Raw genomic sequence first — 57,671 nt, forward strand, 5'->3', positions numbered from 1 at the left:
CTTATGCTGGCCAGACCAGCAGCACCGGACAGGGCGCGTGGTCGACGACGAACCGGGTCGCCGGGCCGAGGCTGCGCGGACCGGCATGGCTGACGTCGCCGTCGCGGCACACCACGAGCAACGAAGCATCTCCAGCGGCCGCAACGACTTCGTGCTCGACCCGCCCCACTCGCGCAGACGTCTCGCACGGCAGCCCGAGGCGTGCCGCGGCCGCCTCCAGCAGCCTCGAAGCGTGATCAGCGGCGAGGTCGTCCAGCCTGCTGCCCGGATCCCGCGAGGGGTGACTTCTCCCGAACAGCCCGGCGAACGCGCCATGAGCCGCGCCGGGCACGTCGTGGTCACTCACGTGCAGCAGCAGGAAGTCGGACCCGTGTGCGCGGGCCGCGTCCACACTGGACTGCCAGGTGTCGTCGGCGATCCACACGACGACTGTCATGGTCATCCTCCGATCACGTGCAGGGACGCCCACAGTGCCACGACCGCGCCCACCAAGGTGGCAGGCACGGCGAGCAGGCCCAGCTTGGTGAACTCGGGCAGGTTCACCTCGGTGTCGTGGTCGTGCACGATCCGCCGCCACAGCAACGTCGCCAGCGACCCGGCGTAGGTGAGGTTCGGCCCGAGGTTCACGCCGAGCAGCACCGCCAGCACCGCCCCGGACCCGAGCGGCACGACCAACGGCAGCAGCACGAGCACCGCGGGCAGGTTGTTGATGACGTTCGCGAGCACCGCCGCGACCGCCGCGACGCCGAGCAACGCCAGCAGCCCGTTGCCGCTCGGCACCACATGCCTGAGCGCCTCGTCCAGGCCGTTGTCCACCACCGCCCGCACCACGAGACCGAGGCCGAGCACGAACGCGAGGAACGGCAACGAAGCCGACTGCACGATCTTCAGCACGGACGTACGACGTTTCATCAGCGCACGGACGGCCATCGCGCACGCACCCGCACACGCAGCCCACGCCGGGTCGATCCCGGTAGCCGACGCCACCACGAACCCGACCAGCGTCAGCCCGACCGTGGCCAGCGCGAACACCGGCAGCTCACGCGGCGGCCGCACCGACGGGGCGTGCGCCGGCGCGTCGAGATCGGTCCGGAAGAACCGGCGGAACACCACGTACTCAAGGCAGATCGCCACCACCCACGGCAACGCCATCAACGCCGCGAACCGCGTGAAACTCAGCCCGCTCGACGCGAACGCCAGCAGGTTCGTCAGGTTCGACACCGGCAGCAGCAAGGACGCGGAGTTCGACAGGTGCGTGCACGCGTAGACGTGCGGCTTCGGCCGCACCCCGAGCTGCGCGGCCGTCGCGAACACCACCGGCGTCAGCAACACCACGGTCGCGTCGAGGCTCAACACCGCCGTGATCACCGACGCCGTGACGAACACCCCGCCCAGCAACTGGCGCGGCCGCCCACCCGACGCCCGAGCCATCCACGTCCCACAAGCGTGGAAGAGGCCGTCGTCGTCGCACAGCTGCGCCAGCACGAGGATCGCGGCCAGGAACCCGATCACCGGCCCCAGCCGCACCGCCTCGTCCACGGCGTGCCCGACCGGCAACGCGCCGACCAGCACGACGAGCACCCCGGCCGGCACCGCAACCGCCGCCTCGGGCCATCCCCAGGGCCGGACGACCGCGCAGACCAGCACGGCCACCAGCAACAACACCGACAGCGCCAGCACGCACCGAACGTTAGGTCATCTTGGCCGCCGCCGACTTGACGGCCCGCCTGATCCGGAAGCACGTCTGCTCCAGCCACGCCTGCTGAACGGGGTGCAGGTCGTCACCGGAAGCCAGCCCCTCGATCATGGTCACGGTCTGCCCGGCGCGCTCGGACACCGGCGTCACGCACGGCTGGATCTCCGCACCGTTCAGGTGGGACGTGCGGGCGCGGCACACCGGAAGATCATCGCAACTGCGGCACGAACCCAAACGATTCGCCGTGCCTGAGACCGGCTCACCCGACCGGCGGCACCTGGCGCCTCAGCACGCGTTCGGTGCCGCCGGTCGCGTCCAGCAACCGGATCAACGCCCGCTTCACCGCGTCGTCGCCGTGCACGTCCAGCTCCCGGCGGATCCTCCTGCTGTCCTCCACGAGCTTCCGGCCGCGTTTCGTGAGGCTCGCGCGCCGAATCCGGCTGTCCACGCGATCAGGCTCGCGCACGACGTACCCGAGCCGTTCCAGCTCGGCCAGCTGTTTCGAGGCGGCCTGCTGTGTCACGCCGAGCAGCTCCCCCAGCTCGGACACCGTCGGCGCGTTCTCGATCAGGTGCTGGATCACGTACCCGTGCGAGACGCGCACACCGTCGTGCCCGATCTCGTGCAGCCGCCGCAGAATCGCGTCGTTCGCGGAGCTGCCCGCCAGGAACGCGAGCGTGGCGAGGTCGATGTCCATCAGGTCCACGCCCGCATCCTCACATTGACAACCACGGTTGTACAACTATGGTTGTGCATATGGAGACCATTCACTCACTGCACCGGGCGCTCGAAGCCGGGGAGTCCGGTGACGCACTGCGCCGGTTCTTCACCACCGACGCGGTGACCGTCGAGCACCCGAACCTGATCAAGCCGACCGGTGCGCGAATGCCCCTGGACAAGATGATCGAGGGTTCCGCTGCCGGCGTGAAGTTGTTGTCGAGCCAGAAGTACGACGTGCACTCGACCTCGCGCTCGGGCGACACCGTGATCGTCCGGCTGACCTGGACCGGAGTGCTGCGCAGCGGTGACCAGCTCGTCGCGCACATCGCGCAGTTCGCCGAGATGCGCGACGGGCTGATCAGCTCGATCGAGACCTTCGACTGCTACGAACCGTTCCGCAACGCGTCGAGCATCGCGGTGTGAGCCTTCTTCGGTGTGATCGACGACGTCCACGGCAGCGCGTTGCCCGGTAGCGCCGGGTACCGGTTCGTCGTGGCGGTCGAGCCGTACCGGTCGGTGAAGCCCCACGAGGTGAAGCCGGTGCAGTTCGACTCCTGCCGGCACACCGCGAGCCGCTCGCCGAACTGCTTGGCCTGCAACGCCTGGTCCGACGTGACAACATCCATTTCGGACACCCGGACCTTCAGCCCGAGGTCGGCCAGCGCGCGGACGTGCTTGCGGAACGTCTCGGCCGGCACCCGGTCGCCCGCCTCGTACTCGTGGCTCTGCAGGCCGACGCCGTCGATCGGCACGCCGTCCTGCTTGAGCTTCTTCACCAGGGCGTACAAAGCCTTCCAGCGCGGTCCCTCTTGTTCCGCCCCGTACTCATTGAGATACAGCACGGCGGCAGGATCTGCTGTGCGGGCGACGCGGAAGGCCTGGGCGATGTAGTCGGCTCCCATGGCCTGATACCAAAGATTGTGTTCCAGTCCATCGGAGTTGTCCTCGTTCATCGGTTCGTTGACGACGTCCCACTCCGCGACCCGGCCCTTGAAGTGCCCGGCGACGGTCTTGATGTGGTCTGTCATCACGGTTTTCTTGTCCGAGGCCGACCTCATCCACGTCGGTAGCGCCTCGAACCACACCAGCGTGTGCGCGTGCACCGCGATGTTGTTGGCACGCGCGAAGTCCACGATCGCGTCGGCTTCCTCGAACGCGAACACCCCGCGGGTGGGCTGCACGAACTGGGGCTTCATGTCGTTCTCGGGCGTGATCAGGTCGAACTGCTCACCGGCCGTCGCCCGATAAGCGTCGTCAGCCACCAGCGGCGCCACCGCGAGTGCGCTGCCCACACCTATCTTGCGCGGCAACGCTTCCGCACGTGACCGCAACGAACCGGAGACCGTCTTCTGCTTCCAGTCAGGCGCCTTGCGGATCCCGGTGGCCCCGGTGGCGGTCAGCGACTTGAGCCGCCACGACCCGTCCGCACCGAACCACACCTGACCCGACGAGAACACGCCCGGATCAGCCAGGGTGCCGAGCTCCTTGCCACCGGCCGAGAACGTGAACGTGGAGCCCGAACGCTTCACCTGCACCGCGACGTCACCGGACAGTCCCGAGCCGAACTTCTTGGCCTGCACGGGTTTGTCGCTCTTGCCGTTCCACAGGGCGACGTCCAGCTTCCCGTCGACCACCCCGACGCGCACGCTCGGCGGTTCCTGCCGCCACTCGTCGTAGATGATCGGCAATGAACCGTAGAGCTGCAGGTAGCCGGAACCGGACATGGTCGCGTCGACCTGGAACGTGCCGTTGACGGTGAGTCGCGGGCCGAGCAGGTTGACCGGCGGGTTCGGCTGGGACCGTTGACCTTCCGTGGCCACGATCCAGCGATCGAGCGGCCGGATCTGCACGCCGTCCGCGGTCTGCGTGGCGCCCGCGAAGTGCGCCCAGTCCTGGCCCGCGAGCAGGTCGAGCGGGGCGTGCGCGGCCGGCGGTGTCCCGGCCGCGAGTAAGAGAGCAGCGAAAATGCGCAGCATCGAGCCTCTCCTGATGGTGGTGGGCAATCAGCTGGCGGCGGAAACCCTGGTGGTGACGAGATCTGCGAGCACGGAGCTCAGCCCGGTGGCGACGGCACCGGTGAGGATGGCGGCCTCGCCGAGCTGGGATGTCTCGACAGCCGGCGGATAGGCGGACAGGCCGGACAAGGTGGCGCGCACCGGCTCGGCGAGCAGGTCGCCGTTCAACCCGATCCCGCCACCGAGCACGATCAGCGACACGTCGACGACCGACGTGATCCTGGCGGCGTGCTCGGCGATCCGCGCCGCCTCCCACGCGACGAGGTGCAGCGCGCATTCGTCGCGTTGCCGGGCCGCGGCGACGACTTCCTCCGTCGTGACGAAGTCGGAGTGCTGCCAGACGTGCGCGAGGAACGCGTCCGCGGCCGGGCTGTCGGAGCGGAACCGCTGCCCTTCCGGTACGTGGTCGATCTCGCCCGCGGCCCCGTTGACACCCCGGTGCAGCTCGCCGCCGAGCACCAGCCCCGCACCAACGCCGCTGCCGATCGAGAGGAACGCGAAGTTCCGCACGCCGAGGCCGGCCCCGCGCCAGCCCTCCCCGACGGCCGCGAGGTTGATGTCGTTCTCGGCGATGACCGGCAGGTCCAGCACGGCGGAGAGCTCGGCTCGAGCCGCGAAGCCCTCCAGCGCGTCCTGGTTGGCGTCGTGCACGATCCCGGTGCGCGGGTCGATCACCCCGCCGATGCCGATCGTGGCGATCTCGGGCGCGGCCCCGGTCGCGGCGACGAGCTCATCCCTGAGAGCCGTCGCCACGTCCAGGACGTGCTCGGGATCGTTGCTGCTCACGGGCTGGTCGAGCCGTGCGAGCACGGTCCCGTCGAGGTCGGCGACGCACGCGCGGAGGAACCGGCTGCCGAGGTCGAGCGCGAGCACGGTGGCCGCTTGCGCTCGCGGCCCGAAGTAGACGGCGTCGTAGCCCGCCGCGTTCTTCGGCCGTGGCACCTCCTCGACGAGCCCGGCGCCGAGCAGGTCGTCGATCGCCCGGTTCGCGGTCGGCTTGGACATCCCGAGGTACCGCGCGAGCTGCGCACGGGTCACCGGGTGCGACTGCCGGATCGCCCGGTAGACGACCTGCACGTTGGTCTCCCGCACATGTGCGCCCGTCACGGCTCCTGTCATGCGGCCAAACTAGTAACGAGACGTTACCGGTGTCTAGGGTCACTTGTTCACATACCGCTCGCATACCGGGTCTCATACCCCGGCGCTGTTGCCTGTCGGCGTTCCTCGACGAAGGGAGACCGCCGATGTCCGGCGAGAAGCAGTACAGCCGCCGAGCGGTGGGCAAGCTGGCGGCGGGTGCCATCGCGGCGGCGGGCATGGCGTCGCTGCCGGGCCAGGCGCTGGCGGTGCCGCACTACCGGGCGCACGGCCCGTTGCTGACCGACGGCTACCAGACGTGGATCGACGCGATCAACAACCAGTCGGCCAACCTCGCCAAGGTCGTCACCGGCTGGGGCATGCCCGGTCCGTGGGCGAACTACAAAGACCACGTCTGGACCGCTTGCGGCGCAACGAACTTCCTGATCGTCCGCACCGTCACCGGCGACACCGACAACGTGATCGACCCGAACCGTGCGGTCGCCGAGATCCGCGACTCCCGCTTCTTCGAGTACAAGAGCCTCCGCTCGGGCGCCGACAAGTGCATCATCGAGCTGGGCAACGAGCCGAACATCCGCGTGACCGACCCGTGGGTCTACGGCTACAACCTCAGTGTCACGATCGACCGCATCCGGGAGACCTTCCCCGGAGCCAAGATCTGCGGCACGGCGTTGTCGCCGAACAAGACCACGAACCCCGACACGTGGTACGGCAACCCGAACTTCGTCAACGCCATCAAGAAGTGCGACTACGTGGGCGTGCACTTCTACAGCAACCCCAGCGACGGCAGCTTCACCCGCCAGGGCGAGTGGAACGAGCTCACCTACGCGGAAACCCTGTCGCGCTGCGCCTCCAAGTGGCCCGGCAAGCCCGTGATCGCGACCGAGTACTCGATCAGGACGACCGCGCTCACCCCGTACGACAAGGGCTACAAGTACGGGAACTTCATCCACTTCGACGACTCGGTCGCGGGCAGCCTGTGGGGCGCGGTCTACTACCACGTGCAGACCAACCCAGGCGGCGTCGACTTCAACGAGAACGTCGGCTCAGAGGGTGCTCGCGGCTACCGCAAACGCCTCTCCGAAGGTGGCCTCTGAAGGTAGACTGAACCCCTGTCCACCTGGGGGTATGCGGTGATTCGGCATGTCAGGACCGTTGCTGATCTGCTGTCGTTGATGGACGGTCTGCTCGATGCGAAGACCGGCGACTGGTGGGACGGGTTCTACGCGGACCGCGACCGCGAGATCCCGTTCTTCGTCGCGAAGCCGGACGAGAACCTCGTGAGCTACGTCGAGCGCGGCCTGGTCACCCCCGGCCGCGCCCTCGACGTCGGCTGCGGGCCGGGCCGCAACGCGATCTACCTGGCGCGCAACGGTTTCGAGGTCGACGCGGTGGACCTCTCCGCGTCGGCCATCGCGTGGGCGCGCGAACGGGGCGGCGATCTCGTCCGGTTCCGGCACGACGACGCCTTCGCGACCGAGGGCTCGTACGACCTGATCTACGACTCCGGCTGCTTCCACCACCTGCCACCGCACCGCCGGATCAGCTATCTCGCGCTGCTCGATCGTTGTTTGAAGCCCGGTGGGCACTTCGCGTTGACGTGCTTCACCGCCGAGGAGGGCACCGCCGCCCCGGACGCCGAGCTGTACCGGTCCGGGCTGAACGGCGGCGTCGGCTACAACCCCGACGACCTGCGGTGGATCTTCCAGGACCTCGACGAGGTCGAGCTGCGCCGGATGGCCGAGGAACCCCCGGACTCACCGGAGTTCGGGAAGCCGTTCCTGTGGACGGCGTTGTTCCGACGGAACTGACGCGGCGAACGGACGCACGTGTCCGGCAGGCGGATCCACCGGCGCCCGCCACCTGCGAAAGTAGGGTGCATGCCCTGCTCCCGTAGGTGATCGTGGACACCTACCCGGCAGTATCGTCACGCGCGTGAAGCGGGCAGCGGGAGACCTCGCTCCAGCGTTGCCCACGGCAGCGCTGGACATCTCCGATGCGGTAATCGCTTTCCTCCTGATCGCCGGGTTCGCCGTCGCCTACCTGTTCATCCGGCGCAGGCTCGCCCAGCGCATGGAACGGGCCGTGCACGAGCTCCGGACCGAACAGGCCCGCGCCGACGAGCGCACGAGGCTCGCCGCAGAGATGCACGACGTCGTCACCCACCGCCTGAACCTGATGATCCTGCAGGCCGGGGCGTTGAAGGTGTCCGCGCAGGACGACGACGTGCGCAGGTCCGCAGAGGAGCTGCGCAGCGCGGGCCGTCAGGCGCTGGCCGAGCTGCGCGACCTCGTGGGCGTCCTGCGCAACGGCCGCGCCCGCATCCCGGACGTCCTGCCCGACCGCCTGGCCAACCTGGTCGCCGACTCCGCCGCGACCGGCCTCGAAGTGACCCTCACCGAACACGGCGACACCGACATCATCTCCCCAGCCGTGCGCCGCACGATGTACCGCGTGGTCCAGGAGTCCCTGACCAACGTGCACAAGCACGCGCCCGGCGCGCACACCGAGATCACCATCCACTGTGGACCGAGCAGCGTCCGTGCCGTCATCCGCAACACCGCCCCGCCGTCCGCACCGGACACGACCCGCGCCCCTGGCTCCGGTCTGACCGGCTTGCGCGGCCGGGTGGAGATGGTCGGCGGCACCCTCACCGCGGGCCCGACGGACGACGGCGGCTTCGAGGTGGACGCGGTGCTCCCGGCGTTCGTGCCGACCTGACGCGCTCAACGGCCGTGGAACCAGGCGATGCAGGTCCAGAGCTGCCGCCAGATGGCGGTCCGCAGGTCCTGCAACACGGCCGGCAGAACGCCACCGTCGATCTCCTTGAGCATCGACAACAGCTGGAACTGTTCGGCGAGGCACGACTCGTCGCCGCGGTCCCACAGCTCCTTGACCAGACCCACCTGCGCGGACAGGCCGATGAGGTCGGTGCGGCCGCTCAGCTTCCTGCTCAGCCGCACGACGGCCCGGTACTCGTCGACGATGGTCCCCACCTCACCGAACTGCGCACGGACTAGGGCCAGATCGAGCCGGCACGCCAGCGTCAGCTCGTGCTCGCCCAGGTTCTCGCCGCAGTCGTCGGCCAGTGCCGCGTACTCCTCGATCGAGCTCCGCGTCTGGCTCCGCTCCCAGTGCAGCCGCGCCAGCTCGCGACGCACCGTCAGCACCTCGGGATGCCCGAAGCCGAGGTACCGCAGTCTGACCACGAGCGCGTGCCGGAACATGGCCTCACCGAAGGCGTACGACCGCGAGATGCGGGCGAACTGGGCCACCGCGCAGGTGAGCCTGCTGCCCATCAGCTCCCACTGCTCGGCGTTGGCGAACGTGGCACGCGCGTCGTGGATGCGGTCGACGACGTACGCGCACTGCGGGCTCAGCACACCCCACTGCGCGAGGTGATGAGGGTCCGATGTGGACAGATAGCTGGTGCAGCCGTCCAGCGCGGCGACGCAGAGCGCGAGATAGGCCTGGAAGTCCTGCTGGACGTCGGTCTGGTGCCGGTTCGCCTCGCGGATGACGGGGTGCACGCTCAGGAACGTCACGGACACGCCCGACGACCGCGGATCCGTCATCGTGGCCTGCTCGATCAGGCCGAAGTCGCCGAGCAGCACCAGCACCCGCATCAGGTCCATCTCGCTGACCTCTGGGAACAACGAGGACTGCGACAGGACGCGGTGATCGAGCAGCACGCACGGAACCGGTGCCTGCTCGAAGAAGGACAACCAGCGCAGCAACGGGCGCGCCAGCGGCTCGCCGTGCTCGGCCAGCAGGTCGAGCGACAGCTCCCAGGTGCGCAGCAGCAGCTCGCGCTCGCACAGCCCGCTGCCGATCTCGTGCAACCGGTCGAGATCGGCGAACCGCTCCTGGAAAGTGCGGCGGTACTGGTCGAAGTCGCGCGGCAGTGCCACCGCCGCGAGCGGCGGGAAGTTGCAGGCGGCGTGCAGGTAGTGACCCGCCAGCCGCAGCGCGAGCGGAAGGTAACCGAGCGCGCGGGCCAGCTCCGCCGCGTCACCCGTGGCGTTGGGTGCCGCGGACCGCAGCAGTTCGACCGCGCTTTCCTCGTTCAGCGGCCCGATCAGGATCATCTCGGCACCGCCGCGGCGGCTCATGCCGCCGCCGTCCCGCGAGGTGATCAGCGTGGTGCCCCGTCCCTGGGTGAGAGCAGGCCGCCACGCGCCGAGCACCCGGTGGTCGTCGGCGTTGTCGATGATCAGCAACCACGGCCAGCGCGCCGCGCCGAGCACCCGCGCCAGCAGTTCGACCGCGGAGCTTTCCCCCGACCACGCCCGCGCGATGTCGCTCGGGCACGCCCCGGCGTCGAACGCGACCTCCCGCAGTCCCGCCTCCAGGCCGGCCGCACTGCCCGCGTCGACCCACCACGTGCGGACCACCGGTTCCCCGCGGGTCAGCCGTCTGGCCGTCTCCAGCGCGACCGAGGTCTTGCCGCAACCACCCCTGCCGTGCAGCACGACCACGGCGCCGTCGGATCTTCGCGCGGTGCCGAGCAGGTGCTTCACCACGTTCTCGCGGCCGTGCAGCTTGCCGGTGAGCCGGTCGTACGGCGGCGCGATCGACACCAGGCCGGGCTGGGGCTCCACGCCGGGAACGCCGTGGAAGACGAGGTCGCCATCTATCCGCCCGGCCTGGAACACAGTCCGCGCGGTGCCGGCCTCGATCTTGTTGCTCGTCGCTCCTGGCGGCAGGTCGGGGCGCGACGACTCGTCATCACTCACGCGGTGGACTCCGGATGAATTGGCGGAAGGCCAGCACGATAGCGAACCGATGACCAATCTCAAGCCGGTAACGGCATCACTTCGGCGTATGAGTTCGGCTCTGCGCAAGAAGCGTGCCGCCGAACGATCGCGATCAACCGTTCACCGCATCTCCGCCCACTTCAACGGCGGTTTCGCAACTCGATTAATCACGTTGAGCACGTCGCGTGGACACACACGATCGAGCGACAACTGATTAGCACCGAGCAACGACTGCGTACATTACCTGCGGAGGGGGAATCATGACCAGGACAAACGAGTGGAAGCGAGCACACGCCTGCAGTCCAGCGGGCGACAACTGCGTGGAGGTGAATCTCCACCGCCCGGGACTCTCCTCGGTGCGTGATTCAAAGCGTGCTGACGGGGCCGTCCTGACCTTCGAGGCCACGAGCTGGGCCGACTTCACGAGATTCCTGCGGCATCATCCGGATTCATAGCCAAATCAAGGCCATTTCCCCATACCGAGCACCACGACCGGGGTCCGCTTCCCACAATGGCCGCCTGACCGATCACCTCGATCGAGCGGAGAGTCAGTGGGAGGCTCGGAACCCAAGTCGTTGCGGTCGCGACGAGAGAAGCTGGGCGAGTTCGTGCGCACCGCCCGCAAAGACCGCGACATGTCCCAGGCCCGGCTCGGCAGGCTGATCAGGGGCAGCCAGGCGAAGATCAACCGGATCGAGCGCGGCCTGACCGGCACCAAGATCGACGACCTGCGCGCGATCGTCACCGCGCTCGGCATCACCTCGGACACCGCCGCCGAGATGGAGGCCCTTGCGGCCGCCACACCGCGGCAGCGCACCTGGCGCGGTGCTATTCCCCAGCACGTGCGCCGCTACCTCGAAGCCGAACGCGAAGCCGCGCTGATCCGGGGAGTGCACGGTGACCGCATTCCCGGCGTGCTGCAGTCCGAGCAGTACATGTTCCGGCAGGCGGGCATCAGGAGCCCGGCCCAGATCACCGACCGGATCCGGGCCCGGCTCGAGCGCAAGCAGCTGTTCGATCTCGCCGGCGGACCGCGGTTCCAGTACCTGCTGAGCGAGTCTTCGGTGCGGCGGCGGGTGCACGGCAGCGTCGCGGTCGCGCTCGACCAGATCGACGAGCTGTTGCGGATCGACGAGCGCTATCCGGACGTGTCGATCCACGTCCTGCCGTTCGACGCCGACATCGACTTCCTGCCGGGCGACTTCACGTTGCTGGACTTCGCCGACAGCGGGCGGAACTTCGTCTACGTCGAGCTGCTGGGCAGATCCGTCGAGCCGAGCAGCACCGCGGAGTTCACCAGATACCGGCACCAGTGGGACAAACTGTCCCAGGCGGCGCTCGGCCGCGCGGACAGCAGGGTCTTCCTCACGGACCTGTACAAGGAACTGGACAGCGGGTCGTGACGCGTCACGTCTCCTCGGAGGCGCGGACGGCCCGGCACGCCAGGTGCACGGCGAGCCGCTCGTCCGGGTTCAGCAGGCTGACCCCGAGCAGCTGCTCAGCGCGGTTGATCCGCTGCGCCACGGTGTTGCGGTGCACCTTGAGCCGCACCGCCGCCGTGGACGTCACCGACTCCTCGTCCAGGTAGATGGCGAGCGTGCGCAGCAGCTGCCCGTCCTCCACACCCGCCAGCGGTTCCAGCAGCCGCGTCGCCTGTTCCACCAACGCCGGCGTCTCCGCGGCCATCGACAGCAACCGCCGCACGCCCAGCTCGTCGATGTGCACGACCTTGGCGGCTCCGGTCATCGCCGCCGCCTCCCGTGCCTCGGCGAGCGTCCGCCCCACCCCGGCAGCCCCGGGATGTGGCCGCCCGACGCCGGCGACGAGCGTGCAGGGGCCCAGCGCCTGGGTGAGCTTCGCGGTCAGCTCGCGGTGCTGCGACGTCGGCGGCTCGGCGTCGTTGGTGATCCAGAACGACCAGCCCTCCGCGCCCTCGACCAGCTGGCCGTGCAGGCCGCGCCGGGAGAGCTCGACGCGCAGGCGTTCGGTGTGGGCGGCGTCGAGGATGCCCGGTGCCGGCGGGTTCGGCGTGGCGAAGATGCCGGTGTGCCAGCCGTCGAGGCGCCACCCGGCGAGCACGGCCTGCTGCACCAGCTGAGGCGGAACGTCGTCGCCCGCGGCGAGCAGCTCGGACAGCAGCGAGCCTCGGGAACGGGCCCGGCGCTCGGTTTCCAGGCGCTCGGCGGCGACCCAGTTGCCGAGCGCCCACGAGGCGACCTGACTGATCTGCTGAACTGTCTCGGCCCAGCGCTTGTTGCGGCCGCGGGTGTGCGCGACGAGCCACAGGTGCACGTGCCCGGTCCGGTCGGTCTCCACCGGGACGGCCACCGCGACGCCCTCGGGCAGCTCGACGGCGGTGGCGATCGAGCCGACCAGCAGGTCCTCCGGCAGGCCCGGCGGAGCGACGCCCTCGATCGCGGTGCCGTCCGCACTCATCACCGCGCACGTCACGTGCAGCTCGCCGGACAGGATCGTGATGACCGACCGCGGGTCCGGCTTGCTGCGGCCCAGCCGTGCGGTGACGGCGTTGAGCAGCCGGGCGGCGGCGACCTCGGGGCGGCGGACGGCCGTGCGCAACGAGTCGGCGACCAGCAGCGGGTCCTCCGCCTTGGTCTGCAGCAGCGGCACGCCGAGCCGGTTGGCGAAGGAAATCGTTGCGGTGGAAGGAGGTTGGTAGTTGCCGGTCGACGGGCGCACCAGCACGACGGCCCGCACGTCGGCGCTGTAGGCACGGCGCAGCGCCACCTCGACGAGGTACGGCTGGTGCCCCGTGAGGATCACCAGGTCGCCGGCCGAGCACGCCTCGACCGCGGTCATGTCCGCCGCCAGCCGCACGTCCGCGACCTCGGTGTCGATCCCGCGCTCGCCCGCCAGCAGGCACGCGTCGCCGAGCACGCCGATCTCCAGCAGATCGCGCACGGTCAGCGAGTCGGCGTCGTCGATCACGTGACGTCCCGGAACGGCAGGTAGTCGAGGTCGTAGCCGAACGCCCGCGGGTCGACCCGTCCGAGCATCTCCTCCCGAACCCATTGCGGTGGCGATGGGAGCGCGACCACATCCACGACCGCGCCGAACCGGAGCCGCTCGGTCGACACCGGCTTGCCCGACTCCGCGTCCAGGCAGCACAGCAGATCAGGGGTCGTCACGAGCGGTTCGCCGTCCGCCAGTGCGACGAGGTACTCACCCTGCATCTCCAGGCGCACATACGCATCGTCGGCGTCCAGGCGCCGCAGCGCCACCGTTCCGCGAGGAAAGTCCCCGACGGACTCTCGCCACACTTCGACGACTTTTCCCCGCGCGACAAGGAAACCGCCGGACGCCTTCGCGCGTTCGTCCACTGAAAGCGTTTGCTGCGACCAGATCTCGCCGAGCTCCAACGCGCGTTGAAGCGAGCCCGTTATGCCCGCTTTGAGCGCGTCTGCGAGCTTCAACGGCTTGGCGACCATCATCGCCCAGCCGCCGAAGTCGACCATCACCGTGCGCGCGAGCTTCTCGATGCCGGTCGCGTCGAGCACCGCCCGGTTTCCGCTGGGTTCCGTGATGGCCAACGGGGTCGTGGGCAGCCCGGCCGCGTCGTAGGTCGTCTGGTCGATTCGTGGGAACGCTCTCCCCATCCCGTCCACGTCGACGTACGGCAGCCCCAGCCGGGCCGCGAGGATCAGCGGCAACAACCCGTTGCACCCGCCTACCTCCCACCCGATCACCGCCGTCGCGGTCGTGGAATCCTGCGCCTGCAACGCTTTCAGCGCGTCTTCCGCCTCCTGCCCCGACGGCAGCTTCTCGATCAGCACGGTCGGCGCGCCGATCAGCCCGACCCGTGCACCGTGCCCGTCCGGATCAGCCTCCTCAGGCGAAAGGACGGTGACAGGTCCGCTTTGTCGCATTTCCTGCCGGAGCATCGCCGCGAACGCGTGCGTCTCGTGCTCACCACCGCCGCCGCCACTGCCGAGCATGACCACGCCCAGGGCGAGCTGGTCCACCTCGTCGGGCTGGAGCAGGTGCATGCGCGAGACAGTAGCGCCGCCGGTGCTCGCCCGAGAAGCTCTGGCAACCGGCGCGCCTACTGGCCCCCCAGCGGGACGTACTCGTGCGAGTAGCCGAACGCCGACGGCCCGACCAGCGCAAGACCTTCCGGCGTCCGCCAGCGCGGGTGGCAGGGCGCGCCGACGACCGTGACGCGCTGCCCGTACCGCAGCCGCTCGGCCGGCACGGGTTCACCTTCGGCGTCGAGCACGCAGATCAGGTCCGGCACCGAGGCGACGACCTCGCCGTCGCGCGACGCGACGAGGTGCTCGTTCTGGAACGCGAGCCGGCAGCTCGCCCCTTCGTGGGCGGCCGTGCCCTCCAGCCGCGCCTCCCCCTTGGCGAAGCCGGGATCGTTGGCGCGCATGACGTCCACGACCTTGCCGGTGAACAGCACCGCGCCGCCGAGGAACTCCGCGACGGCCAGGCACGGGTCGGCGTGCTGGCGCCGGGTGCGTTCGACGAGCCTGCCGAGGTTCGCCGCCAGCGTGAGGGTGCCGGGAATGGTGATGTCGCGGGCCTGCTTGCCGGACATGGGAAAGCTGCTCATCAACGCGGTGCAGCCCATGCCGATCGTGGCCGAGCGCGCGAGCCGTTCCGCCCAGTGGTTGTCGCGCACGTCGAGGACGATCGAGTTGCCCTTCTCGTCCGCGATCGCGAGCGGCTTGGCCAGCACGCCGTCGAGCGTGCAGACGACCATCTGCACCATCGGGAACGCGCGGCCCATGCAGTCCGCGTCGAGCACCGGCAGGCCGAGCGACGCGGCCACCGGGAACGGCGCGAGCGAGTTCATCCCGCCGACCTCGATCGGCAGCACGTGCGTGATCGGCCGGCCGATTTCCCGTTGCAGTGTCAGAAAAGCAGTGACCGCCTCCTCACCCGCGGGCAGCTTCTCGATCATCACGGTCGGCGCGCCGATCATGCCGATGCCCGCGACGAGCGCGTCGTCCGGCACCTCGTGCAGCTCGGCGACGAGCACCGGTCCGCACTCCAGCACTGCCTGTTCCGCGACGAGCCGGCCGATGTACGGATCGCCACCACCGCCCGTGCCCAGGATCGCGGCGCCACGGGCGATGTGCCTCAGCTCGTCCGCTCCGATCTCACGCACGCGCCCTCCTCGGGGCGTCCTCCAGCACCAGATCGCCCACGGCTCTCGCGCGCACCCTGCTCGCGTTGCCAGGCAGGTACGCCAGCGGGATCTCCTCGACCTCGACGATCCGCACGCTGCCGGCCCTCGCACCCGCCGCGACGGCCTTGTCCACGGCCTCCTGGCGAGCCGAGTCGAGCACCTCGTCCCGCCGGTTCGGGTCGATCGTGAAGACCCGGTCGACCTCGCCGCCGACCTGCGCGATCGCGGCGCCGATGGCGTTGGCGAACGCGTGGTGCCCCGGCCTGATCAGCTCGCCGACGCCCTCGACCTGGTCCGGCACCAGCACGCTGCCGCCGCCGACCAGCACGACGGGCAACGGCGCGGGGCTCGTGCGCATGCGGTCGACCTGCGTGGCGATCTGCTCGCAGATGTGGTCGAGCACCGAGCTGACGAGCGTGCGGTCGAGGTTTTTGACGAGCCCTGGGTCGCCGATCTCGGCGAGGCCCGCGGCGACCGCGATGTCCGTTGTCGTCAGCGTGCCGCCACCGAAGACGAGAGCCTGCTGGGTGAGCCGGTAGCCGACGCTGTCCGGGCCGATCGACAGACCTTCTTCTTGGCGCACCACGCTTCCACCGCCCAGGCCGACGGACAGCACGTCGGGCATCCGGAAGTTGGTGCGCACCCCGCTGATCATCACCTCGGACGACGCCTCGCGCGGGAAACCGTTGTGCAGCATGCCGATGTCGGTCGTGGTGCCGCCGACGTCGATCACCGCGCACTCGTCCAGTCCGGACAGGAAGGCCCCGCCGCGCATGGAGTTCGTGGGGCCGGACGAGAACGTGGCGACCGGGTAGCAGCGCGCGTACTCCAGGTCCATCAGCGTGCCGTCGTTCTGGCTCAGGTACAGCGGGGCGTCGATGCCTTGTGCCGTCAGGGATTCCGTGAGCCCGTCGGCGATCTGCTCGGCGAGCTCCCGCAGCGCCGCGTTGATGATCGTCGCGTTCTCCCGCTCCAGCAGGCCGAGCCGCCCGATCTCGTGCGAGAAGCTGACGAGCAGGTCCGGCACCTCGGCGGTCAGGATCTCCGCCGCCCGGCGCTCGAAGTCGCCGTTGACCAACGAGAACACCGAGGAGATGGCGACCGACCGCACACCTTTCGCCGCGATGTCCGTGGCGACGCCGCGCAGCTCGTCCTCGTCGAGCGGCGAGATGACCCGGCCGTCGTACTCGTGCCCGCCGTGGCAGAGGTAGGAGTGCCCGCCGATGACCTGACGCAGCCGCTGCGGCCAGTCGACGAACGGCGGAAGTGCTTTGGTGGCGGGAAGTCCGAGCCGCACCGCCGCCGTCTGCGCGAGCCCCCTGCCCTCGACGATGGCGTTGACGAAGTGCGTCGTGCCGATCATGACGGCCTTGACCGCCGTCTGGTCGAACCGCTGGGCCGCCTGCAGACCGTTGAGCGCGTTGACGATCCCGGTCGTCACGTCCGCCGTGGTCGTGGTCTTGCACTCGGCGAGGACCCGCCGTCCCTCGACGAGAACGGCATCGGTGTTCGTGCCGCCGACGTCGATACCGATGTGCATTTCGCTTTAACCACCCCTCAGGCGGCCGACGCTTCCCCGACCACCTTACGGTTGGTGGCCCTGCGCGTCCTCATGCGGAGCAGGTCCAATCTGCCAGCTGAGACGTAGAGGGCGAACGCGAGCACGAGGGAGTTCACGCTGGACTGCCCGAACGGCAGCAGCTCACCGAGGATCGCGGCGGCCGGCCAGATGACCACGGTGGCGGGCACCCAGCTCGGCGCTGATCTCGGCACGTGCGGCCGGGTGGAGATGATCTCGTTGCGCCAGCGCCGCACGACGTAGTACTCGGCGATCATGATCCCGGTGACGGGCGGGAACACCACGCCCAGCAGCACCAGGAAGTGGCTGAACTGGTGCACGATCCCGGCGGCCGCGAGAAAACTGCCGGCGCACCCGACCATGACGGTCACCTGCGCCCGGCTGATCCGCACCGCGAACACGGCGTCGAAGAAGTTCACGAGCCCCAGCGACGCCGAGTAGAGGTTCCAGTCGTTGATCTTCAGCACGGCCGTGACGACGATCAGCGCCCCGATCCAGCCGCTGGACGAGCCGATGACGCCCATGATGTCCGTGGTGCCGAGCCCGTGCGCGATGACCACGCCGGCCAGGCTGATCACCCACTCCCCGAGCGTGATGCCGAGGATCGTCTGCTTCACCACGTCCCACTCGTTGCGGTTGAAGCGCGTCATGTCCGGCGCGATCGCGGCCCCGACGATGAAGCTGCCGGTCACCAGCGTCGCCGCGGTCATCATGCCGATGGGTGTGCCGGGAGCTTCGCTGGTGAGCGCTTTCGGCAGGTCGTCGACCTTGGTCAGCACGAGCCACACGAGCAGCAGCAGGAACGCGGGCACCGCCACGTAGGCCGTCCACGCCATCCACCGCACCCCGTAGGCCGCGATGACCGTGACCGCGATGCCGAAGAGCAGGGACCACACCGGCGCGGGCAACACACCGGCGACGTTCGCGAGCGTGGCCCCGGCGAGCCCGGTCTGCACCCCGAACCACCCGGTGCAGCTCAACGCGATGATCAGTCCGAGCATCGCACTCCCGGCGTGCCCGAACCCGGTCCACCGCGTGAGGATCGCCGTCGACAGTCCTTCTCGCTGGCCGATCACGCCGACCGCGACCGCGACCGCGTTGAGCACCAGGGCCCCGATCGTGAGCGCCAGGAACGCGTCCCAGAACGACATGCCGAACCCGAGCGTCGCGCCCAGCAGCAACTGGCTCAGCGCGGTCGTCTGCCCGAAGCGCTGGGTCGCGACTGACAACCACGGATGCCGCGCCTGGTCAGGGACACGGCTGAGGGCCTGGTCGTCATGCCCGAGAAGAGCGGCCACAACTCGTCCCTCCGCCCTGTGATCGACAACTCGGACAGTAATCGCCGTCCCACCATCGAGCTACAGACAATGTGCACTGTCGGACGAATCAACACGTTGCGATTCGCACAGGCACGCCTAATTCATCGCGAGCGCGATTCGCCTGCGCGCCACCAGCCGCGTCTGATGCACATCGACGCTCACCCCGAGCCCGGGCCGCCGCTCGAACCGGTCGTAGCTGCGGCTGAGCAGCCAGTGAGCCGCCTCGGCACTGATCAACTCCAACCGCACCTGCTGCTTGAGCCGATCAAGCGCCTCGCTGACGTGACGAGTGATGAACGCATGCCGCGTGAGGCTGCCGCTGATTTCATCGATCATGAAAACCATGGCGTGCGGCTCATCCCCGTACGCATAACTGCACAGCAGTGCCAGATATCCGGCGTCGATCGACCGGTCCCCGATCCAGCACTCGCCGAACCTGAGCGTCCTGAGGTCCCACGACGGCGCCGGCTGCTCCACGGCCGCCTCCTTGGCCCACTGCCCAGGCCTGCCGGGCAACAGGTGGGCGAGGGCGTTGAGCAGCGCGGCGGACCGCCGGCTCGGCACCTCCTGCAGGTGCCGGACCACGACCTCCCACAGCTCCTCGTTGTCCGCAAAGGGCCCCACGAACGCACTGACCTGCAACTCCACCTCGAGCGGATCGGTCAGCTGCGGCAACGGACGCCCGGCATCCACCACCGCCTGCTGCATGGGGGTCAGCCTCGTCCGCACGCGCGGCAGGTTAGTCCGATCGGCGCAACCCGGCCCGTTCCTTGATCCAAGCCACCACGTGGATCACCCCATCGTGATCGAAGGCCAACGCCGAGCCGTTCGTGCAATACAGACAACCAGCCACTCGTTTGGGTATAACCTGATCGGGTGATGGGGGTCACACTGGGCGAACAACCGGGGGTCAAGTGCCACTCGTGCAAGGCGATGTCGCAAGCCTGCTGGAGGAATCACTCGAGGAGAAGCTGCATCTGCGTCTCGCCGAGGCTTACCGCAGCACCCACTTCCGCAATGCAGGGGACAGCGAGCGCGACTCGTGGGCGCACAGCCTCAAGGCGCTGCTGACCGTCCTGCACGAAGCCGGGCTGGACGACTGTGAGGTGCTGCTCGAACACGCGCTGCCCCGCTCGTCGCTCCGGGTCGACTCCGTCATCTGCGGGCACAATCCCCACTCCGGACGTCCCTCGTTCGTGTTCGTGGAGCTCAAACAGTGGAGCACTGTGCACGCGGTCGAGAATGGGCTGGTCCGACTGAGAGAACACGACCAGCTGCGGCAACACCCGACGGCACAGGTGCGTGGCTACTGCCACTACATGCACCGCGCGGTTCCGGCACTCGCCGAAGAGAAGGAACTGGTCAGCGGTCTGGCCTACCTGCACAACGCCCGTCGCGGGAAAGTCCGGGAACTGCTCGGCCAGGTTCCGGGAGACCACTGGGGCCGGATGTACACGCTGGACGATCGGGACAAGCTCGTCGGACGGCTGAACGAGCTGCTCGACGCCGGCCGGACCCGCGAGGAGAACCTGGCCGCGGCCAAGAGGCTCCTCGGCTACCCGGCGCGGCCATCCTCCCGGCTGCTCGAGATCGCTCGCGACTCCATCTCAAAGCGTGAGCTGCTGCCGTTGGTGGATCAGCAACGATCGGCCTACGAAATGGTCGAGAACGCACTGGTGAAAGCATTCGAAGGCAGCCGGAAAAAGGTGTTCATCGTGGTCGGAGGACCTGGCTCGGGAAAGAGCGCCATCGCGCTGTCCCTGCTCGGCCGTCTCGACGCGCTCGGTATGGACGGCTACCACTCGACCGGTTCCAAGTCGTTCACCAAGACCATGCGGCGGTACGTGGATCCGGGCGACGGTCGCGTCGGGGACATGTTCAAGTACAACAACGACTTCGGATCCGACCGGCTGCACGGACTGGACCTCGTCATCAGCGACGAGGCCCAGCGGCTCAGAGAAGCGAGCACACCGTCCGGCTCGTACCGGCAGGCGCGGCAAGCCGGTGAGTCGCAGATCAAGGAACTGATCTCCGCGGCGCGTGTGCCGGTGTTCCTCCTCGACGAGAACCAGCGAGTCAGGAAGTACGAGGTCGGCTCCGTCGAGGAGATCAGCAGGATCGCCCGTGAGCTCGGCTGCCGGCCAGAAGTGATCCATCTGCGCGGGCAATTCCGCTGCGGTGGTTCCGACGCCTACGACCGATGGGTCGACTGCCTGCTCGGGATCGCGGACGAGCCGCCCGTGAAGTGGTCCAGCCTGGCCTCGGCCGACCAGTTCCAGGTGCACGTGGCCGACGGTCCGGTCGAGATGCAGAACTGGATCAAGGCAAGCAAACGCCCTGATGACACCGGACGGCTGACCGCCGGCTTCTGCTGGCCGTGGCCGAAAGGCCGACGCGGCAGGGATGCGGACATCATCATCGGCAAGTGGGGCAGGTACTGGAACTACCAGGAAGCCAACCAGTACGGCCCGCACCACGACTACTGGGCCACCGATCCCAGGGGCGTCTCCCAGATCGGCTGCATCTACACGGCACAGGGCTTCGAGTACGACTGGGCGGGCGTGATCTTCGGTCCGGACCTGGTGTGGCGCAACGACAGGTGGGTCGCCCAGCCGGAGCACTCCTTCGATCCGGGTGTCAAGGATGCCGGAAGCCTGTTCCACCCGCTCGTGCGCAACGCCTACCGAGTGCTCCTCACCCGAGGCATGCGGGGAGTGACGATGTTCTCGGTGGACGAGAAGACGCAGGAACACCTGCGGGTGATGGTCGGCTGAGCAGCCTGGAGATCAGCTAGCCTCGGAGTTCGCGGCCCGACGGGCACCGAGTGCGCACCGCACCTCGTCGCTGCCCCCACCCGCATGTGGATCAAGCATGCCTAGGTGGGGGAACAATCTGTGGCTCTCGTCCGTCAGAGCGCCGAGTCGTTGCTGGCCGAGGCCTTGGCCGATCGGCTGCACAAAGCCCTTGAGGAAAAGGCCCGGTTCCAGTTCGAGTCGGGGGTGAGCGACGGCGAGGTGCGGTCCTGGCAGAGCAGTCTGCCGGTGTTCCTCGGCGATCTCGTCGACGCCGGTCTCGGCCACGTCGAGGTGCTGCTGGAACACAAGTTGCCGCACAGTCCGAAGCGCCTCGACGTCGTGCTCTGCGGGCGGAACCCCAGGCACGGACGGCCGTCGTACGTGGTCGTCGAGCTGAAGCAGTGGTCGAAGGCCGAGCCGTACGGCGACGACCTGGTCAAGGTCGAGTTCTACCCCCAGCCCGTGCTGCATCCGCTCGAACAGGTCCGGCGGTACTGCGAGTACCTCGTGGACTCGACGCCCGCCCTCGCCGAACAGCCGGACGCCGTGCATGGAGTGGCTTATCTGCACAACGCCAGGAAGGTGGGGCCCTGGAACATCACGCGTTACGGCGTCGACGAGTTCGGTGAGCTCTACACGCTGGACAACAAAGGTGAGCTGATCAACCGTCTGCGCGCATTGCTCGACACCGACGCAGGAACGCGTGACGGTGCCCGCGAGGCCGCCGACGAGTTCCTCGGCATGCGTCACGCGCCGTCCAAGCCGCTGCTCACCGTGGCGGCCAAGGAGATCCAGGAACGCGAACAGTTCGTGCTGCTGGACGAGCAGCAGGTGGCGTACAGCCTGGTTCGCAGAGCGGTCGAGAAGGCGCGCTCGTCACGCAAGCAGACCGTGGTGATCGTGCTGGGCGGCCCTGGCTCCGGCAAGAGCGTGATCGCGTTGAGCCTGCTCGGCGAACTCGCGCGGCAGGGCAGGGAGGTGCTGCACGCGACCGGCTCGTCGTCGTTCACCAGCACCATGCGCAAGCACGCCGGCAGCCGCAACCGGCGGGTGCAGACGATGTTCAAGTACTTCAACAACTTCATCGACGTGGATCCGCTCGACCTCGACGTGCTGATCTGCGACGAGGCCCACCGCATCCGGGAGACCAGCCTCAATCGCTACACGAAGCGGGAAGCCAGGGAGAAGGCGCGCAGGCAGATCGAGGAGCTGATCGACGCGGCCAGGGTGCCGGTGTTCCTGCTGGACGAGAACCAGACGGTGCGCCCCGGCGAGATGGGTTCGCTGCTGGAGATCGAGGCGGCGGCGACGTCAGCGGGCTGCGAGGTCGAGGTGGTGAAGCTCGACGGCCAGTTCCGGTGCGGCGGTTCGGAGCTCTTCGACGCGTGGGTCGCCAGGTTGCTGGGCGTCAAGGGAACACCCACGCGCTGGTCGACGATGGTGGCGGGTACTGACGACGAGTTCGTGGTGCGCTGTGCGGAGTCGCCGCGCGAGATGGAGTCATGGCTGCTCGACCGGCAGGCCAAGGACGGCGGCACGGCGCGCATCGCGGCCGGGTACTGCTGGCGCTGGAGCGATCCGGTCACCGAGGACGGCGTGAAGGTGCTGGTGCCGGACGTGCGGATCGGCGACTGGCACCGGCCGTGGAACGCGAAGCCGGAGCAGCGGGTCCCCGACGTGCCCGCCTCACACTTCTGGGCCAGCGATGAGCGCGGGTTCGGCCAGGTCGGCTGCATCTACACCGCCCAGGGGTTCGAGTACGACTGGGCCGGTGTGATCTTCGGGAACGACTTCGTCTGGCGCGACGACCACTGGGAACCGCAACGGCAGCACTCGCACGACCCCGCGGTGAAGAAGGCCGACGACCTTCACTTCGCCCGGCTGGTCCGCAACACCTACAAGGTGCTGCTGACGCGAGGCATGCGCGGAGTCTGCGTCTACTCCGAGGATCCGGAGACCCAGGAGCACCTGCGCACGATGTCTGGCTGATCCGTACCGGAACTCGTTACGAAGATCGGCCGCTCGCCGTGTCACCCGAAAGAGCTACTCCGACCCTCTAGGGTGGGCCACGTGACGAAGTCTCACAGGGTGCCGGCGGACCTGTTCCGCTTCACCACGGCCGCGGGCGCGGAGCTGCACACTGCGGTTTTGCGTGCTTTCGGCATGGCGAACGAGCGCATGGAGACGTCACTGGCCCTCGACGACGTGCAGCAAAAGCTCCGGGACGTCGGTTGGGCCGAGCAGGTGACGGACGAGCAGCTGACCGACTCACTGAGTGCGCTGAGGCAGTGGGGGCTGATCGAGAGTGGGCAGCACCGGTACGGGCTCACGAAGCACGGCGAGGCGGCGTTCGCGGGCGTTCAGCACGCACTTCACACCCTGACCAGCCGTGGGGCGTTGCAAACCGGGGTGCTCGACGCCATCGCGGACCGCCTCGAAGAGCTCCGGACGCCGACGAAGAGGGCGTTCGCGGCGTTGATGGAGCTCGAAGGGCACGTGGGCACGCTGCAGACGAACACCGCGCGGTTCAACGCGGACCTGCAGCGGCTGCTCAAGGAGGAGCACGACCTCGCCACGTTCCAGGACGTCAAGCGCACGACGATCACGTATCTCAAGGACTTCATCGCGGACCTCGACGCGCGCAAGCACCGGATTCGCGAGGCCACGAGCAAGATCGACGAGCAGGCCGTCCGCGAGCGGGCGAAGGAAGGCGCTGGGCTCTACCAGGACGAGGACTGGTTGCAGCAAAGAAGAGAACACTGGCTGAACCTCAAGGCCTGGTTCCACGACACGCCGTCCAAGGCCGACGAGCTGCAGGACGTGGCGCGCAAGGCGATCGTGCAGCTGCTGCGGGTCCTCGACCGGATCAGTGAACAAAAAAAGCGCCCGACGAACACCGCAGCCGACTTCAAGGCGCTGGCGCACTGGTTCGCCAGGACCACGGAGGACGAGGCGCACGAGCTGTTCAACGCCGCCTTCGGGCTGTGGCCGGCGAGGCACGCGCACCTCGCGCACGCCGACGGGGAGCTGATCCCGAGCGGCGAGCCGTGGCACAACACGCCGCCCGTGAACCTCTCGCCACAACTGCGCACAACGGGCAAGCAGGAGCACATCGGCAGTACCGGCAAGATCCGCGATGTCGAACACATCCGCCGCAACCGCCGTGAGCAGGCCGAGAAGGAACGCGCCGAGCTGGAGCACGCGTGGCGGCAGATCCAGACCGACGGGCCGATCCGGATCTCGACGCTGACCAACCTCGACCACGACACCTTCCACCGGCTCATCGACCTGGTCGGGCGGGCGCTCGGCAGCGATCCGGACAGCACCGGCACGCGCGCGGCCGGGACGAGTGACGGGCGGATGCAGATCAACCTGCGCAACGCCCGCGGCTGGGCCACGATCACCACCCAGAAGGGCACGCTGAGCGGGCCCGACTACGTGATCGACGTGCAGAGCCGATGAGCAGGACGGGGAACCAGCTCGCCCGGCTGGAGAGCGAGGAGGTGGCGCGTGGCGTCCGACTGTTGCTCGCCCGTCCGCTGCTCAGCGCCGCCAACGATCCCGACGGGTTCGACCTCGTCCGGCGCAGGCGCGAACCGATCGTGAAGTGGTTCGACTACTACTGCGGCTGGCGCGTCACCGTCGAACCGCGCGCCGGGTACGCACGCCTGTTCAAGACGACGCGAAACCCCGATCGCACCAGGCCCGCACCGGGCTTCGACCGCCGGCGTTACATCCTGCTGTGCCTCACGTGCGCGGAGCTGCTCACCGCCACAACGACAACCGTGGACGCACTGGCCAAAAGCGTTCAACAAGCGGCGAGCGCAGAGAACCTGCCGCCGTTCGACCCCACCCGCCGCGCCGACCGGTCCGCGTTCGCCGACGTGCTGAACTACCTCCAACAGCAAGGCGCGACCGAGCACAACGAGACCGAGATCCGCAGCGACCCGGTCGTCGTCACCCGCCTGCTCGCCGCGCCGAAGCCACCCTCCACAGTGGACACCATCGAGGATCTCACCAAGGAGACTCGGTACGACCAGGCGCACCGCAGCCTGTGGCAGCGGCACTCCACCATGCGCAGGCTCATCGACGATCCCGTGGTGTACAAGGAAGATCTGACCGAGGGTCAGCGCGCGTTCCTCAGCTCCCCCACCGGCCGCAAGATCGTCCAGACCGGTATCGGACTCGCCGGCTGCACGCTGGAGGAACGCGCCGAGGGCTATCTCGTGGTCGATGCCGACGCGATCGCCACGGACACCAGGTTCCCGGACGACGACAGCCACGCGAAGGTCGCCGCGTTGTTGTTGCTCGACCGGTTGGCACAAGGTCCCGCACGAACAGAGGACCTGGTCGAAGAAGCACGCGAGCTGCTCACCAAGTTCCGCAACTGGGCCAAGGCCTACCAGTCGGACGGCGGTGCGGGCAGGCTCGCGGCGGACGGGCTCGCGCTGCTCGAGGCGTTCGGGCTCGCGCGCAGGGAGAACGGCACCGTTCGCAGGCTGCCCGCCGCGGCCAGGTACGAGGAGCTGCATGACTGACCGGTGGCAACCCAGCCGCGCCGGGATCATCAACGTCTGGCGCTACTACGACGAGATCTTCACCTTCCACCAGGGCAGACTGCTGCTCAGAGGCCCGAACGGCACCGGCAAGTCGAAGGCCCTGGAGCTGCTGCTGCCGTACCTCTTCGACGCGAACCTGCGCCCGCACCGCCTGTCGACGTTCGGCAGCGCGGATCGCACCATGCACTGGAACCTCATGGGCGAGGGCAACCAGGGCAGCACCCGCGTCGGGTACGTGTGGCTGGAGTTCGAGCACGACGACGAGTGGTTCACCTGTGGCGCAAGGCTTCAGGCCACGACGAACACGTCCAACGTCAGCGCCGCGTACTTCACCACCAGCCAGCGAATCGGGGATCTGCAGCTCGTCAACGAGGCCGGCCGCCCGTTGACCAAGACCGACCTCGTCGCGGCGATCGGTGAGCACGGTGTCGTGCACGCCTCACCGGCCGACTACCGCCACACGGTGCGGACGACGTTGTTCCCCGGCGTGAGCGAGCAACGGTATGACTCGCTGATCACCGCGCTGTTGCAGCTGCGCACGCCGAAGCTGTCCGAGCGGCTCGACCCGAGCGTGCTGTCGTCGTTGCTGTCCAAGGCACTTCCGCCGCTGGACCAGTCGGACCTCACCGAGATCGCCGAGGGTTTCGAACGGCTCGACCGGCAACGCGAGGAGCTGCGCCGGCTCGATGAGGAGATCGCCACCGCCGAACGGCTCGCGGACGTCCAACGCACCTATGCGCAACGTGTGCTCGGTGCATCGGCATGGGCGTTGTCGTCGTCGTCCGAACAGCTGGAAGAGCTCACGCGCGCAGCCCGCATGAGCGAACGTCGGTACCAACGCCAGATCACGCTGACCGACGAGGCTTTCGAGCAGCTCGCGGCGCTGGGACGGGAGGCGAGCGCGGTCGACGCCGAGATCTCCGGGATCTCCGACCTGCCCGCCTACCAGGAGGGCAAGCAGCTCGACCTGTTGCGGCAGCAGCATTCCGCCGCCATTCACCGCGCCGCCGAAGCCGCCGAGCACGCCGCCAAACTGCGCGCACGCGCCGTTGCGGACGACGAGCAGGCCGCGCAAACCAAGGCCGATGCCGCCGCACGCGCTGATGAACTGCGGCACTCGGCGCACGAAGCCCGTGAAGCCGCCGAACGCGCGGGCATGCCGTCGGTGTTCGAGGAGATCGAAGCCGGAACGGACGCGCGAACAGGCCGTCAGCTGCTCAGCGCCGCCGTGGACTCGCGCACGGCCGAGATCAACACTGTCCTGCGAGCCGTGGCGCTCCACGAGAGGGCAGTCGACGCACGGGACGCGGCACGTCTTCGACTCGACGAGACCCGCGAAGAACTCGACCTCGCCACGGACGCGGAAACGGCCGCGCAGCAGGCGTTCGAGCAAGCGTTTGCGAAGTTCGGCGCCGACTTCGAGACGTGGGCACACGGCTGCTCTGAGCTGCGCGTTTCCGAACACGGCGAGGTCGTCGAAGCCGCCGCGCTCGCCCGCGAGGAGTTCGCGGCGATCGAGGCCAGGCTGCACGAGACACGCACGGCGCTCAACGGCCAACTCGCGCAGTACAACTCCATCCGCGAGAAGCTCGCCAACCAAGTCGATGTGCCACCACCGGCGCCGTACACCCGTGACGCCGATTACCGCTCATCTGCCGTGGGCGCCCCTTTGTGGCGCCTGGTGAACTTCCGCCCTGGCACACCACCCGACGTGTGCGCCGCCGTTGAGGCCGCCCTCGAAGCGTCCGGACTGCTCGACGCGTGGCTCACCCCGGGCAACTCGTTCGGCCTCTCCGACCAGGACCGCTTCGCCGAACCGCTGCTGGCCAGTCCCGCACCCGGCCGCACGTTGCTCGAAGTGCTCGTCACCGACGACGACCGCGCCTACCGGTTCTTGGAAGGCATCGCGTTCGGTGAGACCGCAACGGGCCACACGGCAGCCGTTGGCGCCGACGGCACATGGCGCCTCGCGAACGCGCACGGCCGATGGACCAAGCCCTCCCCCACGTACATCGGCGACGACTCACGCAAACGCGCGCGGGCAGGCCGAATCGCCGAGCTCACCGGCCTGATCGAGCAGCTCGCCACCGATCTGTCCGGGGTGGACGCCGCGCTGGCGCAGATCGCCATCCGCCGCGCGACACTGGCCGGCGAACTGGCCAGGCAGCCCTCGACCGAACCGGTGGAGATCGCCGAGGAACAGCGCACCAAGGCTCAGTTGCGTTGCGCGGCCCGAAAAGACGCCGTCGCCGCCGCAGCCCGCCGAGTGTCCGAAGTGGACGCGATGGTCGCCGAGACCCTGCGCATGGCCAGCAGTGACGTCCCGGTGAACCTGGACGCCGTCGCCGCGTTCGGCACCGCTGGCCACCGCTGGCTGGACGACCGGCACGACGCGTTCGCCGCGGAAGCGCAGGCCGCCGAGGCGATGACCCGGTCCTCGGTGAGCAGTGCGCTGGCCGACGAAGCCGAGGAAGCCGCCTCCGCACGCCAGCAGGAAGCGGCCGACGTCGCCATCACCCTGGAGACCGTCGAACGGTCCGCCGGTTCCGAGTTCCACGCCCTCGACCAGCAGCTCATCACGTTGCGCACCAAGGCCCTTGAACTGGCCGAGCAGCGCGAGACGTTGCAGGACAAGCAAACCTCACTGGCGCGCACCCTCGGCACGTTGGAGGAGAAGCGCAAGGTCGACACCGCGCGTGCCGCGGAAGCCGCAGCCGTCAAAGAGGCAGCCGAAGAACGCCATCGCCACCTGAGCAACAGCCACCTGCCCGCCGACGCCGGCGACGTACCCGACGGCCCGGTCGACACCAGGCTCATCCGCGACGCCGAGTCCCGCCTCGGTCTGGCCGTGCACGAGGCCCAGCAACAACTGGCGGGCCGCATCGACCTGTCGCTCGACCCCGACGACAACGTCACGATCCTCAGCGCAACGCTGGACGGCGCGCGAATGGGCGCCCACGCGCTGTTGGAAGCACTACAGGCCGAACGCGACCGCATGCGCACACACATCACCGACGCCGAGCGCGACCTCTTCGACCAAACCCTCACCGGCGACACCCGAAGGCACATCGCTCAGCGCATCCAGGGTGCCTCCGAGCTCGTCGACACGATGAACCAACGCTTGGAGCGCGTCCAAACCGCGTCCAACATCCGCGTGCAACTCGACTGGCAGGTCGACCCCCAGCTCCCGCCAGGCACCCGCGAAGCCCGTGACCTCCTGCTGCGCTCCGACCTGGACGACGCGGAACGCACCGTGCTGCACCAGTTCTTCCGCGAGCGCGTAGAAGAAGCACGCGCACACGACACCGCAACGGGCTGGGAACAACAACTCGCCCAGGTGCTCGACTACACGACGTGGCACCAGTTCGTCGTGAAGGTCGACCGGGGCGACGGCTGGGTCCCCGTCACCAAACGCGTGCACGGCGCGTTGTCCGGCGGCGAGAAGGCAATCGTGCTGCACCTGCCGTTGTTCGCCGCAGCAGCAGCGCACTACCACGCCACGCCGCACGCACCCCGCCTGATCCTGCTGGATGAGGTCTTCGTCGGCGTCGACGCGACGAACCGCGGCCAGCTCCTGGAGCTGCTCGTCGCGTTCGACCTCGACCTCGTGCTCACCTCGGACCACGAGTGGTGCGACTACCGCGAGCTGACCGGCATCGCCATCCACCAGCTCACCACCGGAACCGACGGCGACGACGCCGTGACGACCGTCCGCTTCACCTGGGACGGCCACAGCCTCAAGGCCGATGACTGAACAACGCCAACAACTCCCGCTGCTCGTCGTCGAGCGGAAACGCCGGGTTGTGCCGCGGATAGATCTCCGCGGCCTCCCACAGATGCGCGCACACACTCGACGCCACACCGATCTTGAGCCCACGCGCCCGTAGCTCAGCCACCACACTCGCAGTGTCGAACAGGTACACGGCGTCCACGACCATCGGCTGCACGTCCGCGGCCACCTTCGGCCCGGTCAGCACCAGATGGCTGTCCGGCCCGTCCTCGCGCAGGTCCAACAGGTTGTCGCGCTTCAGGTACCACCGGATGTTGACGGTCCGCCCGTCCGCGAACCGCCCGTCGACCCCCTTGGCCGCGTGCTGCTCCAGTTCGATGCCGAAGACCTGCGCCGCGATCCAGTCGCCCAGATGCCCCACCTGCACAGGCCGCCGGATGCACGCCGACAGCGCGGCGTCGATGCGGTTGCGTTCCTGGATCAACCCGGCCACCCGCTTCACGTCGCTCACGCCCGTCCTCCCGTGGAACTGCGTTGCATTGCGTAGGTGCGCAACAGACGCGGTACTTCGAGCCGCACAGGCGAGACGTCACCGACGCGGTCCAGGCACGACACCAACAGGCGCGCGGACGCCCGCGCGTTGCGCAACGCGGAGTACGCGCGCGTGATGCCACCGCCGAGTTCCATCGTGCACACGCCCGAAGCCGGGAACTCGTGTCCCAGCAGGGCGAACTCGGCGCGCAGGAAGACCAGGTGGAACGGCAGGTTGTGCGCGACCAGCACCCGGCCGGACAGCCGGGCGGCGAGCTCGCCCGCGACACCGGCGAAGTCGGGCGCCCGCTGGATGTCCGCGGCGGTGATGCCGAGCCGGGCACCGAGGTCGCGGCGCGGGTTGACCAGCGTGCACCACTCGTCGGTCCGTCTCCCGGACGCGTCGACGTGGACGATCGCGACCTCGACCACCCGGTGGTGATCGCCGAGCCCGGTGGTTTCGACGTCGACGACCGCGTACCCGTTGCTCATGCCGGGGGTGTCGTTCGGACCCGTGTCTTCTGTTAACCGCTGTCATCCGATAGGGCTAACGCGAGCTCGCCGCGGTTCGCGACGCCGAGCTTGGCGTAGGCGTTGGACAGGTGGTTGTCGACGGTGCGCACGGAGATCACCAGCGACGCCGCGATCTCCTTGTTCGTCAGCCCGCGGGAGGCCAGCACGGCGATCTCCCGTTCGCGACGGGTGAGCTGCGTCGTCGTGATCAAGGCCAACGCCGGAGTGCGCGCGCCCTGGCACATGCCGACCAGACGACCGAACAACGCCCGATTACCGGATTCGGCGGCAGCTTCCGCCGCCAGCAACATGAACCCCGCCTTCTCGAACCTGGTGGCGACCTCGGCCAGAGCGTCAGAATCCTTGCTCACCAACGCCTCCGCGTGCGCCGCGAACACCGGCACCAAGAGCCCGGTGGTGTTCGAGGCGAGCTCGCGCAGCCGTCCGGCAGCGCGGTCGGCGTGGCCGAGCCGCACCGCTTCGTGGAGCAACAAGGCCTCGGCGGCGAGCTCGCCGTGTGCGTGAACGTCCGCCACCGCGTCGAACGGCGACACACCGCCCGCCCAGATCCGGGCGAGCCACAACCCGAAGCGGTACGGCCGCATCCCTTGCGGCGCCTGCGCTTCGGCTGCGGCGAGCAGGTCGCGGGCGTCGTTGCCCAGCATCGCTTCTACGAGCGCGGACTCGCACAACTGCGCGAACGGCTTGATGGAGCGTGCTTCTCGCAGCCACCCGCGCGCGTCCTCCAAGCGGCCACGCGCCCGTGCCAGCCCGGCCAGCGAAGCCGCCCAGATCGACCGCATGGAATCCCACTCGGACTTCTCCGCGTGCGCTTGCACGGCAATGCGTTCCGCACCGGCCAGATCGCCGTGCATCGAGCGGACGAACACCTCGGCGAACTTCGTGGTCTCCCAGGCCAACGGGAAGTCCTCCCGCATCGGCACCTCGGGGAAGGGGCCGGTGTACCGGCCTTCCACCACGTCGATCATCGCGAGGATGGCGGCCTCTTCCGGCGCCTCGTAGGTGAGCGCCGCGCGCGCCTCGGCGTACTTTCCCGCGTCGAACAGCAGATTCACGCGGGCGGCGTTCATGTCGAGCATCTCCGCCGCCTCCTCGACCCGCCCGAGGCCCCAGGCCAGGTTCATGGCGCGAATGGCACGCCCGACCGGTGTGTCGTCGGCGGCGACCACCGTCGCGAAGACCTCCTCGGCCTCCGCCGGACGGTCGCTGAACACCAGCACCTCCGCCAACAGCCGTGCGGCGTCCGCACCACCACCGACCGACCAAGCAGCGCGTGCGAGTCGTTCGGCCAGAGGTACCGCACCGGTCGCGGTGGCCAGCCGTGCAGCCGTGAGCAAGAGAGACGGGTCGTCTGCGGTGCCGGTCTCAAGACGCAACACGGCTACACGCAGCGGATCGTCCAGCACCGAAGCCAGATGGCGCTGATGGTTCCGTTTGCGCAGAGGCGGGCACTGCGCGCGCAACACCTCGCCGTACAACGGATGCGCCAGACGCAACCCGTCGTCCGAAACCGTCACAAGCCCGTCCAACGCCTCGGGCGCGGCCAAGTCGAGCGGCTCACCGAACGCCAGCAGCTCCAGCACACTGCGTTCCTCGACATGCACGGCGGCGAGATGCGCCTCGATCAGCTCGATCAGCCGCGGTGACAACGGCACCGGCCCGTCCAGCGACCAGACGCCGCCCTGCGACACCCACCGCGCAGCGAGGTGCATTTCCCGCAGCAGCAACATGTTCCCGGCGGAAGCTGTCCACAACCGACTGGCGGCACCGCTGTCCACCGCGCCGCCCAGCACCGTCTCCAGCACCTCGGTCACCTCAGCGGAGCCGAGCGGTTCGAGCTCGATGCGCGGCAGCAGTTCGTCCTTCCAGAGCGCCACCACCGGATCCGGCGCGCGCTCACCCGAACGCAGCGTGGCCACCACCACCGCCTCACGGTGCTGCACGAGCATGTGCAACAGACCCGCGGACGCGTCATCGAGTAGATGCACGTCGTCGACCACAACAACGCGACCAGCGAGCGCGGTCCGTGCGACGTGCAACATGGCCAACGGCGAGGGCTCAACCGACGGCAAGAAGGGCGCCATCACGCCAAGAGGAATGCCCGACATCGCGGACGTGGCACGCAGCCGTACGTCGCACGCCACCTCGTCCAGCAGCCGCGTCTTGCCCACGCCGGCCGGCCCGGCCACGATCAGCCCGGCGCCGCGCACCGCCCGCCGGACCGCGGCGAGCTCGGCGTTCCTCCCCACGAACGGCCACCCCATCCGGCCAGGCTAGGTGATCGGCGCGGACAAGATGGGTGATCGCCTACTCATGCCCCCGAACAGCGCGAACGCCACGCTGACGCTATGAGCTTCTTCGCAGACCCGACCCCGTACTTCGACAACTGGCGCGAGCGGGGACCGTCACTGATCGAGGGCCCGGACGGCCAGGAGACGTGGATGATCGCCCGTTACGACGAAGTGGTGCAGGCGCTCGACCACCCAGGACTCAGCAGCGCCGTGATCCCCGGCGGCATGCTGAACCACACCGACCCACCCGAGCACACGCAGCTGCGCAAGCCCGTCGCGCGCGCGTTCTCCACACGGCGAATGGAAGCGCTACGACCGCGCATCGAGCAGATCACCAACGACCTGTTGGACGCGTGGGAGACCGCGGACGAGGTCGACGTGATCCAGACCTTCGCGTATCCGCTGCCCATCACCGTCATCTGTGAACTGCTGGGAGTGCCCGAAAGGGACAGGGAAATGGTCCGCACGCTCACCTCGGAGCTGCTCGCCCCGGCGACGATGGTGGACGCCTACGGCAGGTTCGCCGGGTACGTGCAGCAGCTGCTGGAGACCAAGGAGCCCGGTGACGACGTCATCACCGAGCTCCGCGACGAACCGAACCTCGTGCAGAACCTCGTGTTGCTCATCACAGCCGGCCACGAGACGACAGTGCAGCTCATCGGCAACGGATTGCTCGCGATCCTGCGCGATCCCGCCGTGAGGCAGAAGTTGGTCGACGACCCGATCCTGCTGCCGGACGCCGTCGAGGAGTTCCTGCGCCTCGACGGTCCACTGGCCCTGGGGGTGGGTCGGGTCGCGACCTCCGACGTGATCATCGGAGGGGTGGAGATTCCACGGTCTTCGCAGGTCACCGTCTCACTTGGGGCAGCGAACCGGGATCCGTCCCGGTATTCCGATCCCGACGTGTTGCAGCTGGGTCGAGACCCACACGTCGCGTTCGGACACGGCATCCACTACTGCGTCGGGGCGCGGCTGGCTCGCATCGAGGCCGAGATCGCGTTCGGAACGCTTCTTCGGCGTTTCCCGGAACTCGTGCTCGCCGCTGAGCCCGAGTGGCGGGAGTCATTCATCCGAGGCTTGGCGTCATTTCGCGTGCGACCGAAGCCCTGACGGCTGCTCGGGCCGCCGACAGGTCGTCGACCGCGTAAATCTCCGGGCAGGAGGCGATGACGAGGTCCTTGTCTGACGCGACAGTCAACAAAGAAGCTTTCTCGGTCAACGACTTGGCTTGCCGGACAACTCCCTTGGCATCGACGCGGATCAACGTGACCCACGTCTCTGACCAGGGAAAGTCCGCGACGGCGCTGGATTTCCGCAGGCCTTCCACATCGAACTCGGCAAATCTGGGCATGCCACCAAGATAACGAGTGAAGGTTGCGGAAAGTCAAAGATCACCCTTTCACCGCAATGCAGCCAGCAGATGAGACAGGTTGACACCAACGGCGTCGGCCAACCGGCGCACGACTTCTGGAGCGGGTGCCAACGGGTGGGTGTCGCGGGTGAACGGCAGGCCTTCCCCACCTGAAAACTTGGATTGCGGGGTAACCGGCGCGAGGATCGGGTAGACGCGCCAGCGGGGCACCTTCGAGTCCGCCATCGCGAGCGTGTTCTCGTGCCACAACATCACCGCGGATTGACGGATGTTGCGCGCGAGGACGCACCCGTAGCCCGTGAGCGTGATCGCGCGCGCGGCCGCCCGCACCGCGTTCCGGAAGTCCCCTTCCACCACCCAGACACCGTTCATGATCTCCGCGGTGAAGCCCTCGGTCTCCAGCGCGGCGATCGTCTCGGCGTGCTGGTCGTCCGCGGCGGCCGTGGCGAGCTCGACGACCTCCTGGACCTCGGACTCCGTCACGACGCGCGCTCCGGCCTCGGTGGAGGCGTGCAGGAGGCGTTCCACGTGCCGGTCCTCCGCGTAGGCCGCCCACTCCTGGGCCTTCTCCCATGCCGACCGTGCGATGACATCGGCCTCGGATCCGCCGCGCAGCCGTGCGTCCTGCAGCAGCTGCGCGAGGACCACGGCGATGACAGAACTCACCAGCGCGTCGTCATGTGACTCGTCGTCGCCGGGCACGAGAGAGATCACCAGATCGCGCAGATCCGCGCGCCAGCTCTCGTCGCCCGCCCACACGCCGATGGCGAGCAGGTTGAGGTAGTGGTCCGCGAGGGCCATCCGCACGAGCAACGGCTGACTGCCCGCCTCACGTGCGTCACGCCGTGCGGTCGCCTTCAGCTGCTGCCGTTCCGCGGGATCCGCCACGCCCACGCGGATCTTGTCGAGTTCGTCGAGGAAGTCGTCCCACCGGCCCTCCGAAAACCGGGCGAAGACGTCGTCCACCTGATACCTCCAGCTCACAGTCGAGCGACGGACTCGAGTACTCGTCTGGTGCGCGCCACTTCGTGCGCGCGGAAGACCGCGGCGCCCGCCACCGCCGCGATCGCAGTCGCGACGAGGGTGCCCTCGACGCGCTCGTGCAGTTCCACGCCGAGGGTCTCCCCGACGAAGTCCTTGTTGGACAGAGCCATCAGCACCGGCCACCCGGTCGCCACCAGCTCGTCCGTGTGCCGCACCAGCGCCAGGCTGTGCCACGTGTTCTTGCCGAAGTCGTGTGTGGGGTCGATCAGCACGCTCTTGCGCGGAACACCGAGCGCGACGACCTTCTCCGCGTGCGCGGTCGTCTCCGCGATGACGTCCGCGACCAAATCCGGATACGTAACCCTATGCGGACGCGTACGGGGCTTCACGCCGCCCGTGTGCGAACAGACGTAGCCGGCGCCGTACTCCGCGGCGACCTCGGCCAGCCGCGGATCCGCGCCCGCCCACGTGTCGTTGAGCAGGTCCGCGCCGGCCTCGCAGGCGAGCCTGCCGACGTCCGCGCGCCAGGTGTCGCTGCTGATGATCAGATCGGGATAGGCCTCGCGCACGCGGGCGATGAACGGGACGACGCGGCGGACTTCTTCTTCAGGGTCGACCAGGTCGCCGGGGCCGGCCTTCACGCCGCCGATGTCGACGATGTCCGCGCCTTCGTCCACGACCCGGTGGACGGCCTCCATCGCGACGTCCTCGGCGTAGGTGGCGCCCTTGTCGTAGAACGAGTCCGGGGTGCGGTTGATGATCGCCATCACCAGCGCGTGGTCGCGGACGACGGTCCGGCCGCGGAACTGGAGCTCGATCACATCCCGTGTCTACCAGGTGGTCCCCGACTCGTGCACATGGCGGACGTCTCATACTGCCCTGCGTGGAACTGGTTCAGGCCGTCGACGCGGCGTGGGAGCGGGGCTGGCTGCCCTACGACGTTCGCGAGATCGTGTCGCGCTCGCTCGACGAGTCCGCTGCCTCGCTGGTGGTGGACGTGATCGCTTTGTCCTGTTCGCCGCATGTCTCGTCGACCGTGCATCCCCGATGGCAACGGCAGCTCGACGAGATCGGCGCCTCTGTGTGGTGGGAAGGCCCGTTGTTGGAGGCGTGGGCCTCGCGCCACATCGAGACGGCGTCCTACGCGTCTCGTACGGCTGCACGGCTGTTGGACTTCCTCCGGCGGTTGCCCACGTTGCCACGCATCCTGCCGTTGCCGGGTGACGCGTTGATGTCGGCCGTGCGCGCGGGTCTGGACCCGAAGGTGCTCAATCGGGTGCGCGCGCTGCTCGCGAAAGCCGAGTCGACGTCGTTCCCCGAGGAAGCCGAGGCGTTGTCGGGCAAGGCGCAGGAGCTGATGAACCGGTACGCACTCGAACGGGCGATGCTCGACGCGGACCTGCCGGCGCTCGCGACCTCGCGGCGGATGTGGCTGGACAAGAGCTACTTCAAGGAGAAGTCGCAGCTCGTGCACGTGGTGTCGGAGGCGTTCCGGTCGCGTGCGGTGGCCTACGACGGCTTCGGGTTCGTCGCGCTGGTCGGCGACGAGGTGGACCTGGAGAGCGTGGAGCTGCTGTCGACGTCGCTGCTGGTGCAGGCGACGCGGGCGATGGTGGCCGTGGGCGGTCGTGCGTCGAAGGGCAGCGAGGCGCGGTCGCGGCCGTTCCGGAAGTCGTTCCTGGTGGCGTTCGCGTCCCGGATCGGCGAGCGGCTGGCTGCCGTGCCCGAGCCCGCTGACGTCGTCGACGAGCGGTTGCTGCCGGTGCTGGCCGATCGCAAGCAGGCCGTGGACACGCTGTTCGACGAGATGTTCACCCGGACGCGTACGTCGCGCGTGACGGTGCGGTCGGCGGCGGGGTGGGGTGCTGGGCGTGCGGCGGCGGACGTTGCCGACATCGGTCCCGGTCGAAAGACCGTGACTTCGGGTTAAGCTCTTGGCGCCGCCCCGCGACCTAGGGTGGTGCACGTCCTTGTTCGGGAAGTCCCTTGCTGTTGCCGCGGTGCTCGCGGTGGCCTTCTCCTCCACTGCTTCCGCATCGTTCTCGCTGCTCAGACCGCTGACGCGCGGCAACGGCGACTCCACGACTCCAGTCATCAGCGCTGATGGGCGCCATGTCGCGTTCCCCTCGCTCGCGTCGAACCTCGTTCACGGCGACCGCAACGGCGTCTCCGACATGTTCGTGAAGGATCTGCGCACCGGGGTGGTGCGGTCGGCGTCTGCTGGTGGCGACGGGCCGTCGTTCGACCCACCGGCCGTGAGCGCTGACGGACGGTTCGTCGCGTTCGTGTCGTCGGCTACGAATTTGGTCCCCGGTGACACCAACGGTGTGGACGACGTGTTCGTGACGGACATGGTCAGTGGTCGCGTGTCGCGCGTGAGTGGTGGCAACGGTCCGGCGTTCGGCAGTCCGGCCATCAGTGCGGACGGACGTTATGTGGCCTTCCGGTCAGAGGCGTCGACGTTGATGGAGGGGGACACCAACGGTGTGGCGGACGTGTTCCTCGCTGATCGGGTCTCTGGTTCGGTTCGACGGATCAGCACTTCTGCTGACGGTGTGCAGGGCGACAAGCTGGTGCATCACGGGCTCGCCATGAGCGCTGACGGCCGGTTCGTGGTTTTTCCTTCTGCCGCAACGAACCTGGTGCCTGGTGACACGAACGGCAGCGTGGACATGTTCGTGAAGGACGTCGTTTCCGGGGCGGTGGAACGGGTCAACGTGTCTGCTTCGGGTGAACAGACGTCGTCCTACACGCTGATGCCCGCTATCACGCCCGATGGCTCACGTGTGTTGTTCGTGGCGTGGGGCGACACTCTCGTGCCCGGTGACACCGAGGACACGCCGGACATCTTCATGAAGGACAGGCGTTCCGGTGCGATCACGCGCGTGAACACCCGCGCTGACGGTGTGGTGTCGGATGCGCAGCCGTACCAGCCGTCGGTGAGCGCGGACGGCCGCTATGTCGTCTTCTCGTCGCTGGCGTCGAACCTGGTGCGCCGCGACACCAACAACGTGGACGACGTGTTCCTGAAGGACATGCGCACGGGGTCTGTTGTCCGCTTGAGCGAGCGATTCGGCAAGCAGGGCAACGACTTCTCGCTGGCGCCCTCCATCAGCGCCGACGGTCGCTCCGTGGTGTTCTCGTCGAAGGCCACGAACCTGACCCCCACCCCTTCGAGTGAACTCCTCCTGCACAACCGCATCTGACAGGGCTCCACCGCCAAAAACCGTCAGACCCCCTCCCTAACGTCGACCCCATGACATCCACCTTCCAGAACGAGATCAAGCTCGGCGAGGTCAACTACCGGCTGAGCGTGTCGACGGACTCCGCGGAGTCCCTGGTGCTGGACCTGCTGGGATCGCACGACTCGGGCGAGGTGATCGCGGACGGCCGCCTTCGACTGCCTGTCGAAGGCGGCGCCACGGTCGGCAAGCTCCTGTCCCGCGTCCTCAGCGCCCACACGCGCCTGCGGGGCCGCACGTCCCGCTACACCAATGCCAACCAGCCCTGGACCGAAGCCCTCGACACCACCCTGCGCTCCACCTGGCTCACCCCGACCGACACCCCGGCCTCGACGCTGATCAGGTCCATCGCCGACGAGATGCACCGCTCTCCCACCGCCATCCGCGCCCGCCTGCCCCGAGTGGGCTGCGATCCGGACATTCCCGGCCGTGAACTCTCCCCGGCCGCCGCCACCCTGCTAGGGGCGATGTCAGGGGCCACTCAGGGAAAGACCTGATTCGCCTGCCGCCCGCCCGGCGCACGCTGAAGCAGTAAGCACCAGCGTCTCAGGGGGTACACAGTGGAAATCGGCGGCTTGTTCACCGCGCTGCTCTTCGGGGCGATCATCGGCGGTCTCGGCCGCCTGGTGGTCCCAGGCAGGCAGCACGTCTCACTCCTCGCCACCATCCTGGTGGGCATCGTCGCGGCCCTCCTCGGCACCGCGGCGGCCACCGTCCTGGGCGTCGCCGACACCCCGGGCATCGACTGGATCGAACTGGCCCTCCAGGTAGGCCTGGCAGGCGCGGGCGTGACCATCCTGGCCAACCGCTCCAAGCCCAAACTCCACCACTAACCCCACCACCGGGCACAGGGCGGCCCACCGCCGCCCACCCCTCACCCCTCCTACCCGGCCCGGACCCGAGCCGCCCTGCCCGCCGCCGCTCCACGCGCGCGGACCGCACGGGCGCCCAACGGGTCCGCACCCCAACCGCGCAACGCCCGCACGCACCCACCCGCCGACGGCCGCTCCTGCCAACGGCACAGCGCGTCTGCCCAACGCCAACCCGCCACCGAGCCGTGCGCGAACCACCGCGCCCCAACGGGTCCGCGGCTCAACCGCGCAGCGCCAGCAAGCATCCACCCGCCAACGCCGAGAGTCACTCCCGCCAACCACACAGAGCCGCTGGCCAACGCGAGCCCACCGCCGCTCCACGCGCGCGAGCCGCACGGCCCCAACGGGTCCGCATCCCAGCCGCGCAGCGCCGACGCACACCCACCCGCCGACGCCGACGGCCGCTCCTGCCAACGGCACAGCGCGTCTGCCCAACGCCAACCCGCCACCACTCCACGCGCGCAAACCACACGGGCCCAACGGGTCCGCGGCCCGGCCGTCGCTGCGGCACACACGCCCCCACCGCAAGTGCGTGGATCGGCCTGTCCGAGATCACCACGCGAACAACCACACCCTGCTGCCCCTCGAACCCGACAACCAGCGCAGCGACGCGACCAAGACCAAGACCAAGACCAAGACCAAGAAGGCCTACCGCGCCGACATCAGCGGCATCAGCGGCATCAGCGGCATCACACCCGCACCCGCGGGCGCCAAGAACCCGGTCACCAAGAAGCTCGCCGAGGACCTCATGCCCGCGCCCCAAGCGGGCGGCGCCACCACGCACGACAAGCCCGAAGGCCTTGCCGTACTCAGCTTCGGACCGGTCAAGCGACTGGTCGACGTCGACAACGACGGCTTGGACGACGCAGCCGGCGAGTCGGTGTTCCCACGCCTCGGCTGGAGAGGATCACGCTTCTGCTGCGCCCGGCCTCAACGCCAGGTAGGCCGGGCGAAGCAGGTCGACGACGTTCGAGCCGCGCACCGTGATCGGCACGGCGTCGAGCTGGTCGAGCACCGCGTCCGCCCGCACGACCGCCGTGGGGTCGCCGAGGTGCAACGAAGTGGCGGTTTGCCGCTGCCAGAAGGTGTCCAGGCACCGCGTCAACGGCGGCGCCTCCTCGCGCGCGGCCACCGCACGGGTCGTTCCGCGCAACGTGCGGAGGCGCTCCAGCAGGTCCTCACGGCCGCGACCACGCCAGGCGAGGATCTCGAACGGGTCGTTGTCGAACGACTCGGCGAGCAGGTAACAGGTGGCGGCGAGGTGCTTGCACGGCACCTCCCAGTCCGGGCAGCTGCAGTCCATCGTCAGCTCACGCGACGAAGACGGGAACAGCTGCAGTCCCAGCGACGCGAACAGGGTCTCGATGTCGGCCGGCATCTCCCCGGCGAGCAACTTGGCCGCGTACAAGGCTTTCCCGGCCAGCGCGTGCTCGATCCGCTGCCACTCCGGGTTGGTGAACGACTTGATCGCGATCCGCGCCTTGTAGGGCGTCGGCCGAGAACCCTGCACCAGAGCGATGACCATGCTGGTGGACAAGGAGAGCGACAGCACCTGGCCCTGGCGCGCGTAGTTGCGTCCTCGGGTCAGGCGGCCGCCCATCCCGAACGACTCCAGCACCTCGATGAACCGCCGCGACCACCAGGTGGCACCGATGTCGCCGCGCTTGCTGCGCGCCTTGATGCCGTTGTCCACCTTGATGGTCTTGCCATAGCCACGCTCACCGGACCAGTGCTCACTCACCGATGGCCTCCCCCGACAACGTCAGCAGCTCGCGCAACGCGGAGGTCGACAGCTCGGTGAGCCAGTTCTCGCCCGCGCCCACGACCAGCTGGGCCAGCGCGCGTTTCTCCTCGATCATGGTGTCGATGCGCTCCTCCAGCGTGCCGATGCAGACGAACTTGCGCACCTGCACGTTGCGGCGCTGCCCGATGCGGAACGCGCGGTCGGTCGCCTGGTCCTCGACCGCGGGGTTCCACCAGCGGTCCAGGTGGATCACGTGGTTCGCGGCGGTGAGGTTGAGGCCCGTACCGCCCGCTTTCAAAGACAACAGGAACAGCGACGGGCCGCCCGAGTCCTGGAAGCGCTCGACCATCCGGTCACGCGAAGCCTTGCCAGTGCCGCCGTGCAGGAACATCACCTCGGTGTCGAAGCGTGCGGCCAGGTACGGCACGAGCATGCTGCCGAACTCGGTGAACTGCGTGAAGCACAACGCCTTGTCGCCCTCGGCGAGCACTTCCTCCAGCACCTCTTCCAGGCGCGCGAGCTTGCCGGACCGGCCGGCGACGCGCGAACCGTCGCTGAGGAAGTGTGCCGGGTGGTTGCAGACCTGTTTGAGCTTGGACATCGTCGCGAGCACGAGACCCTTGCGCTCGATGCCTTCCGACTCCTCGATCTTCTCCAGCATGTCGTTGACGACGGCCTGGTAGAGCGACGCCTGCTCGGTCGTGAGGTTGCACAGCTGGCGCATCTCGACCTTGTCCGGCAGGTCGCTGATGATGCGCGGGTCGGTCTTCACCCGGCGCAGCACGAACGGGTTCGTGATCTTGCGCAGCCGGGCGGCGGCGTCCTGGTCGTTGTGCCGCTCCACCGGGACGGCGAAGCGGGCACGGAACGTGTTGATCGTGCCGAGCACTCCGGGGTTCGCGAAGTCCATGATCGACCACAGCTCGGCCAGCCGGTTCTCGACGGGCGTGCCGGTCAGCGCGACCCGATGGCGTGCCTTGAGCTGCCGCACGGCCTGCGACTGCCGGGTGGCGCTGTTCTTGATGTTCTGCGCCTCGTCGAGCACCACGCGGTCCCACGTCAGGTCGTTCAAAGCGTCAGCGTCGCGAGCGGCCAGCGCGTACGTGGTGAGCACCAGGTCGTGGCTCTCGACGGCCTCGCGCAACGCGTCGCCGTCCAGCCGGTCCGCGCCGTGGTGCACGTGCACCGACAGCTCCGGGGTGAACCGGGCGGCTTCGCGCTGCCAGTTGCCGACCACCGACATCGGACAGATCAGCAACGTCGGCGGCCGCTTGCCGTGAGAGCGGTTCAACGCTTCAAGTGCCAGCAGCTGCACGGTTTTGCCGAGACCCATGTCGTCCGCGAGGCAGGCGCCGAGGCCGATCTTGTCGAGGAACGCGAGCCACGCCAGGCCGCGCTGCTGGTACGGCCGCAGCTGTGCGCCGAAACCCGGCGGCGGCTCGACCGGTTCGAGCTGCTCATCCGCCTTGCCGGACAACAGATCACCGAGCCAGCCGTCGGCTTCGACGGACATCAACGGCAGCGGCAGGCTCTCGTCCGCCTCCGTCAGTCCACTGTGGAGCATTACCTCGGCCGCGGTCATCTGCCCGCCACCGCGCTTGAGGAACGCGAGACCGGCGGCGAGCCGCTTCTGGTCGACCTGCACCCACTGGCCGCGCACCTTCACCAGCGGCACCTTGGCCCTGGCCAGCTCGGCCAGCTCGGCGTCGGTCAGCGTGTCCTCACCGAGAGCCAGCTCCCACTTGTAGTCCACAATGGACTTGAGGCCGATCTCGCTCTCCTTGGCGACGGTTCCCGCCGTGCCCCGGCTCTTCGTGGTGAGCTTCAGGCCGAGCCTCGTCGTCTGCTGCCACCACGACGGCAGCAGCACGCCGAAACCGGCCTGCGCCAGCACGGGTGCCGCTTGCAGGAACTTGTACGCGCCCTCCGCGCCGACCTCCAGCTCGGCCGGGTGGGACCCGCGCAACGCCTCGTCGAAGTCTGGGTGCAGTCTGCTCGCGCGCCCGAGGTCGGCCAGCAGGTGCTCCTGCGGGGCCGGGATCCAGCGGCGCAGCACCCCGTCGTCCGCGAACCACACCTGAGCCGCGGGCACCAGCACGCTCGGCTCGTCGACCGCCTGCAACAGGAACTCGATCGCCCACTCGTCGTCTTCGCGCTGCTCGGGCGAGCGCAGCCGGAAGCACGTGCGCACCGGGCTCTCGTTGCCCGCGCTGTCCCGCCACCGGTCGAGCTGCTCGCGCAGTTCGTACAGCTCGACGGGATCCGCCTCGAACGCCGGCTCCGCGGTGAGGGCCGCGAGCCAGGCCTCGGCGGTGGTCACGCGGCCGCGCTGTTTCGGGGCCAGCGCCACACCGTTCAACCGGCTTCTGACCTGCTCGTCCACTGCCGTCGTGAGTGCCGCGCGCACCAGTTCGGCCGGATCGCTGACGATCTCCTCGCACCGGCACGCGGGCGGCATCGCGGCCTGCAGCGCCGCGAACCGCGCCGAGTCCGTGCCCGACAACACCGGCACCCACCGCGCGACCGCCTGGTCCGGCGCGACCGACGGCAGCACCCGCCCGCGGTCGGTGAGGTCGGCGGCGAACCCGGCGACGTCGAGCACGAACCGCGCGGAGTCGCTCAGCCGAACCTCGGCGCCGAGCTCCGGTTTCGGTTCGTGGAGGCGGATCGTGGGCACGCCCCACTGCCGCAGCTGCACCTTGCCGCGCTGAGCACGTCCTGCCGCCAACGGGTCGCGCACCAGCTCAGGCGACGCCATCGGCCCTGATGAGAACGACGGCAGCAGCAGGTCGCGCATGATCGTCTTCGGCATCTCGACCGTGAGCGCCGCGGCCAGTGACTCGGCCGGCGCCGCGAACGGGTGCCGTGCGTCCCGGCGCGTGCTCTCGCTGCGTGCGGGCAGCGCGGAGTCCTCGGCCCACAGCGCGAGAACGCCGTCGGTCGTGCACAGGCCATGCAGTACGAGCACCTTTGAACCCTATGTGTTCACATTGGCGCCATGGTCGAAGACTCCCCTGTCGTGCTGGACGGACAGTCCCTCGGCGCCGACGACGTGGTGCGCGTCGCGAGGTACCACGCCCCGGTGGCCTTGCACGCCGACGGACTCGAGCGCCTCGAAGCGTCGTGGCGCGCGAGCCAGCGCCTCGTGGTGCGACGGCAGGTCTACGGCCGCACGACCGGCGTCGGCGCGAACCGCGACCAGCTCGTCAGCACCGAGGGCTGGGCCGAGCACGGCCTGCGCCTGCTGCGCAGCCACGCGGGCGGCCTCGGCGGCATGCTCCCCGAGGAACAGGTGCGCGCCATGATGGTCGTGCGCCTCAACCAGCTGCTGGCGGGCGGCGCGGGCGTGCGCAGACCCGTGGCCGACGCGCTGCTGGCCGCGTTGAACGGCAGCTGCTACCCCGGCGTGCACGAGTACGGCGCGATCGGCACGGGCGACCTCACCGCGCTGGCCGAGACCGGCCTGACGCTGCTCGGCGAGCGCTACTGGCTCGGCTCCACGCAGACCCCGGACCCGATCGAGCTCGACTCGGGCGACGCGCTGGCGTTGATCAGCAGCAACGCCCTGACCATCGGCATGGCGGGCCTCGCCTGGCAGGACGCCCACCAGCTGCTCAAGGCCACCCACGTCGTGGCGGCGCTGTCGTTCCTCGCCGTGGACGGAGCCGTCGAGGCCTACGACGAACGCGTCCACCTCGGCCGACCGCACCCCGGCCAGGTGGCGGTGGCCACCGAGATGCGCCGCCTGCTGGCCGAGCCCTCCCGCCCGCCGGCCCGCATCCAGGACCCGTTCGGCTACCGGTGCTTCCCACAGATCCACGGCCCGGCCGTCGACGCCGCCACCGACCTCGGCCGCGTGCTGGACGTCGAGTTCAACGCCGCCGCCGAGAACCCGCTGATCGTCGCGGACTTCTTCGGCCCGGAGGACGACGCCGCCTACCACCACGGCGCCTTCCACAGCGCGTACCTCGGACAGGCCCTCGACCGGTTGCGGCTGTCGATGCTGCACACCGGCCACCTGTCGACCGCCCGCCTCGCCACCCTGGTCGAGCCGAGCTTCACGGGCCTGCGCCCGTTCCTCGCCGAGGGCGTGCCCGGCAGTTCGGGCGTGATGATCCTGGAGTACAGCGCCAACTCCGCGCTGGCCGAGGTCCGCACCCTCGCCGAGCCCGCCTCGATCGGCAACGCCGTGGTGTCGCGCGGCCAGGAGGAGAACTCCAGCTTCGCCTTCCAGTCGGCTTCGCAGGCCTTGCGTTCCATGAGCGCGTTCCGGCTGGTGCTGGCGTGCGAGATCGTGGCGGCCGTGCGCGCGTTGCGGTTGCGCGGGGTTCGCCCGGAGACGCCCGCGTTGCTGGCCGCCTTCGAGATGGCCGAGTCCAAGCTCAACCCGGACATGTCCGACCGGCAGCTCAGCCCGGACGTCGAGGTCGCGTCCGGCCTCTTGGACGAATTCGCGGCCTGCTAACGCCTCGGATGTGATGATCGTTCTCATGGGTCTGCTCGCTCACGACGAAATCGGCACCGGCGCGCCACTGCTGGTCGTGCCGGGAGGTCCGCTGCTCGCCCCGTCCTACCTGGGCGACCTCGGCGGGATCCCCGCGCGGATGCACCTGCTGCACCTGCGCGGCACCGGCAGGTCCGGCCCCGCCGACGCGGCGGACCTGCGGTTCGACCTGCACGTCGACGACGTCGAGGCCTACCGCGAGCACGCCGGGCTCGACCAGGTGGACGTGCTGGCGCACTCCGCGGGCACCGCGATCGCCGTGCGGTACGCCCTCCGCCACCCGGACCGCGTGCGGCGCCTCGCGCTCATCACGCCGAGCCTGCGGTCGCTGGGGTTCGCCCCGGACGTGACGTCGTTGCGCGCCTCGGCCGAAGCTCGATCCGGCGAAGAGTGGTACCCGGCGGTCAAGGACGCGCTCGAGGCCGTGCTGGGTGGCAGCTTCAGCGCCGCGGACTGGGCTGCTTTGTCTCCCTTCTACTACGGGCGCTGGGACGAGGTGGCGCAGGAGCACGCCCGCGCGTCGGACGCCATGCGGCTGCCCGACGCGCCGGCCGCCTACTACGCGGCCGGGGCACCGGTCGCCACGGCGGAAGAGCTGGCGGGAATGGACTTCCCGGTGTTGCTGATGGCAGGCGGGGTGGACCCGTTGCCCTCGCCCGCGGCGGTGGCGGAGGCGGCCCGGCTGTTCCCGCACGCGACAGTGGTGGTGCAGCCCGGAGCGGGGCACTACCCGTGGCTCGACGACGCGGAGTTCTTCCGGAACGCCGTCGCGGACTTCCTGGCGGGCTGACCGGGCTGCGCCGCCATCCCCGGTACGGCGCAACCCGGCTCGATCTCCTAGCCGCCCGCCACCGACGGGAGGATCTGGATCTCCGCGCCCGCCGGCAACGGCGTCGCGGGGCCGGCGAGGCGACGGCACTCCTCGCCGTTGACGTAGAAGTTCACGTAGCGGCGTAAAGCCGCGCGCTCGTCGCGCAGCCGCCGGTCCAGGCCCGGATAGGTGTCGGCGAGGACGTCCAGCGCCGCGCCGAGAGTGGCGGGTTCCGGCACGTCCACGTCCAGGTGAGAGGCGCCGTCGGTCGCGGTGCGCAGGACGCCGGGGATCAGCACTGTCACCTTCACGCCGGGATCACCGCTGCCCGCACCGACATCACGTCCGGCAGGTGGGCCGCCATTTGGTGCCACGTCTCGCCCTCGTCCGGGCTCGCGTAGACCTCGCCGGAGCGCGAGCCGAAGTAGACACCGGGAACAGCCTCCGTGTCGGTGCACATCGCGTCACGCATCACGGCGGTCCAGAAGTTGTCCGGCAGACCGGAGCCCAAGGCCTCCCAGGACGCGCCTGCGTCGCGCGAGCGGTAGACACGGCACTTGCCCTCGGGCGGGAAGCGGCGGCCGTCCGCCTCGATCGGGAACGTGAAGATCGTGTCCGGGTCGTGCGGGTGGACGACCATCGAGAAGCCGAAGTCGGTCGGCAGGCCCTCGGCGATCGACTGCCAGGTGTCTCCCCCGTCGTCGCTGCGGTACACGCCGTGGTGGTTCTGGGCGTAGAACCGGGAGGGCGACGCGGGGTGCTGCGCGACCTTGTGCACGCACTGGCCGAACTCCGGCCACGGGTCCGGGAAGAAGTAGGCCTTGATGCCCTTGTTGCGGGCCTCCCAGGACTTGCCGCCGTCGGCCGTGCGGTAGACGCCGCCGGTCGACATCGCGACCAGCACGCGATCGGGGTCGACCGGGTCGGGCACGATCGTGTGCACCGCCTGGCCGCCGAAGCCCGCGGACCACTCCGGGCGGTGCGGGTGGTTCCAGAGCCCCTCGACGAACTCGAACGAGCGGCCTCCGTCCGACGACTTGAACAACGCCGACGGTTGGGTGCCCGCGTACACCACACCCGGTTGCGAGGCCGGGGCCGGCTGGAGTTGCCACACGCGTTCGAGAGCGGCGTCCTCCACCGGGAACGAGATCGGCGGCGAGGAGGATTCCTCCCACGTGGCACCGAGATCGTCCGAAATGGACACACCGGGACCGAAGTGCGGCGAGGCGACACCGGCCAGCAGACGCACGCCGGAACGGGTGTCGAAGGCGACCGCGTACACCTCCTGCATCGCGTGATGCGGGCCGTCGAGCTGCCACGAGACCCGATCCTCGCTGCGGGCGAGCCACAGCCCCTTGCGCGTACCGATCGCCACCACCACCGTCATCGCAACGCAGCCTCCCACCAGAAGAATGTGATGCGGAGCACGCTACGCCTGGGGTCCGACAATTTCTGAGCGGAGGAGAAACCCCACGTAGACCCACAAGTTACTCACTGGTAGCGTCCGAAGCACAGACAAGGAGGCGCCACGTGCTGCTCGACCCGAACCACTACGACCCCGCCCACCTCGACGACGAGACCCGCCGCCTGCTCAGGGCCACGGTCGACTGGTTCGAGGCCCGCGGCAAGCGGCAGCTGATCGCCGACGCGCAGGACAAGGTCTGGTACGCCGAGTTCCTGGACTTCGTGAAGCAGCAGAAGCTCTTCGCCACCTTCTGCACCCCGCAGTCGGTCGACGGCACCAAGCGCTGGGACGCCGCCCGCAACGCCGCCTTCAGCGAGGTGCTCGGCTTCTACGGCCTGCAGTACTGGTACGCCTGGCAGGTCACGGTGCTCGGCCTCGGCCCCATCTGGATGAGCGCGAACGAGGAAGCGAAGCAGAAGGCGGCAGCCCTCCTCGACAGCGGCGCGGTCTTCGCGTTCGGCCTGTCAGAGAAGGAACACGGCGCCGACGTCTACAGCACCGACATGATCGTCACCAAGACCGACGACGGTTACCGGGCCAACGGCAGCAAGTACTACATCGGCAACGGCAACGTCGCCGGCATGGTCAGCGTCTTCGGCAAGGAAGGCGACGACTACGTCTTCTTCGCCGTCGACAGCCAGCACGAGAACTTCAAGCTCATCAAGAACGTCGTCGACAGCCAGATGTTCGTCAGCGAGTTCCGCCTCGACGACTACCCGCTGACCGACAAGGACATCCTGCACCGCGGCCAAGACGCCTTCTCCGCCGCGCTGAACACCGTCAACGTCGGCAAGTTCAACCTCTGCACGGCGAGCATCGGCATCTGCGAGCACTCCTTCTACGAGGCGATCACCCACGCCCACAACCGGATCCTCTACGGCAACCCGGTCACGGACTTCCCGCACGTCCGCCAGAACTTCGTCGACGCCTACGCGCGCCTCACCGCGATGAAGCTCTTCGCGGACCGCAGCGTCGACTACTTCCGCACCGCGAACGACGACGACCGCCGCTACCTCCTCTTCAACCCCATCACCAAGATGAAGGTCACGAGCGAGGGCGAGAACGTCATCGACCTGCTCTGGGACGTCATCGCCGCCAAGGGCTTCGAGAAGGACACCTACTTCACCCGCGCCACCGCCGACATCCGCGCGCTGCCCAAGCTCGAAGGCACCGTGCACGTCAACCTGGCCCTGGTGCTGAAGTTCATGCCGAACTACCTCTTCAACCCCAAGCAGTACGACGAGGTCCCATCCGTCCACGAGCCCAAGGACGACGACTTCTTCTGGCACCAGGGCCCCGCGCGCGGCCTCGGCAAGATCCAGTTCCACGACTGGGAGCCGATCTACACCGAGCACGCCCACCTGCCCAACGTGCGGCTGTTCCACGAGCAGGCCAAGGCCATCAAGACCCTGCTCACCACGGCAGCGCCCGACGCGGACCAGCAGAAGGACCTCGACTTCCTGCTGAACCTCGGCCACCTCTTCACCCTGGTCGTCTACGGCCAGCTGGTCCTGGAACAGGCCAAGATCACCGGCACCGACGGCAACGTCCTCGACCAGATCTTCGACGTCCTGGTCCGCGACTTCGCCGGCTACGCGACCGCCCTGCACGGCAAGCCGAGCAGCACCGAGGCCCAGCAGCAGTGGGCACTCGCGCAGATCCGCAAGCCGCGCGTCGACCAGCAGCGGTTCGACGCCGTCTGGCAGCAGGTCGTGGCGCTCTCCGGCCAGTACGAGATGCGCCCCTGACAAACCCGATCAGGACACGAGGGGGCGAAGCCGACAGGTTTCGCCCCCTTGACGTATCGGTTACACAAACGTTTTCATGAAGCGCCGCCGCCCTCCCGAGCCACAAGGAGCGCGTGCACGTGGATCACCGCAGATGGCGCACAGCCGCGCTGGCCGCACTAGTCGCCGCCGGCACCCTCATCGCACCCCAGGCACAGGCCGCCGAGAAGCCCGAACTGGCCCTGACCCCGCCGATGGGCTTCAACAACTGGAACAGCACGCACTGCCGCAACGACTTCAACGAAGAGATGGTCAAGGGCATCGCCGACATCTTCGTGAACAAGGGCCTGAAAGACGCCGGCTACGAGTACGTCAACATCGACGACTGCTGGGCCCTCCCCGAGCGCAACGCCGAAGGCGACCTCGTCCCCCACCCGACGAGATTCCCCAACGGCATCAAGGCCGTCGCGGACTACGTGCACTCCAAGGGCCTCAAGTTCGGCATCTACACGAGCGCCGGCATCAAGACCTGCAACAAGGACGGCGGCTTCCCGGGCGGTCTCGGCCACGAGGAGCAGGACGCCAGGCTGTTCGCGAGCTGGGGCGTCGACTACCTCAAGTACGACAACTGCAACAACCAGAACGTCGACGCGAAGCTCCGCTACACCAAGATGCGCGACGCCCTGAACGCCACCGGCCGCAAGATCGTGTTCAGCCTCTGCGAGTGGGGCCAGAACAAGCCGTGGGAGTGGGCGAAGGACGTCGGCCACCTGTGGCGCACCACCGGCGACATCAGCGACAACTGGAACTCCATGGTGTCGATCGCCAAGCGCAACATGGAGCTCGCCGACTACGCGGGCCCCGGCCACTGGAACGACCCGGACATGCTGGAGGTCGGCAACGGCGGCATGTCGGACCTGGAGTACCGCAGCCACTTCAGCCTCTGGTCGATCATGGCCGCACCGCTGCTGATCGGCGCCGACCTGCGCAAGGTCACCCCGGAGACGTTCGAGATCCTGGAGAACCGCGAGGTCATCGCCGTCAACCAGGACAAGCTCGGCGTGCAGGGCAAGGTGATCCGCAACCAGGGCGGCAACTACGTCCTCGTGAAGCCGCTCAGCAACGGTGACAAGGCCGTGCTGCTGTTCAACGAGAACGACAGCGCCGCCAACATGTCCGTCACCGCGACGGAACTCGGCCTCGCCAAAGCCGGTGGCTACAAGGTCCGCGACCTCTGGACCAAGACCACCACGCACTCCGCCGACGAGATCAGCGCCGCCCTCCCGCCGCACGGCTCAGCGATGTTCCGCGTCAGCGCGGCGAACGACTGGTTCCTCTACCCGCCCGCCATCACCACCGCCGCCGACGGCGAGGTCCTCTACCCCGGCGCGCTCCCGATCGTGCAGCCCGGCAAGTCCGTCACCTACACGACGTCGGTGACCAACACCGGCCGCCTCCCGATCGCCCTGGTCCAGGCCACGCTGCAGGTCCCGCAGGGCTGGACCGCGAAGGCCACGACGTCGAGCTTCAGGGCGATCCTGCCCGGCCAGAAGTCCTTCAGGACCACCTGGCGGGTCGACGTCCCGGCGACCGCGCAAGCAGGCCGGTTCCCGATCAACGCGAGCTTCACCTTCCACAGCCCGCACGAGAACAACCCGGTGACCAGGCAGTACGCCGCCGAGGCACTGGTACCCGGCGCGGCCCCGAAGGGCGAGCTCTTCGTCAGCGACCTGAAGTGGCTGCGCAGTGCCAACGGCCACGGCCCCGTCGAGATCGACACCACCAACGGCGAGGCCAAGCAGGGTGACGGCGGCCCGATCAAGATCCGCGGCCAGGTGTTCGCCAAGGGCCTCGGCACCCACGCCCCGGCGCACATCGAGTACTACACCGGCGGCAACTGCTCGAAGGTCACCGCGACCATCGGCATCCAGGACAACAAGGTCAACCCGCTGAGCCTCGTGACCTACGAGGTGTGGGCCGACAACAAGAAGGTGTTCGACAGCGGCCCGGTCACCGGCACGGACCCGGCGAAGTCGTTGGAGGCCAACGTCTCCGGAGCGACGGTCACGCGGCTGATCGTCACCGACGGCGGCAACGGCAAGTCCTACGACCACGCGAACTGGGGTGACCTGAAGATCACCTGCTGAACATGAACGGCTCTTTCACGGACCTCAGGTCCACGAAAGAGCCGTTCATGGCTCTTCCTGGTAACGCTCCAAGGCCGCGATCATGAGTTCGAGACCGAACTCGAACTCGTGATCGTGGTCGTAGGTCCCCAGCTCGTCGACCACCTCTGCCGACAACGGGAACGCGGACATGTCGACCGATTCGTAGGGCGACAACGCGATCCCGCCCAGCTCCGGCGACGTCGCGACCTCCCTCATCAGCGTGCCCAGCAAGTAGGACACCATCGCCCGCATCATCCCGACGGCGACCTTGCCCCGGAAGCCGGCGCGCTCGATGTTCCGCAGCGCCGCCTCGATGGTCATGAACCCGGCCTGGCTGCTCAGCCGCCGCGTCGCCAGCATCACGAACGCACGGGGGTGCTGCCGCGCCAGCTCCCGCACCGCACGCGCGTGCGCCCGGATGTGATCACGCCAGTCGTCGCTGTCCACGCGGTACGGCCGCGCCTCGGCCATGATCCGCTCGGCCGCGAGATCCACCAGCACTGCCTTGTTCGGCACGTGGTTGTACAGCGACATTGTGCCCGCGCCCAGTTCTGCGGCCAGGCGCCTCATCGAGACGGCCTCCACGCCCTCGCGTTCGATCAACCGCACCGCCGCATCCACGATGCGGGCACGGGTCAGCGGTTCGCGTGAGGAGGACACTGGCGGAGACCATACGACGTGGAGTAGCTTCCCTGCGACGTACGGCGTACGTAGGAGGCTCGGCCGGCATGACCGAATCGAAGGCGCTCAGAGCGCTGCGCGAGGCGATCGTCCTGGAGCACATGGAATGCCAGAACGACTTCGACTTCGACACCTCCCTGAACACGTTTCCGCACCCGCGGTACGAGATCATGGCGTCCGGCCAGGTGCTCGACGGCGTGGACGAGGTTCGGGCGTACTGGCAGCGCACCCGCGAGACGTTCCCGGACCAGTGCAACAAGGTCATCGAGGTCCACCACGCCGATGACGCCGTGGTCGTCGAGTTCGAACTGTCGGGAACGCACCTGGGCAGCCTCCTCGGTGAACAACCGACGAACAAGACCTTCAAGGTGAGAATGGTCGGTTTCTTCATCTTCGAGAAGGACGTCCTGGTCTGCGAACGCGTCTACGGCGACACCACGACCGTCATGCAGCAGCTCGGCCTGCTCAACGCCCCCGACGAGTACGCGGGGCCGTACTAGAAAACCACCCGCACCTCGCCGACGACCTGGCCGCCTCCCAGCACCGGCACGGACAGGTGCTCCTTGGCCGGTGACACGTCGTAGCCCAGCGCCGCCAGTGCCGTGAGCCCGATCGCCGTGGTAGCACGAGGATTTCCGTCGAGCACCTTCACCGCGACCGCGTGCCCGGCCGCCGTCGCCAGCACCAGCACACCCTCCGCGCCGCCCTTGGCCACCACGCCCGGCAGCAGCTGCATCACCAGGGTGTTCACGTGCCCAGTTCCCCCGACGTACTCGGGAAACGCCCGCATCGCGTCGGCGACCGGCGTGCGCACCAGGCCCTGCATAGCGCGCGCCAAGCCGTGCAACGACAACCCGTACACGGGCGCACCACAACCGTCGACCGCCGTGTGCGCGACGGGCTCGCCGGAAAGTTGCTCCACCGTCCGCAACACCAGCTGCTGCAACGGATGCGTTGGCTCCAAATAGGTCTGGGTGGGCCACCGCGCCGCCACGCACGCCGCCAGCATCGCCGCGTGTTTGCCCGAACAGTTCATCCGCACCCGCGACGGCTCCGTCAGACGTTGCCGCGTCTCCTCGTCCTCCGGCCAGGAAGCCGGGCACCGCAACAACCCCACGGGCAGCCCGCCGAGCAGCTGCATCACCAGCTCGACGTGCCGGTTCTCCCCGGTGTGCGACCCGGCCGCGATCGCCAGCGCGGGACCGGCCAACGGAGCCCCGGCGGACAAGCAGGCGAGCGCCTGGAACGGTTTCATGCACGACCGCGGCAGCACCGGATCCCCCACCGCCCCAATGGACACGCCGGTCTCACCGGACGGCAGCAGGCCGACGACCGAGCCGTGGTGCAGGCTCTCCACGAACCCGTTGCGCGTGACCTCAGCGAGCAGTTCGGGCACGACCAGCCTCCAGCCGGTGGGCCAGCCTCGACAACGCCAGGTTGACCACCAAGTAGATGAACGCCACGACGATGAAGGTCTGGATCAGCAGACCGTTGTAGTTCGCGAGCACCCGCCCGTTGAACAACAACTCCGCGTACGACACGACATATCCCAGCGAGGTGTCCTTCAACAGGCTGACAGCCTGCGTCACGAGCAACGGCGTCATGTGCCGCACGGCCTGTGGCAGCACCACGAACCGCGTCACCACCCCGTCCGGCATGCCGAGCGACAACCCCGCCTCGCGCTGACCTGGATCGACCGATGAAACCCCCGCCCGGAAGATCACCGCGCAGGAAGCCGCGTGCGACAACGCCAGCGGCACCACGAGCTTCCAGAACAGCGGCAGGTTCACGCCGAACGACGGCAGCACGAACAGCATCACGTACACCAGCAGCAGCACCGGAACAGTGCGCATGACCTCGGCGTAGGCGCGGGTGAACCGGTTGGGCCGCAACGCGAGCAGCAACCCACCCGCCATCGCCAGCACCCCCGTCGCGAACGCCGCCACCACCGTCGACCACAGGCCCCCGAGCAGATAACGCCAGACGGGCCAGGTCAGATACGGCCTCCACCGAACTGGGTCCAGCTGTCCGTTCGAGGCGAACTGCCGCAGCCCCGACGCCACCAGGCCGGCGAGCACCAGCGCGGACACCACCGAGACCCAGAAGACCCGGCGCCGGAAACGGGGTCCAGGAGCGTCGAACATCAGGCCAGCCGCCGTTCCAGCACCCGCGCGCCGAACCCGATCCCCGCGGCCAGCACCAGATAGCAGAGCCCGACCCCGGTGAAGACCAGCAACGGCTGGGCCAGCTCCAGGTTGATCCGTTGCGCCGCACGGGTCATGTCCACGACACCGACGACACCGGCCAGCGCGGTGGCCATGGTCAGGGCGATCGCGATGTTCGCCAACGGCTGCACAACGCGCCTCGAAGCCTGCGGCAGGACCACGTGCCGCAACGACTGCCCGAACGACAGCCCCAACGCCCGTGCGGCCTCACCCTGGCCCGCTGCCACGGAGTTGACCCCCGACCGCAGCGCTTCCGCCACGAAAGCTGCCTCGTACAGCGCGATCGCCGTGAAAGCCGTCCAGAACAACGGCATCTTCACGCCCACCTCGGGCAGCCCGAACACGAACAGCACCAGCCACGCGAGCAACGGGATGTTCCGCCACACCTCGACGTAGACCGCGCCGACGCCCCGCAGCAGCGGCACCGGCACGATCCGCAGCACCGCGACGACGAGCCCCACGACCAGCGCTGCGGCGAACGACAGCAGGGTCAGCGCGACGGTGTTCAGAAAGCCTTCGAGGACCAGGCTCATGAGGCGATCGCGGGTGGCGACGGGGCGTCGCCGGTGACCACGGTGCCGATCGTCTGCTTCCAGACGTCCTGCCACAGCCCGGACTTCCCGATCTCGCGCAGCCAGTCGTCGACGAACCGCTGGAACTCCGCGTCGCCGTGCTTGATGCCGATGCCGTACGGGTCCTCGGTGAACGGCTCGCCGACCAGCTGCAGCTCGCTGTCCTTCGACGCGTCGGCCACGAGAATCGCCTGGTCCTGCACGTAAGCCTCGCCCCGGCCCTGCTTCAACGCGGTCAGGCACTCGGGATCCGAGCCGAACTCGACGATGTTCGCGGTCGGAGCCACGTCCTGCACCGCTTTCACACCGGGGGTGTTCGCGCCGACGATCACCGTCTTCCCCGCCAGGTCGGCGGGTTTGGTGATACCGGCCGTGCCCTTGCGCACCGCGATGGACTGGCCGGACCGGTAGTACGGCCCGGCGAACGCCACCCGTTCCCGGCGGGCCGGCGTGATCGTGTAGGTCTGGATGATCACGTCGACGGTCCCGTTGGCCAGCAACGGTTCGCGCGTCTCCGAGGTGGCGCTCAGCAGCTCCGTCGACGGCTCGCCGACGAGGTACTTCGCCAGCAGCTTGCCGAGGTAGGCGTCGAACCCGGTGAGCTCACCGCTGATCGGGTCGAGCTGCGAGAGCAACGGGGCGTCCTGGGAGCCGCCGATGAGCAGCTTGCCGCGCTTGCGGATGCGGTCCACCGCCGAGCCAGGTGTGACCTGACCTGTGTAAACGGGCGCTTTGGCGAGCAGCGCGCCGATCTTGCCGCCGCCGGGAACCGCGTTCTCACCAGCAGAGCACCCGGCCACGAAGAGCAACAGCGCTGCTACGAACAGTCTCCCCATGCGCCCGAAGCTACTGATCGCGATCAATCGGGCACAAGATACGACAAAGCCGCTTGTCCAATAGTGGACAGGCGGCTTGTCTTGATCAGATGTGCTGACCAGTCAGACTCAGACGGCGCGAACGCCCTGGGCCTGCGGGCCCTTCTGGCCCTGACCGATCTCGAACTCGACCCGCTGGTTCTCCTCGAGCGACTTGTAGCCGTTCGCCTGGATCTCCGAGTAGTGGACGAACACGTCGGCGCCACCGTTGTCGGGGGAGATGAAGCCGAAGCCCTTCTCCGCGTTGAACCACTTGACGGTGCCCTGTACTGCCATCTTGCTACTTCTCCTCTAACAGGTGCCGGATCGCGCTCGCGACCACCGGGTCAAGCCGACGAGCGGCGTTCTCTCCGGAACCTGGAGACACCACACGCTCACCAACTTCGCTTCCGCGAGCGTGGGACACGAACACGAAAACGTACGACCATAGACAGTCAACCACGACGCCCCGCTCGCAGTCGAGCACTCGATCTCACTGCTATCGTGAGACCCCAAATGAGCACGCGGAGGTACTCGTGCCCGAGCAGCCGTCGATCTCCATCACCGTCTCGATCGCGCCGCACGTCGCCCACGGCCTGCACACACTCGTCCAGAAGATCTTGCGCGAAGCCACCCCCTCGCCGGGGCCGAAGGACGACCGCGGGGCTCGCAAGAAGTTCGTCAACAAGACCGAAGGCGTCGTGAACGGCACCGTGTTCCAGATCGGGAACGTCGAGGGCGGCATCCACCACCACGGCAACCGGTAACCTGGAGGGTCGTTGACCCAGGGGGCCGTGCTTGACCGGCAGCGAACGACTGCTCTTCTTCTTCGTCGGCTTGGTGACCACGTTCGTGTTCATCCGCATCAGCGTGCGGTTGATCAGGGCGAAGGTGCGCTGGTGGCCGCGCAACATCGTGCACGGCGACACGCACGTGCACCACGTCGTGTTCGGCACTGTGCTGCTGCTGTTGTCGAGCGTCACCAACCTGGTGATCCCCGACGACCTGCACGGCGCGCGCCTGGCGGCCGCGGCGGGCCTGGGCGTGGGCGCGGCACTCGTGCTGGACGAGTTCGCGCTGATCCTGCACCTGCGGGACGTCTACTGGATGAAGGCCGGGCGGCTGTCCGTTGACGCGGTTTTCCTCGCCATCGGCCTGACCGGCACGTTCCTGCTCGGCGCGCGCCCCCTCGGCTACGACGAGGTGCTGCAGCTCAACCCGGAGACGACGCCGAGCGAGCCGTTCACGCTGAGGCTGCTCGCGATCGGGGTGAACCTGTGCTTCGCGATCGTGGCGCTGCTCAAGGGAAAGATCTGGACCGGGCTGCTCGGCCTGCTGGTCCCGGTGGTGCCCGCCGTGGGCGCCGTGCGGCTGGCCCGGCCGGGTTCGCCGTGGGCACGCTGGCGTTATCCCGAGGGCTCGCGCAAGCTCACGCGGGCATACCGCAGGGAGGCGCGGATCCGGCAGCCGATCATCCGCGCCAAGATCGCGGTGCAGGAGTTCATCTCGGGACGTCACGACCTGCCGGATCACGACAGGCCGTGACGGGATCTGGTCACCCTCCGAGAATGTCCTGCTGAGCGCACGCCTGGGCGAGGTCGCCCGCGCACAGTTCCTGCGGCTTGACGATGCCCTCGGTCACGAGCGTCCGCACCGAGTCCTTCTTGATCAACG

Annotated in this window: 53 protein-coding genes (1 of these 53 running past the window's edge); 23 read left to right on the forward strand and 30 right to left on the reverse strand. The window is 68.6% G+C overall.

All coding sequences use genetic code 11. The annotated features are described in order from the left end of the window. Position 1 precedes the first annotated feature (1 nt). The 4 genes from ABZX92_RS18455 to ABZX92_RS18470 are packed head-to-tail and all read right to left on the reverse strand — an operon-like array spanning position 2 to position 2,393. Positions 2-436, reverse strand: coding sequence for a universal stress protein (locus tag ABZX92_RS18455; protein WP_355560384.1), 435 nt, complete (start codon positions 434-436; stop codon positions 2-4). A 2-nt stretch (positions 437-438) separates the two neighbouring features. After that, entirely contained in the window at positions 439-1,680 is a 1,242-nt protein-coding gene (locus tag ABZX92_RS18460) for an SLC13 family permease (RefSeq protein ID WP_355560387.1), read from the reverse strand. Positions 1,681-1,690: 10 nt separating this feature from the next. Next, positions 1,691-1,897 (reverse strand): hypothetical protein, encoded by a 207-nt coding sequence (locus ABZX92_RS18465; protein WP_355560389.1) that lies wholly within the window; start codon positions 1,895-1,897, stop codon positions 1,691-1,693. A 58-nt stretch (positions 1,898-1,955) separates the two neighbouring features. After that, entirely contained in the window at positions 1,956-2,393 is a 438-nt protein-coding gene (locus ABZX92_RS18470) for a MarR family transcriptional regulator (protein ID WP_355560535.1), read from the reverse strand. 59 nt (positions 2,394-2,452) lie between these two features. On the opposite strand from ABZX92_RS18470, the gene ABZX92_RS18475 reads away from it, so the two are divergent. Continuing rightward, positions 2,453-2,839: a nuclear transport factor 2 family protein gene (locus ABZX92_RS18475; protein WP_355560392.1), complete on the forward strand. Its 387-nt coding sequence runs from the start codon at positions 2,453-2,455 to the stop codon at positions 2,837-2,839. Here ABZX92_RS18475 and ABZX92_RS18480 read toward each other — a convergent pair. Continuing rightward, on the reverse strand, positions 2,800-4,392 hold the full coding sequence (locus tag ABZX92_RS18480; protein ID WP_355560395.1) for an endo-1,4-beta-xylanase: 1,593 nt from the start codon (positions 4,390-4,392) through the stop codon (positions 2,800-2,802). The genes ABZX92_RS18475 and ABZX92_RS18480 overlap by 40 nt on opposite strands. Before the next feature lie 27 nt (positions 4,393-4,419). After that, a complete protein-coding gene (locus ABZX92_RS18485; RefSeq protein WP_355560398.1) occupies positions 4,420-5,550 on the reverse strand; it encodes an ROK family transcriptional regulator in 1,131 nt (376 codons plus the stop codon). 125 nt (positions 5,551-5,675) lie between these two features. Here ABZX92_RS18485 and ABZX92_RS18490 point away from each other — a divergent pair, with 125 nt between their 5' ends. The 3 genes from ABZX92_RS18490 (at position 5,676) to ABZX92_RS18500 (ending at position 8,250) form a co-directional block, all read left to right on the forward strand. Further along, on the forward strand, positions 5,676-6,626 hold the full coding sequence (locus ABZX92_RS18490) for a hypothetical protein (protein WP_355560401.1): 951 nt from the start codon (positions 5,676-5,678) through the stop codon (positions 6,624-6,626). A gap of 36 nt (positions 6,627-6,662) precedes the next feature. After that, complete coding sequence (locus ABZX92_RS18495; protein ID WP_355560403.1) at positions 6,663-7,340, forward strand: class I SAM-dependent methyltransferase; 678 nt, start codon at positions 6,663-6,665, stop codon at positions 7,338-7,340. 124 nt (positions 7,341-7,464) lie between these two features. Next, positions 7,465-8,250, forward strand: a complete 786-nt coding sequence (locus ABZX92_RS18500; protein ID WP_355560406.1) for a histidine kinase — start codon at positions 7,465-7,467, stop codon at positions 8,248-8,250. A gap of 5 nt (positions 8,251-8,255) precedes the next feature. On the opposite strand, the gene ABZX92_RS18505 is transcribed toward ABZX92_RS18500, so the two are convergent. Next, positions 8,256-10,265, reverse strand: coding sequence for a hypothetical protein (locus ABZX92_RS18505; protein WP_355560408.1), 2,010 nt, complete (start codon positions 10,263-10,265; stop codon positions 8,256-8,258). 281 nt (positions 10,266-10,546) lie between these two features. Here ABZX92_RS18505 and ABZX92_RS18510 point away from each other — a divergent pair, with 281 nt between their 5' ends. Together ABZX92_RS18510 and ABZX92_RS18515 are read left to right on the forward strand one after the other, a co-directional pair. Continuing rightward, positions 10,547-10,741, forward strand: a complete 195-nt coding sequence (locus tag ABZX92_RS18510; protein WP_355560411.1) for a DUF397 domain-containing protein — start codon at positions 10,547-10,549, stop codon at positions 10,739-10,741. A 96-nt stretch (positions 10,742-10,837) separates the two neighbouring features. Next, on the forward strand, positions 10,838-11,689 hold the full coding sequence (locus tag ABZX92_RS18515; RefSeq protein ID WP_355560414.1) for a helix-turn-helix transcriptional regulator: 852 nt from the start codon (positions 10,838-10,840) through the stop codon (positions 11,687-11,689). A 4-nt stretch (positions 11,690-11,693) separates the two neighbouring features. Here the strand turns inward: ABZX92_RS18515 and ABZX92_RS18520 are convergent, their stop codons facing one another. From ABZX92_RS18520 to ABZX92_RS18545, 6 genes are all read right to left on the reverse strand, one after another. Further along, positions 11,694-13,232, reverse strand: a complete 1,539-nt coding sequence (locus ABZX92_RS18520) for a helix-turn-helix domain-containing protein (RefSeq protein ID WP_355560417.1) — start codon at positions 13,230-13,232, stop codon at positions 11,694-11,696. Next, positions 13,229-14,290 carry a DUF917 domain-containing protein gene (locus tag ABZX92_RS18525; protein WP_355560420.1) on the reverse strand — a complete coding sequence of 354 codons (1,062 nt, stop codon included), beginning with the start codon at positions 14,288-14,290 and terminating at the stop codon, positions 13,229-13,231. The genes ABZX92_RS18520 and ABZX92_RS18525 overlap by 4 nt, the downstream gene beginning before the upstream one ends. 56 nt (positions 14,291-14,346) lie before the next feature. Then, positions 14,347-15,417: a DUF917 domain-containing protein gene (locus tag ABZX92_RS18530; RefSeq protein ID WP_355560423.1), complete on the reverse strand. Its 1,071-nt coding sequence runs from the start codon at positions 15,415-15,417 to the stop codon at positions 14,347-14,349. Continuing rightward, positions 15,410-16,978 carry a hydantoinase/oxoprolinase family protein gene (locus tag ABZX92_RS18535; protein WP_355560426.1) on the reverse strand — a complete coding sequence of 523 codons (1,569 nt, stop codon included), beginning with the start codon at positions 16,976-16,978 and terminating at the stop codon, positions 15,410-15,412. Before ABZX92_RS18535 ends, ABZX92_RS18530 begins: the two co-directional genes overlap by 8 nt. 17 nt (positions 16,979-16,995) lie before the next feature. Continuing rightward, on the reverse strand, positions 16,996-18,315 hold the full coding sequence (locus tag ABZX92_RS18540) for a cytosine permease (RefSeq protein WP_355560429.1): 1,320 nt from the start codon (positions 18,313-18,315) through the stop codon (positions 16,996-16,998). Between the two features lie 117 nt (positions 18,316-18,432). Next, positions 18,433-19,065 (reverse strand): hypothetical protein, encoded by a 633-nt coding sequence (locus ABZX92_RS18545; protein WP_355560432.1) that lies wholly within the window; start codon positions 19,063-19,065, stop codon positions 18,433-18,435. A gap of 185 nt (positions 19,066-19,250) precedes the next feature. On the opposite strand from ABZX92_RS18545, the gene ABZX92_RS18550 reads away from it, so the two are divergent. From ABZX92_RS18550 to ABZX92_RS18570, 5 genes are all read left to right on the forward strand, one after another. Next, positions 19,251-21,110 carry a DUF2075 domain-containing protein gene (locus ABZX92_RS18550; RefSeq protein ID WP_355560435.1) on the forward strand — a complete coding sequence of 620 codons (1,860 nt, stop codon included), beginning with the start codon at positions 19,251-19,253 and terminating at the stop codon, positions 21,108-21,110. Positions 21,111-21,230: 120 nt separating this feature from the next. Beyond that, positions 21,231-23,120 carry a DUF2075 domain-containing protein gene (locus ABZX92_RS18555; protein WP_355560438.1) on the forward strand — a complete coding sequence of 630 codons (1,890 nt, stop codon included), beginning with the start codon at positions 21,231-21,233 and terminating at the stop codon, positions 23,118-23,120. Positions 23,121-23,201: 81 nt separating this feature from the next. After that, complete coding sequence (locus ABZX92_RS18560; protein ID WP_355560441.1) at positions 23,202-24,593, forward strand: TIGR02677 family protein; 1,392 nt, start codon at positions 23,202-23,204, stop codon at positions 24,591-24,593. Next, positions 24,590-25,669 carry a TIGR02678 family protein gene (locus ABZX92_RS18565; protein WP_355560444.1) on the forward strand — a complete coding sequence of 360 codons (1,080 nt, stop codon included), beginning with the start codon at positions 24,590-24,592 and terminating at the stop codon, positions 25,667-25,669. Before ABZX92_RS18560 ends, ABZX92_RS18565 begins: the two co-directional genes overlap by 4 nt. Beyond that, positions 25,662-29,444 (forward strand): SbcC/MukB-like Walker B domain-containing protein, encoded by a 3,783-nt coding sequence (locus tag ABZX92_RS18570; RefSeq protein WP_355560447.1) that lies wholly within the window; start codon positions 25,662-25,664, stop codon positions 29,442-29,444. Before ABZX92_RS18565 ends, ABZX92_RS18570 begins: the two co-directional genes overlap by 8 nt. On the opposite strand, the gene ABZX92_RS18575 is transcribed toward ABZX92_RS18570, so the two are convergent. From ABZX92_RS18575 to ABZX92_RS18585, 3 genes are read right to left on the reverse strand one after another with little or no spacing between them, the layout of a single operon-like run. Beyond that, a complete protein-coding gene (locus ABZX92_RS18575) occupies positions 29,428-29,931 on the reverse strand; it encodes a hypothetical protein (RefSeq protein WP_355560450.1) in 504 nt (167 codons plus the stop codon). The genes ABZX92_RS18570 and ABZX92_RS18575 overlap by 17 nt on opposite strands. Next, positions 29,928-30,443 (reverse strand): exonuclease domain-containing protein, encoded by a 516-nt coding sequence (locus ABZX92_RS18580; RefSeq protein ID WP_355560453.1) that lies wholly within the window; start codon positions 30,441-30,443, stop codon positions 29,928-29,930. Before ABZX92_RS18580 ends, ABZX92_RS18575 begins: the two co-directional genes overlap by 4 nt. Before the next feature lie 32 nt (positions 30,444-30,475). Continuing rightward, positions 30,476-32,749, reverse strand: coding sequence for a helix-turn-helix transcriptional regulator (locus ABZX92_RS18585; protein WP_355560456.1), 2,274 nt, complete (start codon positions 32,747-32,749; stop codon positions 30,476-30,478). Positions 32,750-32,833: 84 nt separating this feature from the next. Between ABZX92_RS18585 and ABZX92_RS18590 the strand changes: the two genes are divergently transcribed. Next, a complete protein-coding gene (locus ABZX92_RS18590) occupies positions 32,834-33,886 on the forward strand; it encodes a cytochrome P450 (RefSeq protein WP_355560459.1) in 1,053 nt (350 codons plus the stop codon). On the opposite strand, the gene ABZX92_RS18595 is transcribed toward ABZX92_RS18590, so the two are convergent. The 3 genes from ABZX92_RS18595 to folP are packed head-to-tail and all read right to left on the reverse strand — an operon-like array spanning position 33,843 to position 35,953. Continuing rightward, the gene (locus ABZX92_RS18595; protein WP_071812532.1) at positions 33,843-34,127 is read right to left on the reverse strand and encodes a hypothetical protein; all 285 of its coding nucleotides are present in this window, start codon (positions 34,125-34,127) and stop codon (positions 33,843-33,845) included. The two genes, ABZX92_RS18590 and ABZX92_RS18595, sit on opposite strands and share 44 nt — an antisense overlap. Before the next feature lie 48 nt (positions 34,128-34,175). Beyond that, a complete protein-coding gene (locus ABZX92_RS18600; RefSeq protein WP_355560462.1) occupies positions 34,176-35,114 on the reverse strand; it encodes a hypothetical protein in 939 nt (312 codons plus the stop codon). A 14-nt stretch (positions 35,115-35,128) separates the two neighbouring features. Further along, the gene (gene folP, locus ABZX92_RS18605; RefSeq protein WP_355560464.1) at positions 35,129-35,953 is read right to left on the reverse strand and encodes a dihydropteroate synthase; all 825 of its coding nucleotides are present in this window, start codon (positions 35,951-35,953) and stop codon (positions 35,129-35,131) included. A gap of 62 nt (positions 35,954-36,015) precedes the next feature. Here folP and ABZX92_RS18610 point away from each other — a divergent pair, with 62 nt between their 5' ends. The 4 genes from ABZX92_RS18610 (at position 36,016) to ABZX92_RS18625 (ending at position 39,207) form a co-directional block, all read left to right on the forward strand. Continuing rightward, positions 36,016-37,062, forward strand: a complete 1,047-nt coding sequence (locus ABZX92_RS18610; RefSeq protein WP_355560467.1) for a DUF2786 domain-containing protein — start codon at positions 36,016-36,018, stop codon at positions 37,060-37,062. A 40-nt stretch (positions 37,063-37,102) separates the two neighbouring features. Next, complete coding sequence (locus ABZX92_RS18615) at positions 37,103-38,338, forward strand: hypothetical protein (RefSeq protein ID WP_355560470.1); 1,236 nt, start codon at positions 37,103-37,105, stop codon at positions 38,336-38,338. Positions 38,339-38,388: 50 nt separating this feature from the next. Then, the gene (locus ABZX92_RS18620; RefSeq protein WP_355560473.1) at positions 38,389-38,871 is read left to right on the forward strand and encodes a hypothetical protein; all 483 of its coding nucleotides are present in this window, start codon (positions 38,389-38,391) and stop codon (positions 38,869-38,871) included. 63 nt (positions 38,872-38,934) lie between these two features. After that, the gene (locus tag ABZX92_RS18625) at positions 38,935-39,207 is read left to right on the forward strand and encodes a GlsB/YeaQ/YmgE family stress response membrane protein (RefSeq protein ID WP_355560475.1); all 273 of its coding nucleotides are present in this window, start codon (positions 38,935-38,937) and stop codon (positions 39,205-39,207) included. 946 nt (positions 39,208-40,153) lie between these two features. Here the strand turns inward: ABZX92_RS18625 and ABZX92_RS18630 are convergent. Then, the gene (locus tag ABZX92_RS18630) at positions 40,154-40,987 is read right to left on the reverse strand and encodes an SWIM zinc finger family protein (protein WP_355560478.1); all 834 of its coding nucleotides are present in this window, start codon (positions 40,985-40,987) and stop codon (positions 40,154-40,156) included. Next, positions 40,980-43,958, reverse strand: a complete 2,979-nt coding sequence (locus ABZX92_RS18635; protein WP_355560481.1) for a DEAD/DEAH box helicase — start codon at positions 43,956-43,958, stop codon at positions 40,980-40,982. The genes ABZX92_RS18630 and ABZX92_RS18635 overlap by 8 nt, the downstream gene beginning before the upstream one ends. Positions 43,959-43,988: 30 nt before the next feature. Between ABZX92_RS18635 and ABZX92_RS18640 the strand changes: the two genes are divergently transcribed. Together ABZX92_RS18640 and ABZX92_RS18645 are read left to right on the forward strand one after the other, a co-directional pair. Then, positions 43,989-45,455: an aromatic amino acid ammonia-lyase gene (locus ABZX92_RS18640; protein ID WP_355560484.1), complete on the forward strand. Its 1,467-nt coding sequence runs from the start codon at positions 43,989-43,991 to the stop codon at positions 45,453-45,455. A 25-nt stretch (positions 45,456-45,480) separates the two neighbouring features. Next, positions 45,481-46,284, forward strand: a complete 804-nt coding sequence (locus ABZX92_RS18645; RefSeq protein ID WP_355560487.1) for an alpha/beta hydrolase — start codon at positions 45,481-45,483, stop codon at positions 46,282-46,284. A 47-nt stretch (positions 46,285-46,331) separates the two neighbouring features. On the opposite strand, the gene ABZX92_RS18650 is transcribed toward ABZX92_RS18645, so the two are convergent. Together ABZX92_RS18650 and ABZX92_RS18655 are read right to left on the reverse strand one after the other, a co-directional pair. Then, entirely contained in the window at positions 46,332-46,616 is a 285-nt protein-coding gene (locus ABZX92_RS18650) for a MoaD/ThiS family protein (protein WP_355560490.1), read from the reverse strand. Continuing rightward, positions 46,613-47,692, reverse strand: a complete 1,080-nt coding sequence (locus ABZX92_RS18655; protein ID WP_355560493.1) for an exo-alpha-sialidase — start codon at positions 47,690-47,692, stop codon at positions 46,613-46,615. The genes ABZX92_RS18650 and ABZX92_RS18655 overlap by 4 nt, the downstream gene beginning before the upstream one ends. A gap of 143 nt (positions 47,693-47,835) precedes the next feature. On the opposite strand from ABZX92_RS18655, the gene ABZX92_RS18660 reads away from it, so the two are divergent. Together ABZX92_RS18660 and ABZX92_RS18665 are read left to right on the forward strand one after the other, a co-directional pair. Continuing rightward, a complete protein-coding gene (locus ABZX92_RS18660; RefSeq protein ID WP_355560496.1) occupies positions 47,836-49,518 on the forward strand; it encodes an acyl-CoA dehydrogenase in 1,683 nt (560 codons plus the stop codon). 119 nt (positions 49,519-49,637) lie between these two features. After that, on the forward strand, positions 49,638-51,644 hold the full coding sequence (locus ABZX92_RS18665) for an NPCBM/NEW2 domain-containing protein (RefSeq protein ID WP_355560499.1): 2,007 nt from the start codon (positions 49,638-49,640) through the stop codon (positions 51,642-51,644). A gap of 45 nt (positions 51,645-51,689) precedes the next feature. Here ABZX92_RS18665 and ABZX92_RS18670 read toward each other — a convergent pair whose 3' ends face one another. Then, positions 51,690-52,325 carry a TetR/AcrR family transcriptional regulator C-terminal domain-containing protein gene (locus tag ABZX92_RS18670; RefSeq protein WP_355560502.1) on the reverse strand — a complete coding sequence of 212 codons (636 nt, stop codon included), beginning with the start codon at positions 52,323-52,325 and terminating at the stop codon, positions 51,690-51,692. Between the two features lie 68 nt (positions 52,326-52,393). Between ABZX92_RS18670 and ABZX92_RS18675 the strand changes: the two genes are divergently transcribed. Beyond that, positions 52,394-52,846 carry an ester cyclase gene (locus ABZX92_RS18675; RefSeq protein ID WP_355560505.1) on the forward strand — a complete coding sequence of 151 codons (453 nt, stop codon included), beginning with the start codon at positions 52,394-52,396 and terminating at the stop codon, positions 52,844-52,846. Here the strand turns inward: ABZX92_RS18675 and ABZX92_RS18680 are convergent. From ABZX92_RS18680 to ABZX92_RS18700, 5 genes are all read right to left on the reverse strand, one after another. Beyond that, positions 52,843-53,742: an asparaginase gene (locus ABZX92_RS18680; RefSeq protein ID WP_355560508.1), complete on the reverse strand. Its 900-nt coding sequence runs from the start codon at positions 53,740-53,742 to the stop codon at positions 52,843-52,845. The two genes, ABZX92_RS18675 and ABZX92_RS18680, sit on opposite strands and share 4 nt — an antisense overlap. Beyond that, positions 53,723-54,490: an amino acid ABC transporter permease gene (locus ABZX92_RS18685; RefSeq protein ID WP_355560511.1), complete on the reverse strand. Its 768-nt coding sequence runs from the start codon at positions 54,488-54,490 to the stop codon at positions 53,723-53,725. The genes ABZX92_RS18680 and ABZX92_RS18685 overlap by 20 nt, the downstream gene beginning before the upstream one ends. Further along, on the reverse strand, positions 54,490-55,104 hold the full coding sequence (locus tag ABZX92_RS18690; RefSeq protein WP_355560514.1) for an amino acid ABC transporter permease: 615 nt from the start codon (positions 55,102-55,104) through the stop codon (positions 54,490-54,492). The genes ABZX92_RS18685 and ABZX92_RS18690 overlap by 1 nt, the downstream gene beginning before the upstream one ends. After that, positions 55,101-55,979, reverse strand: coding sequence for a glutamate ABC transporter substrate-binding protein (locus tag ABZX92_RS18695; RefSeq protein ID WP_355560517.1), 879 nt, complete (start codon positions 55,977-55,979; stop codon positions 55,101-55,103). Before ABZX92_RS18695 ends, ABZX92_RS18690 begins: the two co-directional genes overlap by 4 nt. Before the next feature lie 108 nt (positions 55,980-56,087). Continuing rightward, positions 56,088-56,294, reverse strand: coding sequence for a cold-shock protein (locus ABZX92_RS18700; protein ID WP_045310925.1), 207 nt, complete (start codon positions 56,292-56,294; stop codon positions 56,088-56,090). Between the two features lie 239 nt (positions 56,295-56,533). Between ABZX92_RS18700 and ABZX92_RS18705 the strand changes: the two genes are divergently transcribed. Both ABZX92_RS18705 and ABZX92_RS18710 read left to right on the forward strand, forming a co-directional pair. Next, complete coding sequence (locus ABZX92_RS18705) at positions 56,534-56,764, forward strand: hypothetical protein (protein WP_355560520.1); 231 nt, start codon at positions 56,534-56,536, stop codon at positions 56,762-56,764. Between the two features lie 31 nt (positions 56,765-56,795). Further along, entirely contained in the window at positions 56,796-57,542 is a 747-nt protein-coding gene (locus ABZX92_RS18710; RefSeq protein WP_355560523.1) for a hypothetical protein, read from the forward strand. Between the two features lie 10 nt (positions 57,543-57,552). Here the strand turns inward: ABZX92_RS18710 and ABZX92_RS18715 are convergent, their stop codons facing one another. Then, positions 57,553-57,671 carry the end of a substrate-binding domain-containing protein gene (locus tag ABZX92_RS18715; protein ID WP_355560526.1) on the reverse strand. It continues 1,000 nt past the right edge of the window, so only the last 119 of its 1,119 coding nucleotides appear in the window; its start codon lies off the right edge, out of view; it ends in the stop codon at positions 57,553-57,555.

Source organism: Lentzea sp. NPDC006480 (assembly GCF_040611995.1).
In the GTDB taxonomy this organism is placed as follows: Bacteria; Actinomycetota; Actinomycetes; order Mycobacteriales; family Pseudonocardiaceae; genus Lentzea.

Excerpts from the sequence above, each read along its gene's own strand:
- ABZX92_RS18700 (WP_045310925.1), bottom strand. The coding sequence starts at position 56,294 with ATGGCAGTACAGGGCACCGTCAAGTGGTTCAACGCGGAGAAGGGCTTC.
- ABZX92_RS18570 (WP_355560447.1), top strand. The coding sequence starts at position 25,662 with ATGACTGACCGGTGGCAACCCAGCCGCGCCGGGATCATCAACGTCTGG.
- ABZX92_RS18475 (WP_355560392.1), top strand. The coding sequence starts at position 2,453 with ATGGAGACCATTCACTCACTGCACCGGGCGCTCGAAGCCGGGGAGTCC.
- ABZX92_RS18595 (WP_071812532.1), bottom strand. The coding sequence starts at position 34,127 with ATGCCCAGATTTGCCGAGTTCGATGTGGAAGGCCTGCGGAAATCCAGC.
- ABZX92_RS18525 (WP_355560420.1), bottom strand. The coding sequence starts at position 14,290 with ATGCACCTGCTCCAGCCCGACGAGGTGGACCAGCTCGCCCTGGGCGTG.
- ABZX92_RS18535 (WP_355560426.1), bottom strand. The coding sequence starts at position 16,978 with ATGCACATCGGTATCGACGTCGGCGGCACGAACACCGATGCCGTTCTC.
- ABZX92_RS18640 (WP_355560484.1), top strand. The coding sequence starts at position 43,989 with ATGGTCGAAGACTCCCCTGTCGTGCTGGACGGACAGTCCCTCGGCGCC.
- ABZX92_RS18480 (WP_355560395.1), bottom strand. The coding sequence starts at position 4,392 with ATGCTGCGCATTTTCGCTGCTCTCTTACTCGCGGCCGGGACACCGCCG.
- ABZX92_RS18645 (WP_355560487.1), top strand. The coding sequence starts at position 45,481 with ATGGGTCTGCTCGCTCACGACGAAATCGGCACCGGCGCGCCACTGCTG.
- ABZX92_RS18620 (WP_355560473.1), top strand. The coding sequence starts at position 38,389 with ATGACATCCACCTTCCAGAACGAGATCAAGCTCGGCGAGGTCAACTAC.
- ABZX92_RS18655 (WP_355560493.1), bottom strand. The coding sequence starts at position 47,692 with ATGACGGTGGTGGTGGCGATCGGTACGCGCAAGGGGCTGTGGCTCGCC.
- ABZX92_RS18510 (WP_355560411.1), top strand. The coding sequence starts at position 10,547 with ATGACCAGGACAAACGAGTGGAAGCGAGCACACGCCTGCAGTCCAGCG.
- ABZX92_RS18675 (WP_355560505.1), top strand. The coding sequence starts at position 52,394 with ATGACCGAATCGAAGGCGCTCAGAGCGCTGCGCGAGGCGATCGTCCTG.
- ABZX92_RS18490 (WP_355560401.1), top strand. The coding sequence starts at position 5,676 with ATGTCCGGCGAGAAGCAGTACAGCCGCCGAGCGGTGGGCAAGCTGGCG.
- ABZX92_RS18580 (WP_355560453.1), bottom strand. The coding sequence starts at position 30,443 with ATGAGCAACGGGTACGCGGTCGTCGACGTCGAAACCACCGGGCTCGGC.
- ABZX92_RS18695 (WP_355560517.1), bottom strand. The coding sequence starts at position 55,979 with ATGGGGAGACTGTTCGTAGCAGCGCTGTTGCTCTTCGTGGCCGGGTGC.
- ABZX92_RS18690 (WP_355560514.1), bottom strand. The coding sequence starts at position 55,104 with ATGAGCCTGGTCCTCGAAGGCTTTCTGAACACCGTCGCGCTGACCCTG.
- ABZX92_RS18485 (WP_355560398.1), bottom strand. The coding sequence starts at position 5,550 with ATGACAGGAGCCGTGACGGGCGCACATGTGCGGGAGACCAACGTGCAG.
- ABZX92_RS18470 (WP_355560535.1), bottom strand. The coding sequence starts at position 2,393 with ATGGACATCGACCTCGCCACGCTCGCGTTCCTGGCGGGCAGCTCCGCG.
- ABZX92_RS18455 (WP_355560384.1), bottom strand. The coding sequence starts at position 436 with ATGACAGTCGTCGTGTGGATCGCCGACGACACCTGGCAGTCCAGTGTG.
- ABZX92_RS18685 (WP_355560511.1), bottom strand. The coding sequence starts at position 54,490 with ATGTTCGACGCTCCTGGACCCCGTTTCCGGCGCCGGGTCTTCTGGGTC.
- ABZX92_RS18590 (WP_355560459.1), top strand. The coding sequence starts at position 32,834 with ATGAGCTTCTTCGCAGACCCGACCCCGTACTTCGACAACTGGCGCGAG.
- ABZX92_RS18565 (WP_355560444.1), top strand. The coding sequence starts at position 24,590 with ATGAGCAGGACGGGGAACCAGCTCGCCCGGCTGGAGAGCGAGGAGGTG.
- ABZX92_RS18585 (WP_355560456.1), bottom strand. The coding sequence starts at position 32,749 with ATGGGGTGGCCGTTCGTGGGGAGGAACGCCGAGCTCGCCGCGGTCCGG.